At 38.8% G+C, this 57671-nt stretch carries 45 protein-coding genes and 1 tRNA gene (1 of these 46 running past the window's edge); 31 read left to right on the top strand and 15 right to left on the bottom strand.

Going from position 1 to position 57671, the window contains the following annotated elements; translation table 11 throughout:
• Positions 1-437 precede the first annotated feature (437 nt).
• The 3 genes from CWD90_RS19810 (at position 438) to CWD90_RS19820 (ending at position 4275) form a co-directional block, all read left to right on the top strand.
• Positions 438-1712: a mechanosensitive ion channel family protein gene (locus CWD90_RS19810; protein ID WP_103477800.1), complete on the top strand. Its 1275-nt coding sequence runs from the start codon at positions 438-440 to the stop codon at positions 1710-1712.
• Positions 1713-1783: 71 nt separating this feature from the next.
• Positions 1784-2389, top strand: a complete 606-nt coding sequence (gene kefF, locus CWD90_RS19815) for a glutathione-regulated potassium-efflux system oxidoreductase KefF (RefSeq protein ID WP_103477801.1) — start codon at positions 1784-1786, stop codon at positions 2387-2389.
• The gene (locus tag CWD90_RS19820) at positions 2386-4275 is read left to right on the top strand and encodes a monovalent cation:proton antiporter-2 (CPA2) family protein (RefSeq protein WP_103477802.1); all 1890 of its coding nucleotides are present in this window, start codon (positions 2386-2388) and stop codon (positions 4273-4275) included. Before kefF ends, CWD90_RS19820 begins: the two co-directional genes overlap by 4 nt.
• A 189-nt stretch (positions 4276-4464) precedes the next feature.
• Here CWD90_RS19820 and CWD90_RS19825 read toward each other — a convergent pair whose 3' ends face one another.
• Entirely contained in the window at positions 4465-4845 is a 381-nt protein-coding gene (locus tag CWD90_RS19825; protein WP_103477803.1) for a DUF983 domain-containing protein, read from the bottom strand.
• A gap of 102 nt (positions 4846-4947) precedes the next feature.
• On the opposite strand from CWD90_RS19825, the gene CWD90_RS19830 reads away from it, so the two are divergent.
• The 4 genes from CWD90_RS19830 to CWD90_RS19845 all read left to right on the top strand — a co-directional run bounded on the left by CWD90_RS19830 (position 4948) and on the right by CWD90_RS19845 (position 9102).
• Entirely contained in the window at positions 4948-5823 is an 876-nt protein-coding gene (locus CWD90_RS19830; protein WP_103477804.1) for an AraC family transcriptional regulator, read from the top strand.
• A 478-nt stretch (positions 5824-6301) separates the two neighbouring features.
• Complete coding sequence (locus tag CWD90_RS19835; protein ID WP_103477805.1) at positions 6302-7402, top strand: Re/Si-specific NAD(P)(+) transhydrogenase subunit alpha; 1101 nt, start codon at positions 6302-6304, stop codon at positions 7400-7402.
• Between the two features lie 9 nt (positions 7403-7411).
• Positions 7412-7723: an NAD(P) transhydrogenase subunit alpha gene (locus CWD90_RS19840; protein WP_239986573.1), complete on the top strand. Its 312-nt coding sequence runs from the start codon at positions 7412-7414 to the stop codon at positions 7721-7723.
• On the top strand, positions 7723-9102 hold the full coding sequence (locus tag CWD90_RS19845; protein WP_103477807.1) for an NAD(P)(+) transhydrogenase (Re/Si-specific) subunit beta: 1380 nt from the start codon (positions 7723-7725) through the stop codon (positions 9100-9102). The genes CWD90_RS19840 and CWD90_RS19845 overlap by 1 nt, the downstream gene beginning before the upstream one ends.
• Before the next feature lie 245 nt (positions 9103-9347).
• Here the strand turns inward: CWD90_RS19845 and CWD90_RS19850 are convergent, their stop codons facing one another.
• From CWD90_RS19850 to CWD90_RS19875, 5 genes are all read right to left on the bottom strand, one after another.
• Positions 9348-9806 carry an Lrp/AsnC family transcriptional regulator gene (locus tag CWD90_RS19850; protein ID WP_192878047.1) on the bottom strand — a complete coding sequence of 153 codons (459 nt, stop codon included), beginning with the start codon at positions 9804-9806 and terminating at the stop codon, positions 9348-9350.
• 575 nt (positions 9807-10381) lie between these two features.
• A tRNA-Pro gene (locus tag CWD90_RS19860) sits at positions 10382-10459 on the bottom strand.
• A complete protein-coding gene (locus CWD90_RS19865; protein WP_103477809.1) occupies positions 10450-10689 on the bottom strand; it encodes a GIY-YIG nuclease family protein in 240 nt (79 codons plus the stop codon). Before CWD90_RS19865 ends, CWD90_RS19860 begins: the two co-directional genes overlap by 10 nt.
• Before the next feature lie 79 nt (positions 10690-10768).
• Positions 10769-11008 carry a GIY-YIG nuclease family protein gene (locus tag CWD90_RS19870; RefSeq protein ID WP_103477810.1) on the bottom strand — a complete coding sequence of 80 codons (240 nt, stop codon included), beginning with the start codon at positions 11006-11008 and terminating at the stop codon, positions 10769-10771.
• A gap of 400 nt (positions 11009-11408) precedes the next feature.
• On the bottom strand, positions 11409-19805 hold the full coding sequence (locus CWD90_RS19875) for a T9SS type B sorting domain-containing protein (protein ID WP_103477811.1): 8397 nt from the start codon (positions 19803-19805) through the stop codon (positions 11409-11411).
• Between the two features lie 135 nt (positions 19806-19940).
• Here CWD90_RS19875 and CWD90_RS19880 point away from each other — a divergent pair, with 135 nt between their 5' ends.
• Both CWD90_RS19880 and CWD90_RS19885 read left to right on the top strand, forming a co-directional pair.
• A complete protein-coding gene (locus CWD90_RS19880) occupies positions 19941-21062 on the top strand; it encodes a PQQ-dependent sugar dehydrogenase (RefSeq protein WP_103477812.1) in 1122 nt (373 codons plus the stop codon).
• Between the two features lie 38 nt (positions 21063-21100).
• On the top strand, positions 21101-21505 hold the full coding sequence (locus CWD90_RS19885) for a c-type cytochrome (protein ID WP_103477813.1): 405 nt from the start codon (positions 21101-21103) through the stop codon (positions 21503-21505).
• A gap of 2 nt (positions 21506-21507) precedes the next feature.
• On the opposite strand, the gene CWD90_RS19890 is transcribed toward CWD90_RS19885, so the two are convergent.
• Both CWD90_RS19890 and CWD90_RS19895 read right to left on the bottom strand, forming a co-directional pair.
• A complete protein-coding gene (locus CWD90_RS19890; protein WP_103477814.1) occupies positions 21508-22323 on the bottom strand; it encodes an N-acetylmuramic acid 6-phosphate etherase in 816 nt (271 codons plus the stop codon).
• A gap of 283 nt (positions 22324-22606) precedes the next feature.
• Complete coding sequence (locus tag CWD90_RS19895; RefSeq protein ID WP_103477815.1) at positions 22607-23356, bottom strand: DeoR/GlpR family DNA-binding transcription regulator; 750 nt, start codon at positions 23354-23356, stop codon at positions 22607-22609.
• Positions 23357-23612: 256 nt separating this feature from the next.
• Between CWD90_RS19895 and CWD90_RS19900 the strand changes: the two genes are divergently transcribed.
• The 11 genes from CWD90_RS19900 (at position 23613) to CWD90_RS19950 (ending at position 39307) form a co-directional block, all read left to right on the top strand.
• Positions 23613-26522, top strand: a complete 2910-nt coding sequence (locus CWD90_RS19900; RefSeq protein WP_239986574.1) for a SusC/RagA family TonB-linked outer membrane protein — start codon at positions 23613-23615, stop codon at positions 26520-26522.
• 16 nt (positions 26523-26538) lie between these two features.
• Positions 26539-27882 carry a RagB/SusD family nutrient uptake outer membrane protein gene (locus tag CWD90_RS19905; protein ID WP_157941281.1) on the top strand — a complete coding sequence of 448 codons (1344 nt, stop codon included), beginning with the start codon at positions 26539-26541 and terminating at the stop codon, positions 27880-27882.
• Between the two features lie 78 nt (positions 27883-27960).
• Complete coding sequence (locus CWD90_RS19910; RefSeq protein ID WP_103477846.1) at positions 27961-29472, top strand: glycoside hydrolase family 10 protein; 1512 nt, start codon at positions 27961-27963, stop codon at positions 29470-29472.
• Between the two features lie 73 nt (positions 29473-29545).
• The gene (locus CWD90_RS19915) at positions 29546-30820 is read left to right on the top strand and encodes an MFS transporter (protein WP_103477818.1); all 1275 of its coding nucleotides are present in this window, start codon (positions 29546-29548) and stop codon (positions 30818-30820) included.
• A complete protein-coding gene (locus CWD90_RS19920) occupies positions 30810-32372 on the top strand; it encodes a glycoside hydrolase family 3 protein (RefSeq protein WP_103477819.1) in 1563 nt (520 codons plus the stop codon). Before CWD90_RS19915 ends, CWD90_RS19920 begins: the two co-directional genes overlap by 11 nt.
• A gap of 5 nt (positions 32373-32377) precedes the next feature.
• On the top strand, positions 32378-33040 hold the full coding sequence (locus tag CWD90_RS19925) for a class I SAM-dependent methyltransferase (RefSeq protein WP_103477820.1): 663 nt from the start codon (positions 32378-32380) through the stop codon (positions 33038-33040).
• 44 nt (positions 33041-33084) lie between these two features.
• The gene (locus CWD90_RS19930; protein ID WP_103477821.1) at positions 33085-34161 is read left to right on the top strand and encodes an anhydro-N-acetylmuramic acid kinase; all 1077 of its coding nucleotides are present in this window, start codon (positions 33085-33087) and stop codon (positions 34159-34161) included.
• A gap of 79 nt (positions 34162-34240) precedes the next feature.
• Positions 34241-34501 (top strand): DUF4212 domain-containing protein, encoded by a 261-nt coding sequence (locus tag CWD90_RS19935; RefSeq protein ID WP_103477822.1) that lies wholly within the window; start codon positions 34241-34243, stop codon positions 34499-34501.
• Positions 34502-34607: 106 nt separating this feature from the next.
• Positions 34608-36305, top strand: coding sequence for a sodium:solute symporter family protein (locus CWD90_RS19940; protein ID WP_103477823.1), 1698 nt, complete (start codon positions 34608-34610; stop codon positions 36303-36305).
• Positions 36306-36520: 215 nt separating this feature from the next.
• On the top strand, positions 36521-38428 hold the full coding sequence (gene acs, locus CWD90_RS19945; protein ID WP_103477824.1) for an acetate--CoA ligase: 1908 nt from the start codon (positions 36521-36523) through the stop codon (positions 38426-38428).
• Between the two features lie 252 nt (positions 38429-38680).
• A complete protein-coding gene (locus tag CWD90_RS19950) occupies positions 38681-39307 on the top strand; it encodes a hypothetical protein (RefSeq protein WP_103477825.1) in 627 nt (208 codons plus the stop codon).
• Positions 39308-39346: 39 nt separating this feature from the next.
• Here CWD90_RS19950 and CWD90_RS19955 read toward each other — a convergent pair whose 3' ends face one another.
• Together CWD90_RS19955 and CWD90_RS19960 are read right to left on the bottom strand one after the other, a co-directional pair.
• Positions 39347-39763, bottom strand: coding sequence for a response regulator (locus CWD90_RS19955; protein ID WP_103477826.1), 417 nt, complete (start codon positions 39761-39763; stop codon positions 39347-39349).
• 8 nt (positions 39764-39771) lie between these two features.
• The gene (locus tag CWD90_RS19960; protein ID WP_192878048.1) at positions 39772-42423 is read right to left on the bottom strand and encodes a PAS domain S-box protein; all 2652 of its coding nucleotides are present in this window, start codon (positions 42421-42423) and stop codon (positions 39772-39774) included.
• Positions 42424-42978: 555 nt separating this feature from the next.
• On the opposite strand from CWD90_RS19960, the gene CWD90_RS19965 reads away from it, so the two are divergent.
• Positions 42979-44280: an APC family permease gene (locus CWD90_RS19965; RefSeq protein WP_103477828.1), complete on the top strand. Its 1302-nt coding sequence runs from the start codon at positions 42979-42981 to the stop codon at positions 44278-44280.
• Positions 44281-44328: 48 nt separating this feature from the next.
• Here CWD90_RS19965 and CWD90_RS19970 read toward each other — a convergent pair whose 3' ends face one another.
• On the bottom strand, positions 44329-44565 hold the full coding sequence (locus CWD90_RS19970; RefSeq protein ID WP_103477829.1) for a hypothetical protein: 237 nt from the start codon (positions 44563-44565) through the stop codon (positions 44329-44331).
• A 497-nt stretch (positions 44566-45062) separates the two neighbouring features.
• Positions 45063-45299, bottom strand: a complete 237-nt coding sequence (locus CWD90_RS19975; protein WP_103477830.1) for a hypothetical protein — start codon at positions 45297-45299, stop codon at positions 45063-45065.
• A gap of 704 nt (positions 45300-46003) precedes the next feature.
• Here CWD90_RS19975 and msrA point away from each other — a divergent pair.
• The 10 genes from msrA (at position 46004) to CWD90_RS20025 (ending at position 56248) form a co-directional block, all read left to right on the top strand.
• Positions 46004-46681: a peptide-methionine (S)-S-oxide reductase MsrA gene (gene msrA / locus CWD90_RS19980; protein ID WP_103477831.1), complete on the top strand. Its 678-nt coding sequence runs from the start codon at positions 46004-46006 to the stop codon at positions 46679-46681.
• A gap of 232 nt (positions 46682-46913) precedes the next feature.
• Positions 46914-48305, top strand: coding sequence for a 3-keto-disaccharide hydrolase (locus tag CWD90_RS19985; protein ID WP_103477832.1), 1392 nt, complete (start codon positions 46914-46916; stop codon positions 48303-48305).
• Positions 48306-49634 carry a Gfo/Idh/MocA family oxidoreductase gene (locus CWD90_RS19990; RefSeq protein ID WP_103477833.1) on the top strand — a complete coding sequence of 443 codons (1329 nt, stop codon included), beginning with the start codon at positions 48306-48308 and terminating at the stop codon, positions 49632-49634.
• A gap of 220 nt (positions 49635-49854) precedes the next feature.
• Entirely contained in the window at positions 49855-50763 is a 909-nt protein-coding gene (locus tag CWD90_RS19995; protein ID WP_103477834.1) for an aldose epimerase family protein, read from the top strand.
• Between the two features lie 28 nt (positions 50764-50791).
• Positions 50792-51352 carry a DUF2911 domain-containing protein gene (locus CWD90_RS20000; protein WP_103477835.1) on the top strand — a complete coding sequence of 187 codons (561 nt, stop codon included), beginning with the start codon at positions 50792-50794 and terminating at the stop codon, positions 51350-51352.
• A gap of 62 nt (positions 51353-51414) precedes the next feature.
• Complete coding sequence (gene meaB / locus CWD90_RS20005; protein ID WP_394335827.1) at positions 51415-52395, top strand: methylmalonyl Co-A mutase-associated GTPase MeaB; 981 nt, start codon at positions 51415-51417, stop codon at positions 52393-52395.
• Between the two features lie 196 nt (positions 52396-52591).
• Entirely contained in the window at positions 52592-53305 is a 714-nt protein-coding gene (locus CWD90_RS20010) for a glycosyltransferase (RefSeq protein ID WP_103477836.1), read from the top strand.
• Positions 53306-53944 (top strand): lipid-A-disaccharide synthase N-terminal domain-containing protein, encoded by a 639-nt coding sequence (locus CWD90_RS20015; RefSeq protein WP_103477837.1) that lies wholly within the window; start codon positions 53306-53308, stop codon positions 53942-53944.
• The gene (locus tag CWD90_RS20020; protein WP_103477838.1) at positions 53925-55568 is read left to right on the top strand and encodes an ArnT family glycosyltransferase; all 1644 of its coding nucleotides are present in this window, start codon (positions 53925-53927) and stop codon (positions 55566-55568) included. The genes CWD90_RS20015 and CWD90_RS20020 overlap by 20 nt, the downstream gene beginning before the upstream one ends.
• Positions 55565-56248, top strand: a complete 684-nt coding sequence (locus CWD90_RS20025) for a hypothetical protein (protein WP_239986575.1) — start codon at positions 55565-55567, stop codon at positions 56246-56248. Before CWD90_RS20020 ends, CWD90_RS20025 begins: the two co-directional genes overlap by 4 nt.
• Positions 56249-56299: 51 nt before the next feature.
• Here CWD90_RS20025 and CWD90_RS20030 read toward each other — a convergent pair whose 3' ends face one another.
• The 3 genes from CWD90_RS20030 to CWD90_RS20040 all read right to left on the bottom strand — a co-directional run.
• The gene (locus CWD90_RS20030) at positions 56300-56872 is read right to left on the bottom strand and encodes a phosphatase PAP2 family protein (protein WP_103477840.1); all 573 of its coding nucleotides are present in this window, start codon (positions 56870-56872) and stop codon (positions 56300-56302) included.
• Between the two features lie 3 nt (positions 56873-56875).
• The gene (locus tag CWD90_RS20035) at positions 56876-57103 is read right to left on the bottom strand and encodes a hypothetical protein (RefSeq protein WP_103477841.1); all 228 of its coding nucleotides are present in this window, start codon (positions 57101-57103) and stop codon (positions 56876-56878) included.
• A 97-nt stretch (positions 57104-57200) separates the two neighbouring features.
• A protein-coding gene (locus tag CWD90_RS20040; RefSeq protein ID WP_103477842.1) for an MATE family efflux transporter crosses the window boundary here: on the bottom strand, positions 57201-57671 show its final stretch. The gene runs 894 nt beyond the window's last position; only the last 471 of its 1365 coding nucleotides appear in the window; its start codon lies beyond the right edge, outside the window; the stop codon is at positions 57201-57203.

Consider the following 57671-nt stretch of genomic DNA (forward strand, 5'->3'; position numbering starts at 1 on the left):
TAACTGGAAGCTGAGGAACAGTTTTTCGGTATAGTTCTTTCTGCCTTGCATACCTTTAATTTACGCATTTCCACACATTTATAAAAGCAAAAATTGATGTTTATTGGAGTTCTGCAACGGCCACGTTGGTTTTTATAAACTCTCATTTCCTTAATCAATATATGCTTTTTTTAACAATTTTCAATATTTATTTTGCCTAGTACAACTTCAATTACCTACTACAACTTCAATTATAAGATGTCCGAGCAATGAAATGAAAAAGTTGGGTATTGATGCTATACTTTTATTACATAAGCCATTGTTACCCAATTTTATAAGTGACAGAAGTCATCCAAGAATGTGAATTTAGACAATGACTGTTACACTTTTTGGTTATCTACTGTTACAACTGAACCTCAATTCTTACTTTTGCCATATACTAAAATAGAATTGAGTTCATGAACAATAGTTTAATGCGAATATTGTACGAATACCTATTACAATCCGGGATGGATGCCAAAACGGCCTCTTATTTTAATGCCCTAATACTTTTCATTGGAATAATTTTGGTTGCAGTTTTGTTGGATTATATCATCTGGAAAGTACTGCGGGTTACTTCGGTAAGGTTTGCTAGACGGTCTTCCACCAATTTTGATAATTTCTTAGTCGTTAATAAAGTCCCACGATACGTAGCACATATAATTCCCTTGTTATTGCTATACGAACTACTTCCCCTTGCCTTTCTAGATTTTGAACATACAGAAGGCCTTGTATTAAAGGCAATTGAAATCCTTGCGGTAATATTAGTGCTATCTTTTATAAGAGGTCTTCTACTCAGCATAAAGGATTATCTAAAAACCCTGCCCCATATGAAGGACAAACCCCTGGATAGCTACATTCAGGTATTTATGATTTTCGCATGGATCGGAGGGCTTCTTACTCTTTTTGCAGTAATTACCGATACCACCATATGGAAGTTCTTTACTGCCCTAGGCGCCGCTTCCGCCGTAATCCTATTGATATTCAAAGATACCATCATGGGCCTCGTAGCCAGCATCCAGGTAAGTATAAATGACATAGTCCGTATAGGGGATTGGATAACTTTTGAAAAATTTGGGGCCGATGGTAATGTTACCGAAATTTCCCTTGCTACGGTGAAGGTCCAAAATTTTGATATGACCATAACCTCTATCCCCACTTATTCACTGATTTCAGACTCGTTCAAAAACTGGAGAGGTATGGAGGCATCCGGCGGTCGACGGATCAAACGTGCGCTACTTATAAAACAGAAAAGTATAAAATTCCTGACCACAGAAAATATTGAAGCCTTAAAAGGAATACAGCTAATTTCCAAATACCTGGAGACAAGAAATACCAATATAGATACCTATAACAAGGAACATGATATTGACAAACAAATAGCCATAAATGGAAGAAACCTCACGAATTTAGGTGTTTTTAGAAAATATGTGGAAACTTACCTAAAGAACCATTCTGCCATTAACCAGGCAATGACATTAATGACCAGGCAATTACCACCTACTGGCCAGGGTATACCAATGGAAATCTATGCCTTTAGTAGTGACAAGCGCTGGGAAAACTATGAATATATCATGGCCGATATCTTTGACCATTTGTTGGCTGCCCTTCCTTATTTTGAATTAGAAGTCTTTGAACTACCAACATCTATGGACGTCAATGTAGAAAAGATGAATTCAGAAAAAGAAGGTTAAATTTTATCAGATTAATTTTCCCCTAATAATTAGGATCAATTTTCATAAAATTTGTCCGTTAAATTAAAAATATGAAACGAATATTGGTTTTGTTTGCCCATCCAAAATTTGAACAATCCAGGGCGAATAAAGCGCTTGTCGAAAGTATTCAAAATAAAGAGGGTGTTACTTTTCATGATCTGTATGAACACTATCCGGATTTCAACATTGATGTAATTTCAGAAAAAAAATTGTTGGAAGAACATGATGTAATTGTTTGGCATCATCCTTTTTATTGGTACAGTTGTCCTCCCTTAATGAAACAATGGATGGATGTTGTTTTGGAGTTTGGCTGGGCATATGGTCCCCAAGTAAGTGCTTTAAAAACAAAAAAGTGTTTAAATGTAATCACCACTGGTGGAACCAGGGAAGTGTATTGCCCAACGGGATCCAACAACTACTCGGTAAATGAATTTTTACGTCCCTTTGAACAAACCGCCAGACTTTGTGGCATGGAATATCTCCCTCCATTCACCGTAATGGGAACCCATAACATAACCGATCAAGAGTTGGTAAAACATACCCTACAGTACAAACAATTAATACGCTGTTTAATGGAAGACCAGACCATGGGAACTGTAAGTGACTGCGAATTCTTGAATGATACCCCCCAACTAAATAAAGTTGAAACAAAATGAGTGGCAGCTTCCTTTTCACAGCAATTGTATTTCTTGCAGGGGCCATAATTTGTGTACCCATTGCAAAGAAGTTTGGTTTGAGTTCCGTTCTCGGTTATTTGTTGGCTGGAGTACTAATTGGTCCTTATATCTTAGGTTTTGTTGGAGATGAAGGTCAGGACATTCTTCATTTTGCCGAATTCGGTGTTGTAATGATGCTCTTTCTAATTGGGCTTGAAATAGAACCAAAGAACTTTTGGAAAATGAGAAAAGCCATAGTAGGAATGGGAGGAGCCCAAGTACTAGGCACAATGATCGTTTCCTACTTACTGTTTATTTCTATTGGATTTGATTGGAAAGTCTCCTTGATTATAGCTATGGCCGTATCACTTTCTTCCACCGCCATTACACTACAGACTATAAAGGAAAATGGCTTGATGAATACCACCTATGGAGCCTCTTCGTTTTCCATTCTTCTTTTTCAGGACATTATAGTGATACTTATGTTGGCTGTAATTCCACTACTGACAGATACCGAAAAAACTGCAGTAGCCGCAGATCAGGGAGATCATCTTTATTTACTTGAAAATCTACCTCTTGGATTCCAAGCCTTGGCTATTTTCCTATCGGTTGTTTTAGTGATTCTTGCAGGACGTTATATTTTTGTACCCATGTTGCGCCTTGTGGCAAAAACTAGGGTAAGGGAATTATTGTCGGCCTCCGCTTTGCTCATCGTTATTGCCCTGGCCTATCTAATGGAATTAGTGGGACTAAGTCCAGCTTTAGGAGCTTTCCTAGGGGGAGTAGTATTGGCTACCAGTGAATTTAAACATGAATTGGAAAGTAATTTAGAACCTTTCAAAGGCCTACTGCTAGGCTTGTTTTTTATGGCCGTAGGTGCCTCTATTAATTTTATTGTCCTCAGAGAAAACCCCTTAATGATAAGTGGTTTGGTAATTGCCATAATCGTATTAAAGGCAGTAATCCTATTTTTGGTGGCTGTAATTTTTAAACTAAAAGTAGACCAAAGACTTCTCCTAACTATAGGTCTGGCCCAAATTGGGGAATTTGCCTTTGTTCTTCTCTCCTTTGCCTTTCAATTAAACATTTTGGACCGGGTAGAACTGGATATGATGTTAGTGGTAACGGCACTCACTATGTCACTTACTCCTATACTTGGGATGCTTAATGAGCGACTCATCTTACCTCGACTTGGTACGAAAAAATCTGAAACTAGATCCGTAGATCATATAGCTAAGACCCATAAGGTTATTTTAGTTGGATTTGGCCATTTCGGAAGTACAGTAGGCAGATTCCTTAGGTCATACGGAATTGAGGCCACCATATTGGATAACGATTCCAACCGAGTAGACCTTTTAAGGAAAATGGGATTCGAAGTATATTATGGGGATGCCACTCGGATGGACCTATTGGAATCGGCAGGTCTAGCTGAAGCCAAAATCTTAATATCGGCCATTGATAATCCCGATACCGTAATCCAATTAACAAAGATGGTTAAGGAAAAATATCCGAAGGTGAAACTGATGGTCCGAGCCAAGAATAGATACGATGCCTATGAATTGTTAAACTTAGGAATTGACGATGTATATAGAGAATCATTGGAAACCTCTGTTAAAATGGCTGGTGATGCACTCCATTTTTTAGGTTTTAGAAAGTATACCATTCATAGGCAGGCCCAAAAATTTATCCAATATGACGAGCAAGGTTTGAGAAGATTAGCTGATAAACCTAAAACCAAAGATGAGTATATTTTTAGGGTTACCGAGGAAATAAAGCAACAAGAAAAACAGTTGGAAGAAGATTTGAAAAGGGGTATTATTGAATATGATAATCATTGGGATAGCGAACAAATGAGAGCCGCCCATAAATTGCCCAAGAACCAATAAAATAAGTTTCAATCAATAGGGGGAAACGTACCTAATTTCAATTACTATTCTTGGACGCATTGAAAACATCTACCATGCAAATGATATAGAAGGAGGTATTTAATTGGAAATACTGACCACTTCGCCTAAAATATGATCAACTAACTAGGTACAGGGAATATTGCTTTTAACTTTTAAAAGATATTGAGTTTAGATTTTTCTAGAAACGGGTATTTTGTTTTGCCCAGAATTGGCGAAAATATATATCCATATTATTCTTGACATCCTAAAATTTAACGTGCTCATCAAAATTGCCAATATTACAACTCCAATAAATGTTACGGTTAGCGACATACCCAATAAAAAATAGGAAACAATAGAAAAGGCAATAAACTCAGCAGCAGTTAGAGCATAGCTTACGAACATGGCACCAAAGAAAAAACCAGGTTCCCTTTCAAACTTAAAGTTGCAGTTATTACACCTTTCGTGAATCTTCGGAATTTGCAAAAGCAATAGATTCCCCTTCGAACCAAAAATTTTAGTCTTCTCGCAATTTGGGCACTCGCCCTTCAAAATAGGTAATAATCGCATATATCTTAGATAATTGGATATAACAAATATAAACCATCACAGTAAAATATCACTTGTAATGAAATCGCCATTTTTTGTACTTTTAGGACATATTACTATTCTATGAAAGTCATACCTATTTTAAATATTCAACAATTTGAGCAGGATATACCCCCATCAAATTTTTACAGCAATGGGATAAAAGACCACCTGGAAAAAAATAAAGATCACTTTCACAAACCACATAAGCACAATTTTTTTCTATGTATACTATTTTCCAAGGGCACTGGCATACACGAGATTGATTTTGACCGTTATACCATTTCTCCTGGGAGTGTATTTTTCTTACGCCCTGGACAGACCCATTATTGGAAGTTTGAAAGCGCCCCGAAAGGCTATATCTTTTTTCATACCCAGGATTTTTATGAGCTTCATTTTTCAAAAAGCAAATTGGAACAATTTCCATTCTATTATACCCATAAAAATACACCCCTCTTACAATTGCCCTCCAAGGAGGTTAATTTTCTAGAATTGCGGTTTAAAGAACTTAATGATGAGTATTATATGGAAAGGCCATATAAATATCAAAAAATAGCCAGTCTTATAAATGCAACCTATATAGATTTGGCAAGGCAATACAGTTTGGAAGGCCACTCAAAAGATACAACTTCTTCTATGTATTTGGAGACATTGCGACTTTTAGAGAAAAACATAGAAAAGAATTTCAGAACTAAAAAGTCTGCCCAGTTTTACGCTGATAAATTAAATATTACATCGAAACATTTAAATAGGATCGTTAAAACGACATTGGGAAAAACAACGACAGATTTGATTACAGAACGAGTTATATTGGAATCCAAACGCTTAATAGTACATTCGGCTAATTCTTTATCCGCAATTTCGGAGATTCTGGGATATCAGGATTATGCTTATTTCTCCAAAATGTTTAAAATAAAAACAAAGACAACTCCATTGGAGTTTAAAAAAGGCTATAAATAATTTTATGGATTTATCATAAAATTATTCCGATCCATAACTGTTACCCTATACAACAACTTTCCTAATGGAACCCATGAATAAAAAACATTTTAAGGCTTAAGGTTCCTTGTTTTTCTCCAAAACAAAAGATTAATAGGCTACTTCGCGCAAGACCTGCCCATGGAAAGGCTAACAACATTTCATTGCCTAAAAGATAAGTGGCAGACAGTACAGGATGCCAAAAATCTAATTCATACTTAATATTGAAGTGTTGAATGGCGACAAGGGATATAAATCAAAAACTTTAAACTTAAAATCATATTAAAAAAGAGAATACTCTAGATTTACCCCAAGTTGCAAAATATTAAACAATTAACATTAAAATTGTAATCTTTCTTATAAAAGATCTAAAATATTTTGTTGATTCGCTAGTTTTAACGCTTTTCGATAATTTAAACCAAAAAGTTAATTTACTTACATAACCAAACCATTGACCAATATGAAAATAGGCATATTAAAAGAAACCTTGGATGGTGAAAGACGGGTTGCCATTACACCGATCATTGCAAAAAAATTAATTGCCTCTGGATTTGAACTACTTGTTGAGGAAGGTGCTGGTGAGTACTCTTCTTTCAAGGATTCGGATTATAAAAATGTTGCGGTGGCTGTTGAAAAAAGAGCGGTCATTTTCCATGAAGCCGAGGTACTCCTAAAAATCAATCCCTTTGACGAAGAAGATTTAAAACTAGTGGACGAAGGGCAGATTTTGATCAGTAAATTGTACCACAAGTCGAACCCAGAACTAATTCAGGCCATTGCCAATAAAGGCGTTACCGCTTTTTCCATGGATGCCATCCCAAGGATATCAAGGGCCCAGGATATGGATGTATTGAGTTCACAGAACAATCTGGCGGGTTATAAAGCTGTTATTTTAGGAGCCTTTGAAATGACCAAAATCTTTCCTTTAATGATGACATCGGCCGGGACCATTGCCCCAGCAAGGGTATTGATATATGGTATTGGTGTTGCCGGCTTACAGGCCATAGCCACTGCCAAAAGATTGGGAGCTATAGTAGAGGCTACGGATATAAGGTCGGAAACCAAGGAACAAGCAGAATCCTTGGGGGCAAAATTTATCTCAGTAGACAATGAAGGCGAGGAATCGGAAGGTGGTTACGCTAAGGAAGCCTCGGCAGATTATGCGAAAAGACAAAAAGAAGCTGTAAATAAATCATTGTTTCAAGCTGACCTGGTTATTACTACGGCCAATATTCCTGGTAGAAAAGCACCAATCTTAATTACGGAAGAACAGGTATTGCACATGAAAAATGGAGCAGTAATCATAGATTTAGCAGCTGCCCAAGGCGGAAACTGTGAAGTAAGCCAGATAAATAAAACCATTGTTAAAAATGGTGTAAAGGTTATCGGTACAAGCATTGATCCAAGGAGCGTTTCCACAAACGCCAGTGATCTTTATGCCAAAAATATTTACAATTATATAATGCATCTAACCCTAGAGACCAATTTTAAATGGGATCTGGAAGAAGAAATTACGGATGAAACCTTGATCGTCCAAAATGGAACTATTAGAAAAAACTAAAAAAAATAAATGATGAATGAAATTTTGGAATTTATTGAGAACAACCTACAGATTACATATATCCTTATCCTTGCCATATTCGTTGGGATAGAGGTTATAAAGAGCATTCCTGCGGTTTTGCACACTCCTTTGATGTCTGGTGCCAATGCCTTGAGTGGCGTTGTAATTGTTGGCGCTATTTTGGTGATGTTGCACGCGGATCCTTCCGACTATTTGGCCTTGACATTAGGTTTTATTGCGGTAGTCTTAGGGGTCTTAAATGTAGTTGGTGGCTTTGCTGTTACCGATAGAATGTTACAAATGTTTAAAAGAAAAAAATAATGGGGATTTTATTGAATATTATATACCTGATCGCTACCATAACTTTTATTGTTGGCCTAAAAATGTTGGGTCACCCCGAAACGGCGAAAAAAGGAAACTTAACTGCCGCCGTCGGAATGGGATTGGCCATTGTGGGAACCGTTTTTGTTCATGAACAGCAGGTTCCACCATTAATTTATATCCTTATTGGGGCGGCAATTATTATTGGTTCCATAATTGGCTGGTTGATAGCTATTAAGGTAGAAATGACAAAAATGCCAGAATTGGTCTCTTTGTTCAATGGCTTTGGAGGGGCTAGCGCAGCCCTGATCGGGTTGGTAGAATACAGTAAAAATGTTAATAACGCTACCCAGTCCACAACCATAGTTTCCGGGATTATAATAGGGGCCATTACTTTTTCCGGTAGTTTAATTGCCTGGGGCAAACTAAACGGTACTCTAAAAAGTGTGGTAAGGATACCCTATTACAACATTATAAACAACATTACCATTATCGGAATTGTCATTTTTGCGGCATTTATGGTTTTTAATAGCGTAGATAGTCAGTTATTATTGTACACATTATTGGCCACAGGCCTAATCTATGGAATTCTATTTGTGCTTCCCATTGGGGGTGCAGATATGCCAGTGGTAATCTCACTGCTGAATTCTTTAACAGGTATTGCCGCTGCCATTACAGGGATTTTATATAACAATATGGTAATGCTCGTTGGTGGAATCCTGGTAGGTTCCGCAGGAATTATTCTAACAGTTGCCATGTGTAAGGCCATGAATAGAACCTTAGGGTCCGTTATTTTTGGAGCTTTTGGGGGAGCTGCAGCAATCGCTGGAGAAAATAAGACCCTAGGATCAATAAAGAGCACCAACCCCAGCGATGCGGCTATAATGATGAACTACTCCAACAATGTGGTCATAGTTCCAGGCTACGGCTTGGCAGTTGCACAAGCACAACATGTAATTCACGAGTTGGAAGAGCTATTGACAAAAAAAGGGGTAAATGTAAAGTATGCGATACATCCTGTAGCTGGACGTATGCCGGGACATATGAATGTGCTATTGGCCGAATCCAACGTGGAATACAATATGCTGGTTGAAATGGAAGATATTAATCCCCAGTTTAGCAATACCGATATAGTACTGGTTGTTGGAGCTAATGATGTTGTAAACCCCGCAGCACATAACAATCCAGCGAGTCCTATTTACGGTATGCCAATTTTGGATGTTGAAAATGCCAAACATATCATCGTAAACAAACGTAGTATGAATGCAGGTTATGCCGGGATAGAGAATGAATTGTTCTACAATTCCAAAACCTCCATGCTTTTCGGTGATGCCAAGGCCGCCTTGACGGATTTGGTGGCGGAATTGAAAAATATGTAGAAACCTTTATGGTAATTTGGGTTCATTAATTGGGGAGGGGTTCTTGGAGGTGTTTCTCCCCTGGATAACTATTAATTAATAATAACACTGATATCAATATTTTTCGGTGGCTGCACTAGTTCATCGTGGATGATATTCCTTGAAATCACCTTATTCTCTGATCTGCTATCCTATTCCAAATGTATGGACCAATAGTTCACCTATCTTTAGCACTTATGGCCAATTAAAAGCTGGAGAATTATAAATTACTCAAAAGAAATATGTCGGCTCATATTCTCCTCTACGGACATAAAAGATTCTACACCCTTTATCCCGTCTATGAGTAAAATAGTATCTTGGTAAATATCTCTGTAGTGCATACTATCCTTAGCATGCATTTTCAGAAATATATCATACTTGCCCGTACTGTGGTGAATTTTAACTACCTCTGGCACCTTTCGTAAAGCCTCGATAACTTGTTTGTACATAAAACTTTCCCGTAGATAAAGGCCTAGAAAAATAGTCATTTTCCACCCTATTTTACTGTAGTCTAGTTTAAGGGTTGCCCCTTTTATCAACCCTAGATTTATCATTTTTTTTGTTCTCGCATGGACGGTACCTGGTGAAATACCTGCCTTCTTAGCTACCTCGGTATAAGGCATCTGTGCATTGTCTGCCAGTAAACTTAAAATTTTGAAATCCATTTCATCTACTCTGTCTTTCATATTGCTCAATTTTAGCTTATCGACCATTATTAAACCGTTCTCACTATAATATCAATTTAAAAATGATGGATTTTATTCTGATAAATATTGATTTTAGTAAATATAATTCATCATTTAATGAAAAACACCAATAATATGACAATAAATAGAGGTGAAAATAATTTTATGTTATTTTTCAGATATAGGATTTTTCATATTGCTAAAAATTATTTTGTCGATTATTAATTAGTCTAAATTTAGAGCTCAGTTTAGAGGTGTGAAAAATGTAGAATTCTTCCTTTATAGATTGACGACAATTTTGGCATAAACACTACAATTGGTCATGATCTTTTTTTGTTTTCCGCTGCTTGAGTACCTAGCGGTAATGCGTTATACAATAAAATTGGAAAGCCGAACAGGATTACCACACTCCGTTCGGTGAACCTGTCCCGATAGCTATCGGGAGGGGCCGGGGCTCAAGGAAATCCGACACAGGCTAACGCCTGTCGCCTTTTTCGTTTTCCGCTGCTTGAGTACCTAGCGGTACTACGCAGTGGAAAACAAAAAATCCGATCACAAATGTGATCGGATTTTCTTGGTCGGGGTGGCAGGATTCGAACCTGCGACCTCCGCGTCCCAAACGCGGCGCGATAACCGGGCTACGCTACACCCCGAAATGGTCATCTATAAAACGTTTTGCTCCTCTTTTCTTTATACGTCGCTCCAAAATCAAGGCTTCCGAGCGAGATAATACTTCCAGTTGCAAAACTAATTTCCAAGGGACCCCACTCTTGGTGGAAGGAACAATCCCGAGGTTATGTCTTTTCAATCTTTTTATGATATCCGTAGTCTGACCTACGTAATATCTTGAACGTTTCTCGCTATATAAAATATAAACGAACATATACTATCTTTCTTAGGGTGGTCACGCCCAAAGCGTGACGACCTCCGCGTCCCAAACGCGGCGCGATAACCGGGCTACGCTACACCCCGAAATGGTCATCTATAAAACGTTTTGCTCCTCTTTTCTTTATCCTGTGTTCTAAAACAATTGCTTCCGAACGCGACAAGACTTCAATTTGCAAAACTAACTCCCAAGGCGCTCCACCCTTTGTAGAAGGAACAACACCAAGGTTATGTCTTATCAATCTTTTTCTAATATCAGCAGTTTGACCTACGTAATATCTTGAACGTTTTTCGCTATATAAAATATAAACGAACATATACTATCTTTCTTAGGGTGGTCACGCCCAAAGCGTGACGACCTCCGCATCCCAAACGCGGCGCAATAATAACGCCTTGCGTTACAAACCGGGTGAGACCTGCCACGCCTCAGGCGTGGTACATCCCCGAAATGGTCATCTATACAGTTTCAATGAAAAAATATAGCTGTTTTTTCGGACTGCAAATATAGTACAATCCTTCTAAATAAAAAGTTATATGTCATAAAAAAGAGCACTAAAGATTTTAGTGCCCTTTTCATGGAAATATACAGGTAAAAAGTAACCTGTCCAAGGATCAGCGTATTGAAACATAAATCCCGACAAAAAGGCCTAGTTCCCTCGATCACCGTACTCCTATTAGCTTATAGATTTTAATATTCTGGTCTAAAGAATAATTCCGCTATCTATAGAGGGTGAAATGCCCAAAGAATTGTTGTTTATCCTCATCATTGGCATTCACTTCATACCAATAATCCCCTGAGGGTACTGCCTTGCCATCATAATTACCGTCCCATCCGGATACCTGGTTTAAGATAGCCACAACCCTACCGTAACGGTCGTAAATCTTAACTTCTATATTTGGAAAATAATCCCTATTTCCAGGATACCATTCGTCATTCATATTATCCCCATTAGGGGTGAAGAAATTGGGGACTTCCAACATTCCAGTAAATTTAAATGGTATAGTAATGGTAGCTTCACACCCCATTATATCTTCCACTCTTACCGTTACATTGGCATCTTGGTTGGATAAAAATACATTTACCACCCCAAAAGAATCTCCTTGGAAGAAATATTCATAACCTCCAAATCCACCTGTAGCCATTGCAGTTACTTCATTGGGACCTGTTTTTATCGCTGTCAGGGTCAAGGGTTCAAAGGCATCCACTGTAAAATCAACAGATGTGGCACATCCATTTTCATGATAGATATAAACAGTATGGTTACCGGCGCTTAAATCACCAAAAACAGTTTGGGTATTTGCCATGGTCATATCATCTACGTCCAGTGAAAACAGCAGCCTCGGCATTAAACTAGCATCCGCCATACGAATTGTAACCGTGCTATTGGGGAATATTCCCTCACAACCATATTCTACGATCGGCTCTGAGTTTAAATCGACACCAATAAGGATAGGAACTACCGCATTTGCCTCACAACCCATAGAATCCCTAATGAACACCACATAGGTCTCACCACCCATTAGGTTATCGAAAAACAATGAATCGTTTCTAACAAAAACTTCATCCCCAACAGAGTTTGGTCCAATAATTTTGGTCTCATAATATTCCACTCCACTTAAGGTATCCGTAAAAGGCGTTCCTCCCATCATGGTTAGCTGTGCCGAACCATCTGAAGCCATAATACAGGTTTCCGGGGTGGTATCCACATTGGCCACTACCAATTCTTCCGGTTCCAATATGGTCACTTCCTGTAAAATATTACAGCCCAATTCGTCCTGTACTATAATTTCATATGTTCCAGGGGGCAAATCCGTAAAGGTGAAAAAATTAGGATTCGATGGATCTTCCCCTTCAAAAAACTCACTTAAGGTATCGGAAATAGAAAAACGAATTTTTCCGGTACCACCGCTGGCTTCAATAATGACCTGACCATTGGTATCTCCATTACAACTTACTGGGACCGCTTCTAAACGATCCAATATTAATGGATCTTTTGGCGTAATTAAAATTTCACCGGAAATTGCAGTACATCCTTGACTAGTGGCATATACATAATATGTCCCAGGAGGTAAATCCCTAAAAATACCCGAATTTTGTGGCCCGCTAACAATATCAGCAGCAAGGGGGACTCTTGGCACTCCCGGTACCCCAGTATCCAAAATATTATTTACCAAGGTGTAAATATAATTCCCGACCCCACCAAATGCCTCGGATCGGACAATACCCGTAGGTTGACCCGCACATTTAATATTGGCATCTACCAAATCCAAGGCTATGACCAGCGGCAAGGCTGGATCCAGGTTAATTTCATTGGACTTCTGCTCAGGACAGCCGTTCCCATTCTGTACATCAAACTGATAAGGTCCTGGGTTTACATTTACATCAGGTATTATTATTTCTGCGGTAATTATACCAATACCCCCAAAAGAAACAAAGGGATCTGCGGTGCCAGACCTACGATAAAAATACTCCATTCCCGGTACTGGGTTAACAATAGTAAGTTCCATTCGGCCCTCATCCCCGCAACCAGGAGCCAAAGTTTCCAGCAAATCGGCATCCACAGGAAGTGGGTCTTGGATAAAAATGGGAAGCGTGGTAAAGCTACATCCCCAACCATCATAAACCACTATAGTATAATTTCCTGTGGGTAAGTTTGGAAAAACGGCTGATTCTTGCAAACCACTTGTATTTACAATATTCCCCAAAGTATCCAACCTATTTAACTGAAACAGATATTCTTCGCCATCACCGTTGATGTCCTCCCCTCCTGTTACATTATAGGCTTCAATAATTCCGTCGTTCGAGCCAGGACATAATAATGGCTGCACTATTCTAATATCTGACGCAATGGGCACAGGTGGATTAATGGTGAAATCTTCCATTACCACACACCCGCCAGAGTCACTTATACTCACTTGATAAGTACCACTTATTAAATCACTAAACACATTATTGGTAGAAAAAGGTGCTATCATAAGATAGACTCCCGGCGCAGTTTCCAACTCCAGTTGATATTCATAGCCTCCCCAGCCACCATCACCGGAAACAGTAATCTCACCCCTACCAGGAATAAAACAAGTTACATCCGCTGTTTGTGCTGGTGTGGGATCCAAGGGTCTATCCGGACCATGTACCGTAGTTGTATTACTAACGGTATCACAAAATGGACTATCCACTGCTTCTACACGTACTAACAAATTGCCCGCTGGCACACCTGTTATTATTTCTGGGCTACTAATAGGATTGGCTGTATCAAAACTTCCGGTTACTCCAGTACTCGTCTCAACACCTGCTGCATCGCGGGTAAATACTTCATAATTATAAATACCCGTATAATTGTTGACCTCTATACTTATCTCTCCATCAGTTCCATTAAAACAGGTTACCGGTTTCACCTCATTAATAATGGCCTCGATAAGATTGTAATCGGGAACATTATATGTGGGGGTAACAAATAAACAACCCCCATTGGCAATATCCCGAACCGCAAAAATATAATCCCCGGGAGTATCCAAATCCCACACAAGCCTATCGGATCCACTTGTAAGACGTTCGGGCTGTGAGCCTAAAGGCAATATTTCCACACCGTAATTTCCCGGTCCTTCATTAATAATTATTTCTACCGTACTGGCCATAACACCTGATCCAGATGCATCGCAAGTAATAGAGGTAAGTTCATTAAAACTGAAGGTTAATCCCGATGGAGGCGTTAAGTTGACCGTATCCGAAACTTCGCAACCATTATTATCCCGTATAGTGACTATTATAGTTTGGGGACTACCATTATCAATAATCTCAAAGGTATTGCTGCTCTGGAAATTGGTCCCATCAAACACTGCCGTTCCATCATTAATACTGTAAGTGTAGGGCCCTGTTCCTGTCAAAGTACCGGAACCATCACCGTTGGTATCGGCGTATGCCGTAATAGTAGATGTATTAAACGTATTGCTGGCGGGGTTACATGTAAAGGCAGGGGCATTAGCCGCGCCAATTAGTGCTGTAGGTTCTACAATTGTTGCAGATACACGAGTTGACATACACCCTCTACTAGACACCACCTCAACGGAATAGATATCGGCAGTTAAGTTTTCGAAAATAGCGTCTGCCTGACTTATCACCAAAGTATTGGAACTGTCATACAAATTATATACGAAAGGCCCGTCAGTGGCCGAAGCATCGATCAAATCCACCGTAATACTGCCATCGGCACTTCCAAAGCAAGTAATATCTTCCGGTAATGCCGTATCTATTATAGGCTCATCTACTGAAATAATTTCAACCACAGCACTATCCGTACAAAGCGTAGGGGTGTTGGAACTTCTATCTGTAACAGTTATGGTATAATTTCCTGGAGGTAAAGTCGTAAATAAAGGATCATCAGACTGACTGACTACAAAACCAGCGCCATCATCCAGCACATAATCAAAATCCCCACTACCACCTGAAGTTACTACCGTAATACTTCCATCTGCATTATTACAGGAAGGTTCCGCGGAGGCAGATGCCGTAATGGAAAAGAAATCGAATACTTCAAAAATATTGGTTGCTGTACATCCATTACCATCCCGAACTGTCATGGTATAAGTTCCGGGATTGGGAACAATAAAATTAGGGCTATCTTGAAATCCAGAGCCTATATCGTACTGAAAGGTAGTCTCAGGGGCTGGGCCACTATTTAATGGAGAGGTTACCGCTACATTATAGGAAGTCACTACAAAACATTGATTAGTTACATCTATAGTAAGTGCTGGCACTCCAGGATCCATAGAAATGGTTACCGTACTTACAGATTCACAACCACTGGCATCCTGTACATAAACATCGTAAACACCAGGTGCCAAATCATAGTTGGTAGTAGTCGAATATGCCCCCACCGCTGTTGTTGTAGGCACTACGGAAAACTGGTAAGGTCCTGTTCCCCCTACACCCCGCACGATCAGATGTCCGTTTGGGTCGTTGCAATTGGCATTGGTATTACTATCAATGCTAACGGTCGGGATATCTTGGATTATGGATACCAATGCCTCACCAACACAACCACTGGTAAGATCTTCAGCGAAAATTTGATAATTCCCAGGGTTAAGTCCCGTAAGATCTGGGTATGGACCCGCCGCTGGAATTATCATAGCCCCATATCCTACTATCAAACTACCAGTATCCGTATCATACACATTAATTTCAACATTGGCCCCAGAGGTACCAGTAACGTTGTAGGAAATGGTCCCATTGCCCGCAATATCACAAGAAGCAGAGGTCGAAGTGGCATTGACCGTCAGTGAAGGTCCTGGAATAGGGTCTATCTGCTCAACATACCTACATCCCAAAGCATCTATAACCTCAACAAAATAAGTAGCACCGTATTGGATCTGTCCCGTAAAATCATAGCTATATGGTGCTACGGTAACCGGATTAAGCGTCTCACCAAGTAAGCCAATCTGGTAACCAGGTGTCCCTCCAACGATATTTACAATATATGTAAATGTAGTTGTACAATCTTGTGGATCTGTTGTTGAAACAGGAACCAAATCGATTGTGTTTTGACCTATAGTTACCGCATCACGATCCTCACATCCGGAGGCATCCCTTGTTATAACCGTATAAGTTCCCTGTGGTAGATTCAAAAAGCTTTCCGACGTACTAGCTGTTGGTCCAATAGTATTAACTATTCCTCCTGCTGCGTTCAAAAGAGTATAAGTATAATCAGGGTTTCCATTGGTTATAGCTGTAACGTCTATAGATCCATTAGCTATGCCTGCTGAGCATACTGCATCATTGGCAACTACTGTAGCATCAACTCCTGCTACTGGTGGTCCTACTGTAAAATCAACATCTATAAAACACCCTCTACTATCCCTTACATAATAGGTATAATTTCCTGGTGAAAGATTACCATATACGGCCTGATTTGTATAAGTAAAGCCACCATCTGCACTATATGCATATGGTGCTACCCCCACAGTGGTATCGGGTAATAATTCCACTACCCCCGTATTAGGATCCCCACATCGTGGATCCGTAACATCTGCCGTAGCTACCAATACATCAGTCGCACTAATAGTAACCACATTGGTTTCTACCACACAACCTGAACCATCCGTAATCCGGAACTGATAGGTTCCCTGGCTAGGCGTGGTATACACAAAACTACTCCCTGCAATAGGCGTAGTGGGTCCGTATCCCCCACCATTAAAATCAACTTCATAGGTGCCATAAGGAAGGTTCCCATTACCTATATTAACTCGGATATCGGCATCTCCTGCACCTGGTACCAAACTACAGGTAAGTTCTTTTTGAATACTTACTGTCGTAGTCGTCTGGGCTCTTATGTTCCTAACAACATCATCTATACAGTTATTTCCATCTCTAACCTGAATGGTATGGTTGCCCGGAGTAAGACCTCCAAAGCTTGCACTGGCACCTCCGGCAACCCAAGCTCCATTATCAATTCGATATTCATAATTACCATCTCCCCCACTGGCATTGACAACCATGGTCGTTGCATCGGCACTATCAAAACAGAAATCGGAAGCTCCAGTATCCAACACCAAAGTAGGTGCTGTAAGAATAGTAAAAGTATAACTGGCGGATGCAGTACAACCCCCACCATCTTCTACCAGAATAGTATAGGCCCCTGAATCATCCGTTAAGCCTGTGAAATTTGGATTACTCTTTGGTCCTACAGTACTTCCATTAGGCCTAGTAAGTGTATATTTATAGCTGCCCCATCCACCAGAAGCATTCCCGTTTACTGCTCCCCTATTGTTATTCTGGCAACTCATATCGGTCCAGATAGGTGCCATAGTCAGTGCAGTTACTGGCTCAGAAATGGTCAAGGTAGCTGTATCAACACAGTTGGTATCTTCATCGGTTACCGTTATAGTATAGGAACCTGCAGATAATCCTCCTACTGCAACAATATTGGAAGTTTGACCAGTAACCTCTGGATTTGCATCTATTTGATATTTATAAGTACCACTAAATCCGTCTACAATAAAACGACCGGCACCATCACTATCTCCAAAACAAGTTACGTTAGTGAGCAACTGACTGGCAACTCCAATAGAACTAATATCGGTAATGGCAAAACTTTCATTATAGCTACAGCCCGCAGAATCGGTTACCCTAAAAGTATAACTACCCAATCCCAGTCCAGGAAAAACCCCGGTAGCGTTACTGGCAGTTATTGGGGCTATTATTTCATAAGTACTTATTGTCGCTCCCCCAGTTACTGCCAAGGAAACAGATGCCGTGCCCGTTGCACAATCAATACTGGATACGGTAAAATCGATATCGGTAGGTTTATTCAATGGACTAAACACAATGTTCGGTAAAGTGGTAACACAGCCATTGGCATCCCGTATTTGAGGGGAATAGGTTCCTGCGGAAATCCCATTAAACACTGTATTGTTAAGAATGAACCCCGAACCAATACTATATTCGTATGGTCCTACACCGCCACTAATTCCCGAAAAGGTAATTTGCCCCCCACTTTCATTGATACAACTTGGGGTTTGAGTGGCGTTGGCATTACCCAAAATGGTAGATGGAGTGCCTATGGATCTACTTACCGCAGGAGTGGTACAGGAAAAAGTATCCTGTTGATACCTAAGTACTACATTATAATTACCAGGTGCTAAATTGGAAAAGACATTACTGTTCTGAAAAGAACCACCATTGTTAATACTATACACCAAGTTGTAACCATTACTATTGGTAACATTAACGGTAATGCTTCCGTTATTGGATCCCCCACAATTTGCATCAACAGTGGTGATATTATATACTGGAGGGGGAATATTTTCAACATCTACAGATGCATTTTTGGTACATCCATTGGCATCCCTTACTATAATATTATAAGTTCCAGGACTGCTCACGGTATGCGTAGTAGCACTAGCAAAACTACTTCCGAAAGCTCCTCCATTTACATTATATTGATATGGTCCCGTACCGCCGCTAGCATCTATGGTAATATTTACAGCTGTGGCACCGCAACCAAAACTATCGGTCGCAAATGCGGTGGCATCTACAGGAACCAATCCGGCACCAATAGTAATAGGATTTCCGCTGATTGTACTTATAGTTTGGGTACAACTACTTCCTGCCTGAACCGATACTGAATAGGTACCAGCTCCAAGATTATTAAATGTGTGAGTATTTGACCCGTTAGGACCATAGGTGTTCATGGTGACACCATTTCTAATTAACCTATAACTATAAAATCCAGGTACTCCAGAAATATTAATGCTTATACTACCCTTGTCCCCACTACAGGTGATGTCTACCTTGGAAACAACCACGGTCATATCTACTTCACTAATAGTTACTGTTTGTGAAGGAAATACACAAGCACTTGGAGAAGCGTTCTTTAACCTAGTATATACTTGATAATTACCAGCAGTCAATATATCGAAATACGGATTGTCCTGATAAGGACCTGCTGGAGAATTAAGACTGTATTCATATCCTGCAGGAACATTGGTTACCTCTACCCTTCCTGGATTACCACAAATAATATTCTGGGTACTAAGCTGCGGATTCAATGGATTGGAAGAAACCCTAAAATAATAAAAGGCCCCGGACCCTACCCTAACGCGATATTCCCCCGAAACGGAAGAGTCACTGGCGTCAAGAAAATAAGTTGCACTCGTAACAGCCGGTCCATAACAACTATTGTCTTTCACAGGACAGGTGTCGGTTCCTACAAACGAACAGCTTGAGGACAGCTTTTGCCAGGTAATAGTACCACTTCCACTTACAGAAAGAGTTCTATCATCACCTGTTCCGCAAAGGAAAAATTTTGCTAGGGTACTACCGTCATTGGTACATGTTACCTCTTCGTTTGCCCCATTGATGATTGTAGCAAACATCATTGGACTTGAAATAGCATCAATATTAACCGCTTCTACCACATTGGCTTGAGCGTTGTCTAGTAGGTTATTATCTTTTGCTTGCCGAACGAGCATTTCCGTCGAGTTTATATTTTCGACCGCAGAAGTAACATCCGCAATAAGCTCATAAACTATCGAATTTGCCTTCGATACACTAAACACAATGCTTAGGGCTATCAAAAGTAGGGCATAGTAAACATGCCTTGGTTTTTTTGGGAGCATAGGTTAAGTAGGTTTTACAAAATATATTCCGACTTGGGGAAATCAAAGTATATTTTTATTGTAATAGTTTAAACTTATATTTTATAATTATCTTTAGCGTCCTTAGCTTTATTATTAATTATTTAACGTTGAATTATGAAAAATAGTATCTCAATTATATTCATCTGTTTATTGTCGTTAAATTTTTCTTGCGCACAACAAACTGAAAATGAAGTAAATACATCAGATAACCCACCCTTTACTGCTGAACTAATAATCGATGAACTGCAGGTTCCGTGGGGATTTACCTTCCTTCCTGATGGCAGTATGCTAATTACCGAAAAGGCAGGCCAATTGATCCATTTTAAGGATGGCAAAAAAAATGTGGTGAGCAATTCACCTACAGTGTATAACAGAGGTCAAGGAGGTTTGTTGGATATTGTTTTACATCCCGATTATGCCAATAATGGATGGATATATATATCACACGCTTCCGAAGAAGGTGAAGATAAAGGTGGAAATACAGCCATTATAAGAGCAAAATTAAATAACAACAGCCTTACCGACACCCAATTACTATACAAAGCCACTCCAAATACTACAGGTGGAAACCACTTTGGATCCCGGATTGCCTTTGATAATGAAGGATATTTATACTTTTCGATTGGGGAACGTGGGGAAAGGGACGTTAATCCACAAGATATTACCAAGGATGGAGGAAAGATTTACCGCTTAAACGCAGACGGCACTATACCTGCAGACAACCCTTTTGTAAACACCGAAGGAGCAAAAAAGGCTATATTTAGTTATGGACATAGAAATCCGCAAGGCCTGGCCAAAAACCCAATTACCGGGGAGATTTGGGATAACGAACATGGCCCACAGGGTGGAGATGAAGTAAACATAATTGCAAAAGGAAAAAATTACGGATGGCCGGTTATCACGTATGGAATAAATTATAGTGGCACCCCTATCACGGACAAAACAGAAATGGAAGGGATGGAACAACCATTATATTATTGGGTTCCTTCTATTGCTCCCAGTGGAATGGCTTTCGTTACTTCTGACAAATACCCGGATTGGAAAGGCAATTTATTGGTCGGCTCTTTAAAATTTCAATATTTGGAGCGCTTAGAACTTAAGGGAAATAAAGTTATTTACAGAGAAAAATTAATGCCAGACCTGGGACGGGTGCGCGATGTGCGCCAAGGTCCGGATGGCTATATTTATGTTGCCGTTGAAGGCAAGGGAATCTACAAATTAGTGCCAAAAAAATAACCGTCATTTTCTTTATTAAAAACTTCAAAATATAAAACATGAAGCTATTGCTCTTATCTTATATTTCAACCATTTTTATATTGTCTTTTTTTCTATTCCAAGACAAGGAATTGGAAGAAAGTATCAACAGAGGGAAGGACATCTATACAGACTTTTGCGTTACCTGCCATATGACGAATGGTGAGGGTGTTGAAAAGACGTTCCCTCCCTTGGCCAAGTCTGATTATTTGCTAAAAAAAAGAGTCGAAAGCATTCGGGGTATAAAATATGGACAACAGGGAGAAATCATCGTCAATGGAGTTACCTACAATAACACCATGGCCACTATGGGCCTCTATGACGACGAAATTGCCGACGTAATGAACTATATCTTAAACTCCTGGGGCAATAAAAGTGATAAAATGGTTACTGAAAAAGAAGTTTCTGCAATAAGCAAAGAATAAATTTATCCATTTCTAGAATCAATTGCCTTTTTAACCGAACCGTATTTCTTCAATAACTCTTCAGCCTCGGTGTAGTCAATTTTCAGTTCTTCTACCAAATATCGGGTACCGCGATCCACCAATTTTTCATTGGTAAGTTGCATGTTCACCATTTTATTGCCTTTTACCCTGCCAATTCTAATCATTAAAGCAGTCGATATCATATTAAGAACCAGTTTTTGTGAGGTTCCGCTTTTCATCCTAGTACTTCCCGTAAGAAATTCTGGACCTACATTTACCGCAATAGGAATTTCTACAGCCTGGGTTAATGGTGATCCAGGATTATTGGTAATACACGCCGTTAACAATCCATGAGCAGCCGCCTCTTTTACCCCACCTATTACGTAAGGTGTTGTGCCGGATGCAGCTATCCCTACAATAGTGTCGTTTTTAGTAATATTATAAGCCTCCAAATCTTTCCATGCCTGTACCGCATCATCCTCGGCATTTTCAACGGGATTTCTAAGAGCAACATCGCCACCCGCAATCAATCCTATCACCCGATCATGGGGCAATCCGAAGGTTGGTGGTATCTCTGAGGCATCCAAAACCCCTAATCGCCCACTGGTTCCTGCACCTATATAAAACAACCTTCCACCTTTATCAAACCTTTCTTTTAAACCATCCACCAATTTAGTCACCTCAGGAATAACCAAGGCCACCGCGTCCGCAATTAGTTGATCCTCCTTATTCATGTTGTTAAGGATGGTAGTGGTATCCATCAATTCCAAATCTGAGTAATTTGATGGTAATTCGGTTATCTTCATATAATCTTGCATAGTTTATGGGTGGTATTTGGTATTTAATAAATTGTTAGTTGGTTTAATATAAAAGCGAGATAGTGAATTGGATCGGTGAATTTAGCATATTCAATCTGAAAGCCTTTACTCGTATTATTCTTTAGTTAAAAATTTTTCAATCGGACCTAATTCTGTTTCACAAATCAAGGAATACTTTTTAGATTAACGGCAAAATTAGGAAATTTTAATATTGAATCAATAATGTTGATGCATATAAACAAAACAGAGAATTTGAACATTTCTATACTCTTGTAAAGGATTTCTAAAGTAAATTTATTTTGATTTCCCTAAAGGCCATTAGTTTATCGTCTTCTGGCTCCAATTCAGTTATTAGAAAATCTATTTTGTCCAAGTCACATATTTTAAAACGTTGTGTAGAATTCAACTTCTCTGAAATTAATGGGGCAACTATTTTTTTTGAGGCGCGTATCATAGCCTTTTTTATTTGAACAATATCCCAATCAAAATCGGTTACACCATTATTAACATCAATCGAGTTTATTCCTAAAAAACAGATATCAACCTTAATGTCATTCAACATATTAATCGCGCAGCCACCAATAGCAATTTGTGAATCTTTAGATAATTTACCTCCTATCAATATCACATCCACATCCGATTTGGCCATTAATTGGACTGCAACCGGTAAGCTAGGCGTAAAACAGGTAATTTTCAAATTCGGAGGTATCATCCTAGCAATTTCCATATTCGTAGTTCCTCCGCTAATAAGTATCACCTGGCCACTCCTTAACAACGTAATTGCCTTTCTAGCAATCCGAGATTTATTCTCCAACTCATATATCTCCTGATTTTCAACCTGGTAATTGTTAAACCCTAAAGAAATGGCACCACCGTGTACCTTCTTTAATTTTTTGGTAACGCTTAGCTCCTTGATATCCCGGCGTATTGTATCTACCGAAACATTCAATAACTCTGCAATATCAGTAAACAAAACCTTATTATGGATTCTGACCTCATTCACGATTACTTGTTGTCTCTCGGCTTTCAGCATAAAACTATCAATATAATTTATTCACAATATCAGCAAAATACTGCAAATATGCCATGTGCGGCTGATATTTATTTTAAAAATCGCAATATATTGCAAAAAATTGCAGGTATTGCAGTATTTTGCATATTTTTGAAATTACTAATTATTCTATTTCAGAATTATAATTACTAACAATTAACTCCAAAAATCGATGAGAAAATTTCAAACAATTAGGGGAAAGTTACCAAGCCATTTAACTTTATGGCTCTTACTGGTAATGAGTACAAACGTATTTGGGCAACAATCCCCAATTACAATTAGTGGAAACATTACGGAAAGGGGATCAGGTATTCCTATAGCCGGTGCTTCAGTGTTTATCGAAAATAGCTCTTTCGGCACGGTTTCGGATTTCGATGGCAATTACAGCCTCAAGGCTACTTTAGAAAACAAGGATTATGTTTTGATTATCAGTTATCTAGGGTTTAGCACTCAAAAAACATCCATTAATACTTCCACTGGTGATATAACAAAAGATATTCTTCTGTCAGAAGATCTTTTAAGCTTGGATGAAGTAGTGGTGACCGGTACAGGTACAGGAGCCAACAAGAGGTCCCTAGGAAATGCTATCTCCTCTGTAAGATCAGAGGATTTGACCAATAACGGTGCTACCCAAGTAGACCAAGCCATAGCGGGTAAAGTTGCTGGTGCCTTGGTACAACAGAATTCCGGCGATCCCGCAGGTGGTATCAGTATTAGACTTAGAGGTCCCAGTACGATAGCAGGTAGTTCTGACCCGCTGTACATTGTGGACGGTATTATCATCAGCAATTCTAGTAATGAGCTTATTGATTTAGGAGGTAACTCGCAAAATAGACTAGCCGACCTAAACCCCAACGATATTGAAAAAATAGAAATAATCAAGGGTGCGGCAGCGGCTGCAATATACGGATCTAGGGCCAGCAACGGTGTAGTTCAAATTTTTACCAAAAAAGGTAAGACTGGAGAACCCAAGTTTACATTTATGACCAATACCAAGCTTAACGAACTTAGAAAAAAGATTGATTATAATACAACTCCCTTAGCCTGGGAAGTAGCCACGGATAGAAACAATTTGGCCACCATTGCAACTCAGCGCTATGATTTACAAGATGCTATATTCGATACTGGCTTTGGCTTGGAAAATTACTTCTCTGTAAGAGGAGGAAGTGAAAAAACCACTTATTTTCTTTCGGCCTCACATTTGGATAATGAGGGAATTGTAAAAAATACAGACTTTAAACGATACGGGTTTAAAGCCAATATTACTCAAAAGGCAGCTGAATGGTTAGACATCACTGGAGGGTTTAATTACATAAGAAGTAGTAGTAACGATGTTCCCAATGGAGGAATCAATTCTGCCTATGGAGCAATTACAGGCTTCTTATTTAGTGATAATTCTATAAACCCAACACCTGATGCATCTGGGGTATATCCGGTAACTTCTCCTTTAGTAGCGCGGACCAACCCTATGGAAGCCGTGGACCGATTTGATTTTGGACAAAAAACAAATCGTTTTATCACTAGCATTGCCTTGGATGGTAAATTTAACGATCACCTTTCCGCAAAGTACACTTTGGGAATGGATTATTACAACCAATCTGCCACTGCCTTTATCCCTATCAACAACACCTCTACATTGCCTGATGGATTCGCTAGAAGGTCAGATTTAAACAGTTTTCAATACAATAGCGACCTGAATGTAACTTATAGAACGGATATATCGGATAATGTAAACTCTATTACCACTGCTGGAGGTTCTTGGCAATATGAAGAAAGGGACAGAGTTGGCATTAGTGCAACTGGACTTCCTCCCGTGGTGGAGACAGCAACAGGAGGAAGTTTATTGGAACAAGGTGAATCAAGGTCACAGATTTCGTATTGGGGAGCCTTCCTTCAACAATCCTTTTCCTTCATGGACAAAATTTATATAAACGGGGCAGTAAGAATGGACGGGGCTTCTACCTTTGGTAAGGATGAACGAAATCAGCTTTATTTCAAGGCCAGTGCTTCCTACGTTCTATCCGATGAAGATTTCTGGAAAGAGACTTTTTCAGATTCATTTAACTCCTTCAAATTAAGGACCTCTTGGGGCCAGGCTGGTAACCTTACGGCTTTGGGTGCCTTTGATAGATTTTCGGTATACAACCCATCGGCAATAAGTGGTGCTGTAAGCCTAATACCTTCGACTGCTCAAGGAAATGAAAACTTGAAACCTGAACGACAGGATGAAATTGAATTAGGTTTTGATGCCGGTTTCCTTAACAATAGGCTGGGATTGGAATTCTCGTATTACCATCAAAAAGTAACTGATCTTTTACTACCAAGAGTTTTGGCACCATCAAGTGGATATAGCTCAAGATTTGAAAACGTTGGTAACCTTGAAAACAAAGGTATTGAATTACTCCTCAGAGCAGCACCCGTAAAAAATGAAAATTTTACTTGGGATGTTACTGCTTCTTTCTCTAAAAATAAAAACGAAGTTACCAATGTAGCTGGTGGAGGGCGACTTACCCTTGATGGAAGTTTCTCTACCAACTATGTTATTGAAGGTGAGCCCATAGGTGTTTTTTACAGACAATTTTACGCAAGAAATGAAGATGGTACAATAGCTTTGGACGCGGATGGATATCCATTTAGAGGTACAACGGATGATGGTGAATCTTCAAAGGTTCTAGGTGACCCTAATCCAGAATGGTTTGGATCTCTAATCAATGAAATCTCCTATAAAGACTTTTCATTGAGAGTACAATTTGATGCGGTACAAGGCTATGAAGTGTTCAACTGGAACCGTAGGTTATTGGACAATGTAATATTTGGGGGCGGATATAATGTGGGCCAAGAATTGTTGGGCAATCTTCCAAAAGGCTACGGTGGTGCACAGGCCAATATCTTCGAAGAGTTTGTGGAAGACGGATCTTTCGTTAAGCTAAGGGAAGTAAGTCTTAGCTATAACTTTAGGCCAAAATGGGATTTCATAGACAATGTAGCGTTAAGTTTGGTAGGTAGGAACCTTGTTTCATGGGACAATTATTCCGGATGGGATCCAGAAGTAAGTGCTGCTGGACAAAGCAACGGAGTTAGAGGATTTGATTTCGCAACAGTTCCAATCCCAAAAACGTATCAATTTGGAGTAAATGTTAGTTTCTAAACTTAAAAAAACAACGATGAAAAAGTATATAAATTTTAAAACAAAGGCTATAGCATTATTGATGACCGTGGTAGCGGTATCCTCTTGCGAAACCGATTTTGATAACCCTAACGCCGCAACGGACGATCAAGTTTTTTCTTCTAGGGAAGGTATCCTTGCTGCAACCATAGGTATGCACCAATTATATTCCACTACTGGATTAAGGTGGATCGTGGAAACACCAGCAGTAACTACTAGAGAGGCTGGTATTACTACTACTTTTCAAAATATGATAGACCTTGAGGATGGAGGGGACATTCCCAATTCTACTTCCAATATAGTCGGACTTTGGTCCACTATGCTTCGGGTAATGTCTATTTCTGAAGATATCGCCAAGAATGCACCGAATTTAAATATAAATGACGGTACCAAAAGTGGCTTGATTGCATACGCCAATTTGTTTAAGGCAATGGCAATAGGTAGCATGGCTCAAAACTATGAGCAGGCTATTGTTGCTATCAGCCAAGATGGGGATGCTACATTCGTCTCTCGGACAGAAGCATTCAATACGGCAGTTGCCCTCCTCAATGAGGCACAGAATTTAATTTCCTCCAACCCAATATCAGATGAGTTTAGTTCGGAAATATTGAGAGGAAATATAGACTTGGAAAATACCCTTAAGGCTATGTCCGCAAGGTATAATCTTTTTGCCGGGAATTATGATGCCGCCATATCGGCTGCTGCATCAGTAGATCAATCTGCTGCATCGGTCTTCACCTATGATTCGCAAAATCTGAATCCAGTCTGGAGCAGGGTTTTTCAAAATGGTGTTCCCAATTTTAAACCAAGAGATAATTTTGGACTTCCGAATTCCTTTGCCATTGACCCTACAGACGGGCGAATTGATTTCTATTTGGTTCCATTGGATGAATTGAACATAAATCAATTACCAATTGAAGACCTAGCAGGATTCTTTGACGAAGAAAGTGGTTCGGAATCCATCCCATTGTATCTAACGGACGAGATGAACCTGATTATTGCAGAAGCCAATCTTCGAAAAAGTTCGGCGGATATTACGGCTGCCGTAACTGCCATAAACAATGTTAGGACAGACAATGATGATGTCTTTGGGGTAAATGCCAATATTCCTGCTTATTCCGGTGATTTGTCAATTGAAGCCTTATTGGAAGAGGTATATCTAAACCGCAGGTTGGAGTTATTCTTAACCGGAACTAGCTTGGAAGACAGCAGAAGGTTTGAACGTCCTGAACCTAGTACAAGTGCCAAGGTATTTACTGATGAAAGGAATAGAAACTACTACCCTTACCCTAACACGGAAAGGGACAATAACAGCAATACCCCTTCGGACCCATCAATTTAAAGGAAATATTGTAATAGTTTACAAAAGGCCTACATTTATAATAAAATGCTAGGCCTTTTGTTTAAATATCAATTTTATATGCTTAAAAAAATTGCCTTTATACTCATTATAACGCTTTCCTCATGTTCCGTGTTCAAATCTTCCATACCAACACCTAAACATGAATTTAGAGGGGTTTGGATCGCTACCGTGGTCAACATAGACTGGCCAAAAAATAGCCTGGACAGCATTGAAAAACAAAAACAAGACTATTTAAAAATCCTTGATTTTTATAAGGATTTAAATTTTAACGCTGTAATTGTTCAAATCAGAACTGCAGGGGATGCCTTTTATCCTTCGCAATATGCACCTTGGTCCCGTTTCCTAACAGGCAATGAAGGTATAGCTCCAAAACCATATTACGACCCCTTACAATGGATGATAAAGGAAGCGCATTCCAGAGGAATGGAATTCCACGCTTGGCTCAACCCCTACCGTGCCACTTTTGATGAAAAAATTGAATTATTGAACAAAGACCACGATTATAAACAACATCCTGAATGGATGTTAAAATATGGAAAAAAATATTATTACAACCCTGGATTACCAGAAGTACAACAACATTTGACAAATATTATTGGAGAAGTTGTTGACAACTACGATATAGATGCCATACACTTTGACGACTATTTCTACCCTTATAAAATTGCCAATGAAGTTTTTGAAGATTCTGTTACCTATTCCGAACATGCCCTACCCCAGCAATCCTTAGACGATTGGCGCAGGAGTAATATAGACAGTCTTGTAAATAATGCGCATGAAACTATAAAAAGCAAAAAGCCATGGGTTCAATTCGGCATCAGCCCATTTGGGGTTTGGAAAAACAACAGTACCGACCCACGTGGATCCGACACCAAAGCTGGCCAAACCACATATGAAGATCTATATGCCGACCCATTGTTATGGATGAAAAAAGGTTGGATAGATTATTTGGTTCCCCAAGTTTATTGGAGCATGGATTTACCCGTTGCATCCCACCGCAAGATTGTAGATTGGTGGTCCAATAATAGTGAGAATACCAACCTATATATTGGTAATGGACCATACAAAATAAGAAACAATAGTGATAAAGCTTGGGACAATAAAAAGGAACTACCAGAACAATTAAAATTCGCTAGGGAAGATAAAATGGTAATGGGTAATGTTTTTTTTAGTGCCAAATCCCTGATGTCAGATAAGGAGGATATTCTAAAAATATTAAGAGAAAAATACTACCACAATTTGGCCCTGCCCCCTATTTCGCCTCTGCAAAAAAATACCTTTGGCACAGTAAAAATACGTACCCAATTTGCAGAAAAAAATGGAGCATTGCAATTTAAAATTTTAGCTGACCAGAGAAAAAATTTGAGATATGCCTTGGTGTATGTCGCCAAAAAAGAGCGCAAATTAGACCTAGAAAACACCGATCAATTAGTGGTAAAAATACCACTAACGGATACGGGAAATTTTAATTTGAACACCTCACTGCTTAAAGATAAAAAACATATAGCTTTAACATTTATAAATAATTTTGGACAAGAAAGCAAACCTGAAATCATCAAAATTAATTAGAGAAAAAGGACCTTTTTCTTTCTGCGTATGAAGCAATATACAGATCAATATTTGAACAACAAAATTGAATGAAATGATTCAAAAAGACAAGGGGGCATGGGCATGGGTCCCTGTTTTATACTTTACTCAGGGGATTCCCTACGTACTTGTAGTAACAGTTTCGGTAATAATGTATAAAAGACTGGGTTTAAGTAACTCAGATATCGGTTTATACACGAGTTGGCTATACCTTCCATGGGTACTTAAACCCTTATGGAGTCCGTTTGTGGACTTAAATGGCACCAAAAGAAATTGGTTCTTATACATGCAATTAATTATTTCGCTGGCCATTTTAGGCGTGGGTTTAACCCTGCCAACGACCATCTTTTTCACCACAACTTTAGCGTGTTTTTGGATGGCAGCATTTGCTTCCGCAACTAACGATATTGCTTCAGACGGATATTACATGTTGGGCCTTACCGAGAAGAAACAAGCCTTCTTTGTAGGCATGCGAAGTACCTTTTATAGGTTGGCAATGATCACTGGTCAGGGACTCATAGTTATCCTCGCCGGATTCTTGGAAAACTATTATGGCGACAATACCAAAGCCTGGTCCATTACCATGATCGCCGCCGCTATTTTAATGTTGTCATTGACCATCGCAAACTTTTTTGTAACTCCAAAATATGAAACTTCAGAAGCCATTGTTCAAGAAAAACCAGAGAGCTTTTTGGAGGTCTTTATTTCATTTTTTAAGAAACCCAATATTGGAATCGCCTTGGCATTTATTTTAAGTTATCGTTTGGGAGAATCCCAATTGGTAAAAATGGCAGCTCCTTTTTTGTTGGATAAAACCTCAGCTGGAGGATTGGAATATTCCACCGAGGCAGTAGGTACTATTTATGGAACAGTCGGAGTAATTATGTTGTCCTTAGGTGGAATTCTAGGAGGTATCCTAATTTCCAAAGACGGCTTAAAAAAATGGATGCTGCCTATGGTTTTGTCCCTTAACATTCCCAATGCCATGTACGCTATTCTGGCATTGACAAAAACTACAAGTCTATCGGCAGTAATAGCAACTGTGGTACTGGAACAGTTTGGCTATGGCTTTGGATTTGCCGCCTTTTTAATCTTCCTAATTTATACTGCCGAAGGAATTTCTAAAACGTCACATTACGCCATTGCAACGGGTTTTATGGCTTTAGGAATGATGCTTCCTGGAATGGTAAGTGGTTATATTCAGGAATGGCTAGGGTATGGAGGTTTTTTTGTTTGGGTGGTCATTGCCGCCCTACCAGCCCTTTTCCTTTTGAGATTTATTAAATATCCAGCCGATTACGGCAAAAAGACGAATTCCGATGTCAGTTAATATAGATTCATATAAAACAGCAACAAACAAGCTATCCCTCAAGGAAAAGCTTGGCCAATTATTTATGCCTGCTGCCTTCATTAATGATACTGAAGAAGATATTCTGAAATTGGAAAACCTCATCGCCCAACAGCATTTGGGCGGTCTCTGTTTTTTTCACAGTAGGGCCAGTGCGGCCACCAACTTTGAGGGCAAAAAGAAAATTGTATATAACGAGCAAAGTCTAAGCACCCTTAAAAACCTAATACAACGCTATCAAAAAGCTGCAAAACATCCTTTGCTCATTAGTATTGATGCTGAATGGGGATTGGCCATGCGCATTGAGAATACACCCCAATACCCCTATGCCATAACCCTAGGAGCCATTCAAAATAATGAAGACCTAATTTTTCAGGTGGGTCAAAAAATTGCGCGTGACTGTAGGGAGGCCGGTATACATTGGAATTTGGCACCTGTGGTAGACATCAACAACAATCCTTTGAATCCCGTAATTGGATACCGTTCCTTTGGAGAGGATAAATTAAACGTGACTAAAAAAGCAATTGCCTTTATCAAAGGCACGGAAAGTGAAGGTATTTTAAGTTGCATCAAACATTTTCCAGGACATGGGGACACTGCTACTGATTCCCACCTTGGTTTACCGCTCATTGAAAAGTCTATAGAAGTCCTATTGGAAAACGAACTATATCCCTTTATCGAAATTATAAAACATGGAGTGGACAGTGTAATGGTAGGCCATTTATCCGTTCCCGCTTTAGATAACGGAGAGGGCACTCCGGCCACCATTTCCAAAAAGATCATTAAAGAGCTCCTGCGAAAAGAGCTAAATTTTAAAGGTGTCGTAATTTCGGATGCCTTAAACATGCATAGCGTTAGTAAAATGTTTCCCAAGAAAGGCGAACTGGAATGGCTGGCCTTTGATGCAGGCAACAACATACTTTGTTTTGCGGAACACACGGCAGAAGGCATAGAAACGATTATACGCAATGCTGATCCCCATGAAATTGAAGACCGCTTTAAACGGATATGGCAATTAAAGGAACAAGCTTTCGCAGCTCACCCAAAAGATATAGCTCTACACGGCTCCACTGTTCTAAATAGAAATCTAGCAGTGGAGAGTATCACCTTATTGACTGGTAGTGATACTAATATCAATGAATTTAAAAAAGAAGGTTTTAGCTGTCTTGCCCTTGGGGAATCTCCCAACAGAATGTTTGTAGAAAGGGCCTCTAAAATAGCTATTGAAGGACCTCAAAACAAGGATAACATTCTAATTGCGCTTTACCCCCCAAAAGTTAAGCCCCAAAACAATTTTGACCTTAAGACTGAAGATTTGGAGCATCTACATGGTTTACTAAAAACCAAGAATGTAATTCTTTACGTATTTGGAAACCCCTACGTGCTCAACCTCATAAATTATAAAGCGGCCAAGGCCGTGGTTTTAGGGTATCAAAATTTTAAAGAATTTCAGGAAATTGCCTTTGACCATTATATGGGAGAACAAACAGCCAAGGGCCGATTACCTGTTTCTATCAGTCTTAAAAAGAATTAACGATTATGGAAAATAACATCCTCGATTCCTGGAATAAAAATGCCCTAGAGTGGATCAAGATAATTGACAATGCCAATATTGAATCCAGAAAATACACCAATAAAGCCATCTTGAATGTTATCGGCAATTCACCTGCCATCAAAATTTTAGATGTCGGTTGCGGAGAAGGTTGGCTAACCAGAAGCCTTATTGCTATGGGAAAGTATGTGGTTGGCCTTGATGCCATTCCCCAGTTATTGGAAAATGCAAAAAAAAAAGGAGAAGGCTCCTTTTACCAGATGTCATACGAAGAAATTGGTTTGGGAAATTCCATACCCGAATTACCATATGATGCCGTAGTATTTAACTTTTGTCTTTATCAGAAAGAAGGACTAAGCCAGCTGCTAAAGAAAATTAAGACTGTGCTGTCCGAAAATGGATATATCGCAATTCAGACCCTACATCCTTTTTTCTTGACCCAAAATAATTTGGATTATAAAAGCCAATGGATCAACGATTCTTGGAACGGACTTCCCGGTAATTTTATCGATGGCCATAGCTGGTATGCACGGACCTTTGAATCATGGATGTCCGTTTTTAAAAAAGCTGGACTTCAATTACATCATTTTCAAGAAGTAACCAATGATGACAAAAAACCCGTTTCGGTAATTTTTTTACTCTCGGAATAAATGGAGGATAAAAGTACAATCCCAAACAACAATATAATATAAAAATGAAAATATATAAAGTCATCGGGCTAATGTCCGGCACCTCTCTGGATGGATTGGACCTAGCATATTGCCATATATGGAAAACTCCCAACGCTTGGGATTTTGAAATTAAACAAACTCATAGTATTTCCTATAGCGAAGAAATGCAGGAAAAGCTCAAAAAATCCATTTTCCTCCCAGCGGATCTTTTGCTAAAGTTCCATAATTCCTATGGCACTTGGTTGGGTATACAAACCAAGGAATTTATCAATTCCCACCAATTAGAGGTCGATTTTATTGCAAGTCATGGTCACACCACCCACCACCAACCACAGAACGGACTTACCTTTCAAATAGGTTCTGGACAACATCTGGCCAACGAAAGTGCAACAAAGGTCATATGCGACTTTCGCACCAACGATGTAGCCTTGGGAGGGCAGGGAGCACCTTTGGTGCCGATTGGAGACCAACTCTTTTTTGGACAGTACGATTTTTGCCTCAACCTTGGCGGTATAAGCAATATATCCTTTGAGCATAATGGAAAAAGACTGGCTTACGATATAGGACTGGCCAATATGATCCTCAACCATATCACTCAAAAAATAAAACTCAATTACGATAAGGGAGGTTCTTTGGCCCGGACGGGAAAAATAAACCAAGTAATGCTAGACCGATTGAACGACCTTGAATTCTATAAATTGCCCTTTCCAAAATCCATAGGTTTTGAATGGTTTGTGGAGGAGGTAGTGCCTATTGTTGAGACGACTTCTGATTCCATTGAAAATTTACTGCATACCGCCATTCATCATATTTGTGATCAGATAGCCCTTGTAATAAAAATACAGAGGAATAAAACAAATGGAAGCTTATTTGTTACCGGTGGCGGTGCTTTGAATACCTTTTTAATGGATTGTTTACAAGAAAAAATTGGAGCGGAAACTAACGTAATTTCACCGTCAAAAACCTTAATCGAATTTAAAGAGGCCCTTGTATTTGCGTTGATGGGTGTATTGAGAGAGGAACAAAAAACCAATTGCCTAAGTTCCGTAACGGGAGCCAAAAGAGATTCTTTTGGAGGCGTTGTTTATTTGCCTAGTTAAAAACATATCGTTTGGTATATTAAATCAAAACCTTATCTTGGTTACCTAAATACTACTTCAACACAAAACCTGGGATATAATGAGTGAAAAGCAAAAAAAGGCGACGGCCTATTGGAAGGAAAATGTTCGTTATTTATTTATTCTTTTATCCATTTGGTTTGTGGTATCCTTTGGTGCTGGCATCTTATTTAAAGACGCCTTGAACACCATTAAAATTGGTGGTTTCAAATTAGGGTTTTGGTTTGCACAACAAGGTTCCATATACGTCTTCGTTGTCTTAATATTTGTATATGTACGCCTTATGAACAAGTTGGACAAAAAGTATGGTTACAACGAATAGCTTCCTTCATATTACCAACAACCTTTTTAAATATAGAAATGTATTTGGGCATACCACCCAATTACCTGATTACACCATTCAATATATCAACCAAAAACCTTAAAATATGAGTGTTCAAGTCTGGACGTACCTTCTTGTCGGAATTACCTTTACCCTATATATTGGAATTGCCATTTGGTCTAGGGCCGGGTCCACTAAAGAATTTTATGTTGCCGGTGGAGGAGTTTCCCCCTTGGCAAACGGAATGGCCACTGCGGCCGATTGGATGTCCGCCGCCTCCTTTATCTCTATGGCGGGTATCATTGCCTTTGCAGGTTATGATGGTTCAGTATATTTAATGGGATGGACCGGTGGCTACGTGCTTCTGGCATTACTTCTTGCCCCCTATTTAAGAAAGTTTGGGAAATTTACCGTACCCGATTTTATTGGAGACCGCTATTATTCCAATACGGCACGTATGGTGGCGGTATTCTGCGCATTAATTGTTTCCTTTACTTATGTGGCCGGACAAATGCGCGGTGTGGGCGTGGTCTTCTCCAGGTTTCTACAGGTAGATATCAATACCGGGGTAATCATAGGCATGGTCATTGTCCTTTTTTATGCCGTACTAGGAGGAATGAAAGGAATTACCTATACCCAAGTGGCACAATACTGTGTATTGATCTTTGCCTTTATGGTCCCTGCTATTTTCATATCCTTCCAAATGACCGGTAACCCGGTTCCACAACTCGGTATGGGATCTACCCTAAATGACGGATCGGGCACTTTTCTAATGGATCGCTTAAACGGACTTTCTACCGAACTTGGTTTTGCTGAATATACCGATGGCTCCAAATCGGTCATCGATGTCTTCGCCATTACCTTGGCCCTTATGGTGGGTACAGCAGGTTTGCCACATGTTATTGTTCGGTTCTTTACGGTTAAAAGAGTAAAGGATGCGCGTAAATCAGCTGGAATTGCCTTGTTGCTTATTGCCATTTTATACACTACGGCCCCAGCGGTTTCCGTTTTTGCTAAAATCAATTTGATAGATACCGTTAGTAATAAGGAATACAGTCTAATGCCCGATTGGTTTAAAAACTGGGAGGAAACAGGTTTATTAGTATTTGATGACAAAAACAAGGATGGCCTCATTCAATTTGTAGCCGATAAGGACAAAAACGAATTAATGGTCGATAACGATATTGTGGTCATGGCTAATCCAGAAATTGCCAACCTTCCTGCTTGGGTAATAGCCCTGGTAGCTGCAGGAGCTTTGGCAGCTGCTCTTAGTACGGCTGCTGGATTGTTATTGGTTATTTCCGCCTCGGTTTCCCATGATTTGATCAAAAAAATAATTAAGCCCAATATCTCTGAAAAAGGAGAGCTTTGGGCTGCACGTGGTGCAGCAACAGTTGCTGTAGTTATTGCAGGATATTTTGGCATTAACCCACCTGGATTTGTAGCTGCCGTTGTTGCGCTCGCGTTTGGATTAGCAGCAGCATCCTTTTTCCCTGCTATAGTTCTGGGAATTTTTTACAAAAAAATGAACAAGGAAGGAGCCATAGGCGGTATGGTAGTTGGAATAAGTCTTATGTTGTTCTATATGGCCAAATTTAAGTTGGGCTGGTTGGGAGAAGTTCCCGATAAGTCGGAATGGTGGTTCGGAATATCACCTGAGGGTTTTGGGACCGTAGCCATGATCGTAAACTTTATAGTTGCGCTCGTTATCAATAGATTTACACCCGAACCCCCAGCGTACGTGCAAGAAATAGTAGAAAACATAAGGATTCCAAGTGGATCAGGTGAAGCCGTTGATCACTAATCCATCTGGTTAGCTAGGAAAATGCAACTTCAAAAAAATCTGGAAATACCTATTGGTGAATTCACTGTTTCTATATCTGAAAAATGAATACGCAATTTTGACCATGACAATTCTAACATTTTCTCAAAAAAACAGCCTCACACTATTAAAATCATTTAATGAAACCATCCTTTTATGAATGATTTATATAAATTTATAGAAATTTTAGAAACACGATGAGCAATTATCACATTAAACACTTAGAAGAATACTACCAAGTATATCGAAAATCAGTTCGGGAACCAGAAAATTTCTGGGGTGAAGTGGCCGAAGAACATTTTTTATGGAGAAAAAAATGGGACAACGTGCTAAGTTGGGATTTTGAAAAGCCAGAAGTAAAATGGTTCGAAGGTGCGCAACTGAATATCACTGAAAATTGTATCGATAGGCATTTATTGACCCGAGGAGAAAAAACGGCCATTATTTTTGAGCCCAATAACCCAGAGGAGGAAGCCCAACATATTACTTATAATCAATTACACCAACGGGTATGCCAATTGGCCAATGTTTTAAAGGACCAAGGTGTTAAAAAGGGAGATCGGGTATGTATTTACCTTCCTATGATTCCGGAATTATCCATTGCTCTCTTGGCCTGCGCCCGTATCGGAGCAATACATTCGGTAGTGTTTGCCGGTTTTTCAGCTACAGCCTTGTCCACACGGATAAATGACAGTGACTGTAAATTGGTAATTACCTCGGATGGATCCTATAGAGGTTCAAAATCCATTGATCTGAAAGGCATTGTGGATGAGGGATTACAAGATTGCCCTGGTGTTAAATCTGTTTTGGTGGTAAAAAGGACCAATGCGGATATTAACATGAAAGAAGGCCGTGATAAATGGTTACAGCCTTTGTTGGAGAAAGCTTATATGGATTGTGTTCCTGAAATAATGGACGCAGAAGATCCCTTGTTTATATTGTACACCTCAGGTTCTACCGGTAAACCCAAGGGCATGGTACATACCACTGCCGGGTATTTGGTGTATACTGCCTATACCTTTAAAAATGTATTTCAGTACACCGAAAACGATGTATATTGGTGTACCGCCGATATAGGCTGGATTACGGGGCATAGTTATATTGTATACGGTCCTTTGGCCAATGGTGCCACCACCCTAATGTTCGAGGGGGTACCCAGCTATCCAGATTTTAGTCGCTTTTGGCAAATAGTAGAAAAACATAAGGTTAACCAATTCTATACCGCGCCCACAGCTATCAGGGCCTTAGCAAAACAAAATATATCCTTTGCAGAACAACACGACCTTTCCTCATTAAAGGTATTGGGCTCTGTAGGGGAACCCATTAATGAAGAGGCTTGGCATTGGTATAATGACATTATAGGAAAAAAGAAAAGTCCTATTGTGGATACCTGGTGGCAAACAGAAACAGGGGGTATCATGATTACGCCCATTCCTTTTGTTACGCCTACTAAACCCACTTATGCCACCCTACCGTTTATAGGGGTGCAACCGGCATTGATGGACGAACAGGGCAAGGAACTAAAAGGCAACCAGGTAGAGGGTCGCCTATGTATAAAATTCCCATGGCCCGGTATAGCTAGGACCATTTGGGGCAATCACGAAAGATATAAGGAAACCTATTTTTCGGCCTACCCCAACATGTACTTTTCAGGCGATGGCGCCTTACGGGACGAGGTAGGGTACTACAGGATTACCGGTCGCGTAGATGATGTGATCATTGTTTCCGGACATAATCTGGGTACAGCGCCAATAGAGGATGCCATTAACGAACACCCTGCCGTGGCGGAATCGGCCATTGTAGGCTTCCCTCACGATATTAAAGGGAATGCACTATATGGTTATGTAATCCTCAAAGAAACCGGAGAATCGCGTAACCATGATAATTTAAGGAAAGAAATAAACCAGATTATCACAGAACACATTGGCCCCATTGCCAAGCTAGATAAAATCCAGTTTACCTCTGGCCTGCCAAAGACCCGTTCCGGCAAGATCATGAGACGTATTTTGCGCAAGATTGCGAGTAATGATATGAGCAATCTGGGAGATACCAGCACACTTTTAAATCCAGAAGTGGTAGAAGAAATTAAGGATAACGTACTATAATAAATAAGTGGGGCATTGCCACTTTATGGAAAAACATAAAGTGGCCGTGCTTTCCGCTAAATCTTTTTTATGCCCAGGACATCTTAACAGTTCCGGACACTTCCCCCACCAGCATAAAAAAGGATACTGCTCCAATCACTAATGCGGGCTATATTAAACATTTACTGCTATACCTCTTCATTTTGATAAAACTAAATAGGATACCAAGCAATCTATCGGTGTTTTTACTAATTAATATTGACAATCAGGCCTATGAAATTCAATGAATGGACAATAAAAGACCATTACCCTGAAAGTAACCTTCAAGACATTGAACCAATTTCGATTAGAGCTTATGCTTTGGTAAGCAGAAATAAAAAAGATTTGGGAACCAAGGAAGGTGCACTTAATTTGTTGGGAGCACTAGAAATGTTGGAGGCCTTGGATTACCACTTCAACAATTTCATAGAACATGGGAAAGGAGACAGCACTATCAACCAAAAACATGAGGCCGTGGCATATCTGAATAGATTAGGGCATCTATATTATTTTACTAAATCCAGTTTCACCAAAAAATTCATTCCTGACCCTACGGCACTGATGCCAAAAATGGACGAACTCATTATTTTAAGGATGAAAAACACTGCGCATAGATCTCTAGATGCACCAAAAGGAGAGCCTCATGAATATAGGATTAGGCAAGCTTTTACTTTCCTTGGTGCAACAAGTAGGAAATTTCTAAATGATGACCAATTTGTTTTTCCCAATTACAATAAAGACACCAATGCAACAGAATGGGTCTATTTTACACTAGCTACCGATCACCCCATAATTATGACGCAATCTTATGAACTTATTGAAAAGATAATTACCCAAATAATAAATACCTCCTCCAATTGAAGAGGGTTTTATAAATTATCTTTAAAGGCTTTAATTCTATTACAGCCTTCCATTACTTTCCAATTCCTGGATAATGGATTTTAGCTGATCATGAGTAATGGGTTTAACGATATAGTCTGTAATTTCACCTATCTTATTTGCCCTTTCAATATCGGCTGGGTCTACCGATGAGGAGACCATATATATAATTATTTTCTTTCCTAAACTTGGTTTTAGCTTTATATATTCCTCCATAAACTGGAATCCGTCCATAACAGGCATATCGATATCTAGAAAAATAACATCCGGCAGTACGTCGTCTTCATTTAGATGATCCAACATAAAATCCAATGCTTCTTCTCCATCCGAAAAAACCATTATTCTGTCGGTCAGTTTTAGGGCTTTCAAGGTTTTAATTACTGTAAATTGATAGATATCATCATCATCTACAATACATACATTCAAGGAACTATTCATATAATAATTTAATTAAAATTAACATTAAAGGTGCTACCCACATTTACTTCACTTATAACCGAAATTGAACCTCCCATGGCTTCGACCTGCATTTTGGTCAAAAACAATCCTACTCCCTTGGCATCGGGGTGTCTGTGGAAAACCTTGTTCAATCCAAATAATTTATGTCCATGTCTCTCCAAATTAATACCTAGACCATTGTCCTTGACCTTAAGAATTTTTTTACCGTCCTCAATTCCAGTTTCAATATATATTTCAGGTACCCCGTCCGGAGACTTGTATTTTAAGGCATTCCCGATCAAATTAAGAAAAATACTATCCAAATAAATAGAATTATAATCGATTTTGGGCAATTTAGAAAAATCACTTTTAATAATCGCTCCCGTTTTTAAAATTTCACCTGATAGTATTTCCATTGTTTTATTCATAACTTCCTCAAAAACAACTTCCTCTATGGCCTCTTTAGAGTTTTGGCTCTTTGTTTTTAAAGCTTCCACCAAGGTATTTAAGGTCATGGTAAGATGATGAATAACCTTTTCAAATTTTTGAAAAAGATCTAGCCGTTCTTCTTCGCTTTCAGCATCCCTATAAAAACCCAATAGCGAATTAAGGTTGCCAACCGGAGCTCTTAAATTATGGGAGGTTATTTGATTGAAATCAGCAAGTTGAGTGTTTTGATCAACCAACTTATTCGTGAAAATTTCTAACCTTTCCTTTGCCTCCAAAATTTTACGCTCCGCTATTTTTTGAGAGGTTATATCTCGTATAGCAGCGGATACCAATATACCCTCTTCTGTTTTTAAAGGGCTAAGACTTATTTGTATCGGAATTAGTTTTCCCTCTCTATTCATTCCGAATAACTCTTTTCCATCTCCCATTTTCTTTGTTTTCGGGTTGGAAAAGAAATTTGAACGGTGGGTGGAATGCTTAGAAACATAACTTTCTGGAATAAGAATTTCCACGGATTCCCCTATTAAATCCTTGGGCTTGTACCCGAATAATTTTTCTGCCTGTCTGTTGATCAGCTGTATTTTTCCCTGTTCATTCACAATCACCATGGCATCCGGTGCCGACTCTAACAGTCCTCTAAATTTTATTTCTGCCATTCGCTGTTCGGATACATCCTGACAGGTACCTACTAACTCTATAACCTCACCTGCATCGTTGGTTATGACTTCAGCCAAAAGCTGAATCGTTTTTACTGTACCATCCCTCAATTGAATTTTATGCAACAAATCAGGAAAGTTCTTCTCCTGAAGACCAAGTTGCACATGTTCCGTCACCATATCTGTATCCTCAGGGTGTACAAAGGAAAAATAGGTTTCATAAGTTAGTCCCAGTTGATCTTCATCCATACCAAAGATCTTATAGAGATTGGCAGACCATTTCACATCATTGGTAATCGTATCCCATTGCCAATTTCCGATCATTGTCAATCGCTCCGCAAAATTCAAAACCTGATTTTTCCGCAATAACTCGTTCTCTGCTATTTTCCTTTCTGAAATATCGGATGCGACATTTAAAAATCCAATTAATTCCCCTTCCGCATTTTTTATGGCCGATAGAGTAACCTCAACCGTAATTTTGGCACCATCTTTCTTTATATAGGTCCATTCCCGAACATCAGATTCATTTTTTTTAGCCAATTCCTTTAAGGGGTCAAACTTAAGGGAATCTTTGCCAAATCTTCTGGCCATATCCACCATAAAACTGTCAACCTCTTCTTTCACCGTATAAACACCGGGCACTTTTAACCCGATCATTTCAGAAGCAGAATAACCCAATAAATTCTCAGCCCCATGATTGAAGTGGGTTATAATCCCTTTATCATTCGTCGTGATAATTGAAACTGTTTTGGAATTGAAAATGGCCTTTAATTCCGCATTGGCCGTACTAAGCGCCTGTTCTGAAAGTTTTCTTTCATTTACATCCTGAAAAATTCCCATGAGACCTACACATTTTCCGTCTACAAATTCTCCATTTCCTATGGCACGTGTCCATATTAAATCTCCCTTGGCGGTTACAAGCTCTACTTCCACATCATAAGGAGTGCCATATAAAATTGCATTTTCCACGGCTATCCGGATTATTTCACGGCTCTCCCCTTCCTTATAAAAATTAATAGCAGTCTCCAAGTTGGGCTTGTAGTTTTCCGGCACCCCATGTATTTCACAAACCATTCTACTCCAATAAAGTTTATTGGTCTGTAGATTTGCTTCCCAAGTGCCTATACGCGCTACTTCATTGGTCCTATCCAATATCTCCAATAATCGGGTCCTTTCCCTTTCCCTTTCCTTAAAAGGAGTAATATCACCAGTATGCATTAACAATCCTCCTATTACTCCTTCCGAAATATACCAGGGACGTACATCCCAATAAATCCATTGTATTGATCCATCTTCACGCGGAAAAGGGGCCTCTTCACAAACATCAATGGCTCCATTAAGACACTTTTGATGGTTGGCTTTCCAATCTTCGCCTATTTCTGGGAAGATATCATAATGCGAATGGCCTATGACCTCCTTACCTTCCATTTTATAATCTGTAATCCACCGCTGAGAAACTGCTATATAGTGCATATTTTTGTCCAACATCGCAATCGCCGTAGGCGCTTGTTCTATAAAGATTTTATTGTACTGTACACTTAATTCAGAATTCATTTTACGCATACTCTATACCCTATTATTTTTAATAAAATTCCTAGCGTTGATATCATGATGTATTACAGGAAATTCCTGTTTCAACCGAAAATTCCTATGAAAAAGGCTTACATTAGAATTGGTTACGGCCATAACTTATTGCAACAAATAACTAAAACGCAAACGAATTGGTCGTCAGTTACAAAGACGGGACGCTCGAATTTCCTATACTTGTTAAATTTAGTATATTTTTCCTACATGAAACCACCCCCGTCCAATTAGAATAATAATATCTATTCATTAAATCAAAGTATTTACGTCTAAAGTAAATAACAAACCTTTAACCGACCCTTGTAACCAATGATTTAGACCGAACATAAATATTAGAGAGCACCTCATTAAATTAATATAGACCGGTATTAAGGCTTGGACCAATTAGATTGGTTAGCAAAATCTTAGAAACATTCTAAAAAAAGTCAAAATCGATAATCAAATTAATTTTGCTTTAAAAGTGTTACTTTAGGTCAATAGAGCTTACAAAGCGTGTGTTTAAAAAATTCCAAACTACGGTAACCAATGAATAAAACCGATGAATATTTAAAAAGAGAAGTTGGAGTTTTGGGCCTTAGTGCAAACTTGGTTAATATTATGATCGGTGCCGGTATCTTTGCACTCCCCGCCATAGTGGCAGCAGGACTAGGTACTTCCAGTATTTACGCCTATTTGTTTTGTGGTCTGTTAATTACCTTGGTAATGCTCTGTTTTGCCGAAATTGGAAGCAAAGTAACTACTTCAGGTGGAGCCTACACTTATATTGAATCTACTTTTGGACCCTATTTTGGTTTTCTAACGGTAATTCTTTTTGTACTTTCTGCTTTATCTGCTGATGGGGCCGTTGCCAATGCATTGGTAGATGTATTAGGTGCAATTTTTCCCGTTTTCAAATCGGACTCCGTTAGGAAATTAGTTTTCTTTGTCCTCTTTGCCGGTTTAGGATATATTAACGTGAGAGGTATTAAAGAGGGAATGGTCTTGGTAAAAACAATAACCCTTACCAAACTAATCCCACTTTTATTATTGGTCTTCTTTTCTTGGGGCCATGTTTCATTTGATAATCTTATAATCAATTCGACCCCAACAATTTCTGAAGTTGGTGCTATATCACTTATTCTGTTTTTTGCATTTCAAGGGGCAGAAACAGGTTTATCTATATGTGGGGAAGTAAAAAAACCCAATAAGACGATTCCAAAAGCAATATTTATAAGTATCATAGGGGTTTTAATACTCTATATCCTTATCCAAACAGTTTCGCAAGGAGTGCTAGGAGCCTCTTTGTCGACTTATACTGAAAATCCATTAAGTATGGTAGCCCAACATGTTTTTGGACCTATTGGTTTTACAATAATTACAGTAGGTGCCGCCATTTCTATGCTGGGAAATTTAAGTAGTGAGATTTTAAGTGTCCCCAGGGTATTATTTAGAGCCGCTAAGGATGATGTCCTACCACTTAAGTCACTCGCTAAAATACATCGTAGATTTTCTACCCCTTACATTGCAATAATAGCCTATACAGGCATAGGGTTTCTATTGGCTACTTTAGGAGGTTTTGCTCAATTGGCCGTTATCTCAAGTTCATCTATCCTTTTGGTATATTTAGGAGTAATACTTTCAGTTATTAAATCAAGGAGGGAAGCAGGAAAACAAACAAAAAATGAATTTAGGATACCCGGAGGTTATTTGGTACCCATACTGTCGATTTTTATTATTGTTTGGTTACTATCCAATCTCGAACCCAAGGAGGTTATTGGGTTTGGGGTTTATATTGCAATATTAACTTTGGTCTATTTTCTTAAGGTCAAATTTTGGAAGAGAACATAGAAGTATCAACAATCCTAAAGTTTAATAGATTTTAAAAGAAGGATAAGATTAAGCCAATTTAGCTTTGTTCAATTTAGTAGAGAAAGACAATTCTTTTTTAACCCTAGAGTTTTTGAACATGTACAAGCGAGCTACTTTGTTTTCATTTTTAACAGCAACTTCATTTGCAGTAGAAGTAACAATACTCATGGTAACAGTTTCAACTTTCACTTCTTGCTCAACATTGTTGGCTTGTGCAGCTACTCCGATAAAAAGAACAAAAATTAAAGTTAAAAGCGTTTTCATGTTGCGTTGTTTTGTTATGTAAATTTAACGCCACATGCACCTTGACATAGGTCACAAATCGTTTAAACCCCTTATTTTTCGGTATCTGACAAATCTCTCGTTAAAGTGCATAAAATGCTCGGTGAATGAAAATAGGGTCGTGAATCGCTAATCGATGATATTGGTATTTAATCGGTAATTCTTACAATATATTAGGTCCTTAAAATCGTTTTCAGTCAATTTTAGTAGTAAAAAACTTATAAATAGTAATTACTTAAAGGTGTGATGTACCGATAATCTACAGTATCATAAATACAAAACTCCAAGCTTCAATTCCAAATGCAGGTATTAGGTGTAAATGGGTTTCGGGATTATCCTTAGTAATTACCATGGTATTTGTGTATCCTATATATAATAAGGTCAAACCTCTCTTTACAACTACAAATTACCTGCTCTCTGGAAGTAGATGAAATACCACTACTTTTTCAGGGGATAAAAATTCTTTAAAAAAAATCTTATTAAGCCAATTTAGCTTTGTTCAATTTGGTAGAGAAAGACAATTCTTTTTTAACCCTAGAGTTTTTGAACATGTACAAGCGAGCTACTTTGTTTTCATTTTTAACAGAAACTTCATTTGCAGTAGAAGTAACAATACTCATGGTAACAGTTTCAACTTTCACTTCCTGCTCAACATTGTTGGCTTGTGCAGCTACTCCGATAAAAAGAACAAAAATTAAAGTTAAAAGCGTTTTCATGTTGCGTTGTTTTGTTATGTAAATTTAACGCCACATGCACCTTGACATAGATCACAAATCGTTTAAACCCCTTATTTTTCGGTATCTGACAAATCTCTCGTTAAAGTGCAGAAAATGCTCGGTGAATGAAAATAGGGTCATGAATCGGTAATCGATGATATCGGTATTTAATCGGTAATTCTTATAGCACTCCAGGCCTAAAAACCAATAACCTCTCAAGTTTTGTAATAAAAACTCTACTATAATTAATTACTTACAACCATAATATATCTTGTATGGCCATTGTTAAACGAATTAAATATTATTACCCAATAGGTCTGTACACTTATTCAAATACATAATAAATGGTACTAAACCCCAGGGCAAGCACTGGTCCCCTTTAAGATTCCTCCCAAGGGTAAGTGGGATTAAACCAGAAACCCCACCAAAAAGGCGGGGTACGTTCGACTATCACCTTTCAACGCGCATGAGGCTTTTGAAATAGGTGTCTCACTAATAAAAATGATATTTCAAACCTTTTAAGGAGAAATCCCGTAAGTATTTTGGAGTTGCAAACACTAAGGAGAAATAAAGTTCAATTAAAAGTGTCAAATCAAAACTGCACTATATTAGCATGGCGGGATTTTTGTATTGCTATAAGCTTTTAGCAACCTAGAATAACAGATTTAGAAAATGGAACATTATAACATTAAGAAATTTTTACTATGAAACTATTACAGATTACACTACTTGCGGTTTTAGGATTTAGTACTATTAGTTGCCAGTCCAAAACCAAATCGGAACAAAAGTCGGAACAAAAGAGTGAAATAATAGCCGAGTTAACAGCTAATCAGCTCCAACAATATGAAACCGCTTATTTTGCCAGCGGTTGTTTTTGGTGTGTAGAGGCAATTTTTGAAAGTGTGAAAGGTGTTAAGGAAGTTGTCTCCGGTTATTCGGGCGGTAAGGAAAAAAACCCCACCTATGAGGACGTGGGTTATGGCCGAACTACCCATGCCGAAGCTGTAGAAGTATACTATGACCCAAAAGTAATTTCTTTTGAGACCTTGGTGAAAGTGTTTTTTGGGTCACATGACCCTACTACACTAAATAGGCAGGGACCGGACAAAGGAGCCCCATACCGGTCAATCGCATTCTATAAAAGTAATTCCGAGAAGAAGATTATAAACGAATATATTTCTAAATTGAATAAGGAAAAGGTCTATTCGGCTCCAATAGTTACAGAAGTAAAACCCTTTACTATCTTTTATGATGCCGAGGACTATCATCAGGATTATGAGAAAAACAATCCTAACAATTCCTATATCAGAAACGTATCGGTTCCTAGATTGGAGCGATTTCAAGCAAAATTTCCAGAGTTGTTAAAGGATCAGGCCCATTAATTTTGATCACGTACTAAACGATTGTTTACATGGTTAAATGTATTTAGTAGACCACTTCAATAGGGACATATTAAAAAGTATATTTTTAAATTAGGCCGCCACACTTCTAGTTAGCGGCCCTTTTTTTACGCTATTTTAACTAAATGTTAAGGCACTTTTCATCAGTACAAGGCTATAATTAATCACTTTTTTATACCTTTCAGCCTCACATGATAAAAAATAAGATATTAAAATGAAATCAAGATCAAAAATCCAATCCTCTTTTTTTGCCTTCCTACTTTTGGCATCCTTATTAATAGGTTGTGCAGGAACAGAAAAAGACAACACTCCGTGGGTAAACTTATTCGATGGCAAGACCCTTAACGGCTGGAACCAAAAAGGAGGAGTAGCAAAATATGAAGTCGTTGATGGTACCATAGTTGGAACCACCGTTCATAACACTCCCAACTCCTTTATGACCACTGACAAAATGTATGGGGATTTTATATTGGAATTGGACTATAAAGTAGATCCATCAATGAATTCTGGTATCCAGATTAGAAGCAATAGTATTCCTACTTATATGAACGGTAGAGTACATGGATACCAGATTGAAATAGATCCCTCAGAAAGAGCTTGGAGTGCCGGTATTTATGACGAGGGCAGACGGGGTTGGTTAAATCCTTTAGACGGTAACCCTAATGCGCAAAAAGCCTTTAAACAAAATGAGTGGAACCATTACAGAATTGAAGCTATAGGGGATACCTTAAAAACTTGGATCAACGACGTACCTGCTTCCTATCTGATCGATGATAAAACAGCTAGTGGTTTTATTGCACTTCAGGTACACGGTATTGGAAAAGACAAAACCGAAGGAACCCAAATTGTTTGGAAGAACGTCAAAATCCTTACCGACAACCTGGAAACTTATTCCAAAAAATCGCCCTTGACACCAATTATCACCAAGAACAAGCTTACAGTTGGTGAAGAAAAAGACAATTGGAAATTGTTATGGGACGGGGAAACTACCAATGGATGGAGAGGTGCCCGTTTAGATGGTTTTCCTGATTCCGGATGGAAAATAGAGGACGGTGTGCTTACCGTATTGCCTTCAGGTGGCGAGGAATCCGCTGCTGGTGGAGATATTGTTACCACAGACCTTTATGGTGATTTTGAATTAAAATTAGATTTTAAACTTACGGAAGGTGCCAACAGTGGGATAAAATACTATGTAAATACGGATCTAAACAAAGGCCCGGGTTCTTCTATAGGACTGGAATATCAAATATTGGATGATGAGCGCCACCCAGATGCAAAATTGGGCAATCACGATGGTAGTAGAACGGTAGCTTCGCTATATGACCTTATACAGGCCGACATAAACAAGCCTATCAATCCAATTGGGGAATGGAATACTGCCCACATTAAATCGATCGACAACCACGTTGAACATTGGCTAAATGGAACCAAAGTATTGGAATATGAAAGAAAAAGTGACGACTATCGCAAATTGGTAGCTGAAAGCAAATACGTAAAATGGCCAAATTTTGGGGAAGGTGATCAAGGACACATCCTTCTTCAGGATCATGGAGATAGGGTATCGTTCAAAAACATTAAAATTAAAAGCATAAACAAAAACGAATAGATGAAAACGAGAAGAGATTTTATCAAAAAAACGGCAGCGGGAAGTGCAGCCCTTAGTTTGGGTGGATTAGTTATGCCAAGTATTAGTTACGGTAATATTTTAGGCGCCAACGATAAATTAAATGTTGCGGTCATAGGGGTAAGAAGCAGGGCCAAGGCCCACTTTGTTGCTATTAATCAAGACCCCAACGCCAAAATAATTTATAGTTGTGATGTGGACGACAAAATCCTAGAGGAACACAATGTATGGTGTAAAGAGAATATAGGATATGTCCCAAAAGTAGAAAAAGACTTTAGAAAAGTCCTAGAGGATAAGAAAGTTGATGCCGTTTTCATAGCCACACCAGAACATTGGCATGCCCCTATGGCCATCATGGCTTTACAGGCAGGCAAGCATGTTTATGTAGAAAAACCATGTAGTCACAATCCACATGAAAATGAGCTTTTGGTTGCTGCACAAAAAAAATATGGCAAAAAAGTCCAAATGGGTAACCAACAGCGTTCCGCCCAAAGTTCTGCCTTGGCCGTTAAAGAGATAAGGGAAGGAATCATTGGCGAAGTATATAAGGGAGAAGCCTATTATTCCAGCAATAGAGGTTCAATTGGAATAGGCAATAAAATTGAGGTTCCAAATACCTTGGACTGGGATTTATGGCAAGGACCAGCGCCTAGGGAAGCTTATCGTGACAATATTCACCCCTACAACTGGCATTGGTTCCGTAATTGGGGAACCGGGGAAATACACAATAACGGTACACACGAAATCGATATTTGCCGATGGGCACTTGGTGTTGACCTTCCCGATAGCGTAAACTCTTTTGGCGGAAAGTATACCTTTAAGGATGATTGGGAGTTTGTGGATAACCAACAAGTAACTTTTAAATATGGTGCTGATAAATTTATTACCTGGACCGGTCATAGCAGAGGCTTGATCAAACCAGAGCAACCAGGAAGGGGAGCAACCATTTATGGAAGCAAAGGTACAATTACACTAAGTAGAAATGAATACAACCTTTATAATCTTGATGGCAGTTTGATAAAGAAAGTGGAAGAAGGGGTTGAAAGTGCAACCACCAATACGATGGGTATGGGCGGACTGGATGTAAATCACATTCATAATTTCTTCAATGCCATTCGTAAGGACACCTCCTTGAATTCCGACATTAAAGATGCCAGTATTTCTACAATGCTCTGTCATTTAGGGAATATTGCCCAGGATGTAGGAAGGACCATTAATATTGACCCTATTACAGGTAAGGTTAAAAATGATGATGAGGCCATGTCCCATTGGAAAAGGGAATACCAAAATGGTTGGGAGCCTAAATTATAATTTTAGGATTACAGTGATACAAAAAGGGGATTTTCAAATGAAAATCCCCTTTTTATTTTAAATAAAACCGAAGTACACTTCTGCAAAACTACTTCCGTATATTTAGAATTAATGATAATAGACTTGCCACTATTCTTGTTTATATGATACCCTTTGCTTAGGAAGCATAGTAATGTTGCAAAAAAGAGTATTTTTATTGTAAATCTTAAAAAGAAATACATTGAATCAAGTTACAATAAAAAACAATTTCATAACCTTGACTGTCCTGGATTATGGGGCTATAATCCAAAAGCTAATTTTAAAAAATAAAAATGGAGTGGACACCAATGTGGTCATTGGTTTAGAGGAACCCGAACAATATTTAACTGATAACAAGTCTCTAGGAGCGTGTATTGGCAGATATGCCGGTAGAATTTCGAACGGCAGTTTTCAAATCAGCAATACTAATTATCCGATCTTTTCTAAGGATGGGGTGCATTTGCATGGTGGTAAACAGGGGTTTGGGAAAAGGTATTGGACTATAGACCAAGTACATGATGGAGAAAACCCATTTGTAAAGCTGAGCTATCTTAGTAAAGATCAGGAAGAGGGCTATCCCGGAAACCTAAAAACTACTGTAACCTATAAGTTGGTTGGTTCCTCCCTATTTATTATACATCAGGCAACAACGGATAAAGCGACACCAGTTAACCTAACCAACCATTCCTATTTTAATTTGGACGGTGAGGACAAAATAGACCATTACCAACTAAGATTGTCTTGCCCTGAATACCTTGAAACGGATGCAAAATTGCTACCTACCGGAAAATTAGTTTCGGTTAAAAATACCAAATACGATTTCTTAAAGATGAAGAAGATTGGTGAAGTGCGTTTGGATACCCCATTTGTATTGGATCCCACCTTAATGGAAAACACTTTACTAACTTCAGATAAATCGGGACTTTCCATGGAGGTAATCACCGACCAAGCTGGTGTAGTTGTCTATACTCCGCCTGCGTTTGCCGCTATTTGTTTTGAAACACAAAATTTTCCCGATGCTCCCAACCAACCCCATTTCCCAAACAGCATTTTACAACCGGGAGAAACCTATCATAATGAGACCGAATTTAAATTTGGTTTTGTAATTTAGGACAAGCTAACCTTAAAAAACTAAAGAGATGAAATTTCTTAAATGGCTTCTAGTCGTTATCGTAGTACTAATATTGGCATTCTTTTTATTTGGTAAATCCTATTTAAGGGAACAGACCAAAAAGAATAGTCCTGAGAAAACCGCCACATATGATAAAAATGGAATGGACTTAAGTGTAAAATACAGTAGTCCGTTTAAAAAGGATCGTGTAATTTTTGGCGAATTGGTACCATATGACGAAGTTTGGAGAACTGGGGCCAATGAGCCTACCACCTTTACCACAGCTACCAACATTAATATTGGGGGTAAAAGCCTGCCTTCCGGAAGTTATTCCATGTGGACTATTCCCGGGAAGGAGACTTGGAGCTTTATATTCAATAGTGAAATCGAAGAATGGGGAGTTACCATTTTAAGTGGGGGAAAAGAAACCACTAGAAATCCAGAAACAGATGTGGTTCAAATTAATGTCCCGGTCCAACAATTGCCACAAACGATAGAAAGTCTCACCATAGATTTTGATGAGGCTGAACAGCTTTACCTAAGCCTAGCTTGGGATAAAACAAAGGTTAGCGTTCCCATTGAGAAATAAGTTTGGCCAACAACAAAAATATTGAAGGGAAGAGCATTTCTATGATTAAATCTTTTAGAAAAATGAGTCCGTCCGTAGCTGAACTTACCCAAGGTGTCTTAAACGGGGATATTGCCGCTTTGGCTAGGGCCATTACTTTGGTTGAAAGCACCAACAGTGCCCATTTTCAAAAATCAAACACAATCATAGACCAATGTTTGCCTCATAGTGGTAACAGCATACGCATTGGAATTACTGGAGTTCCAGGGGTCGGAAAAAGTACCTTTATAGAGACCTTTGGCTCCTACCTTACCGGCATGGGAAAAAAAGTTGCCGTACTAGCTGTAGATCCTTCCAGCTCAATTAGTAAAGGTAGTATTTTGGGTGATAAGACTCGAATGCAAGAATTGGTCAAAGATAAGAATGCCTTTATTCGTCCCTCCCCTACCGGTCATTCTTTGGGTGGCGTTGCCAGAAAAACCAGAGAAACCATAATTCTCTGTGAGGCAGCAGGATTCAATACTATTTTGGTGGAAACAGTCGGGGTAGGCCAAAGTGAAACAGCGGTTCATGGAATGGTGGATTTCTTTTTGCTTTTGAAATTGGCCGGTGCAGGAGATGAACTTCAGGGGATAAAAAGGGGCATCATGGAAATGGCCGATGCTATAGTTATCAACAAGGCAGATGGCAACAATATTGAACAAGTCAAATTGGCCAAAGCCGAATTTTCCAAGGCCTTACATCTCTATCCACCCAAGGAAAACGGATGGATCACGGAGGTACTTAGTTGCTCTGCCCTACAAAAGACGGGAATATCTGAAATATGGAAACTTATTCAAACCTATATGGACAACACCCCAGGTATGCAGCATATTACCACAAAACGGCGAATGCAAAACAAATACTGGTTGCTGCAGACCATCGAGGATCAACTAAAACAACAGTTTTACGGAAATAAAAAAATAAAACTCCATTTAGATATAATGGTCCAAAAAGTAATTGATGGAAAAATATCCCCATTCACTGCTGCCGAGGAATTGTTAAATCTGGCCAAAGTACCCTAAAGACATACTTTTGGCAAAAAGACAGCAACGAAATCTAAACAACACGAAGAAGTGATATGTGTCCATAAATAATTTGGAACTATATACCAGTGTTTCTTAATAATAAGATGAACGGTCCAATTAGGTATAGGTTAACAAAGTTGATTATCTTTGGACCTTTAAATTTTAGCTAGAAAAGCAATTATCCTTGTACAAAATGAATTACGAATTCACCATAATTATTCCTGTCTACAATGAAGAAGATAATTTGGAACGTGTTGAAAAAGAACTGAAGGACTACTTGGCAATTTGCACTAAAAAGGCCAAAGTACTGTTCGTAAACGATGGTTCAAAGGATAAAAGTCAGCAATTTATAGAAACTATTTGCCAACGCAATGAAGACTTTGGTTTTGTTAAATTCACACAGAACAAAGGATTAAGTGCGGCCATAAAAGCTGGTTTTGACCACGTAGACACACCTTTGGTGGGGTATATTGACGCTGATCTACAAACCTCCCCAGAAGATTTCAACTTACTTTTGGAACATATAGATCAATTCGATTTGGTAACCGGTGTACGGGCAGATAGAAAGGATTCTTTCATAAAGAATTCCTCTTCTGCCATTGCCAATGGCATACGTAAAGCATTTACACATGATGGAATGGACGATACAGGCTGTCCCTTGAAGGTGATAAAAACGGATTTTGCCAAAAGAATTCCCATGTTTAAAGGTTTACATCGATTTTTACCCGCCATGATCTTGTTGCAAAATGGTACCATAGTACAAATTCCAATTAGACACTTCCCTCGTATGGCCGGAACAGCAAATTTTGGTCTGTGGAATAGATTATTAGGTCCGTTAATGGATTGTTTTGCCTATTTATGGATGAAGAAAAAATATATTAACTATCAGGTAGAGAAAATAGGATAGATGGCAGATTGGATGGTTTATGCAATTGGCTTTGTAGCCCAAATATTATTTTCCAGTAGAATGGTAGTGCAATGGGTAATATCGGAAAAAAATAAAAAAGTTCTTACCCCAAGACTTTTTTGGCAGCTAAGTTTATTGGCCTCTTTTCTATTGTTCGTGTACGGATGGCTTCGAGATGATTTTGCAATAATGCTCGGACAGGCGATCACCTATTTTATTTATATCCGTAACATTCAATTACAAGGTGAATGGACCAAACTGCCCAGGGCATTTAGGGTATTCCTTTGGATTTTCCCTGTTTTAATTATTATTTATGGTTATAACAACAATTCGTATGACCTTAGGGATTTCTTCCACAACGAAAACATACCAACTTGGTTGCTGCTAATGGGAAGTATTGCTCAGGTAATTTTCACCTTTAGGTTTGTATTTCAATGGCTTTATTCCGAGAAAAAGAAAACTTCAAGCCTTCCTTTTGGTTTTTGGCTCCTTAGTTTGGTAGGGGCATCTTTAATTCTTACTTACGCCATTTTCAGAAGAGATCCTGTCCTATTTGCAGGCCATACCTTAGGTTTGATCGTTTATTTAAGAAATTTATTTATCCTTAAAAATGAAGTTCATGATGTGGTTGAAAAATAATCCTATCTCGTTGATCTTCCTAGCGGGAACCTCAATTTTTCTATTTCAATTGAATGTTATTCCCGTCACGATCATGGAGGCTAGAAACTTCATTACCGCAAGGGAAATGATTATTGATGGCAATTGGTTATTAACAACCATGAATGACCTTCCTAGATATGAGAAACCGCCTTTACCTAGCTGGATTACTGCCCTCTTTGGATTTATATTTGGAATGGAAAACATAGTCGGACTGCGTCTTCCTACCATGTTGATGGCCATGATTTTGGGATATATAGGGTATCTATTCTCTTTGAAATTATTGAACAATAAAATCCATGCCCTTATAAATGCCCTCATTTTATTAAGTTCATTCTATGTTATCGTCATTACCATTGAGGCTCCTTGGGATATTTACACCCATGGATTTATGCTGGCAAGTATCTATTTTTTATATATTTTCTTTGAACATGCCGAGAACAAATGGAAGAACAGCATACTTGCAGCACTCTTTATAGGCTTGTCTTTCATGAGCAAGGGACCCGTTTCTGTTTACGGTCTCTTATTACCTTTCCTCCTATCCTATGGGTTTGTATTTAAATATAAGGGCTTTGGGACCCACAAAAAATATATACCCATGATTGTCATGGTCATATTGGCCAGCGTTATTGGACTATGGTGGTTCTTGTATGTGCGCCTGGCCGATCCCAACGCCTTCCTAGCAATAACCAAAAGAGAAACAGCCAATTGGTCCAGTTATAATGTTCGTCCCTTCTATTATTATTGGAGCTTTTTTATACAGAGTGGAATTTGGACTATCCCGGCCTTAATTGGGCTTATATATCCATATCTTAAAGATAGGGTAAGCGATAAAAAAAAGTATCTGTTTACCTTTTTATGGACCCTTTTTTCCGTAGTTCTACTCTCTATCATCCCCGAAAAAAAAGCTAGATACCTAGTACCCGTATTAATTCCCCTTGCCCTGAATACTGGGTTCTATGTGGAATATATAATTAACAACTTTAATAGCTCCCTTAACCTGAAAGAAAAAATACCAGTGTATTTTCATTTTGGTTTAATAGCGCTCATAGGTCTTGCTTTTCCATTTGTGGCCTACTTTATCCTGAAGGATGGCTTAAGTGAATTTTGGGGCTACTTCATTCTATCTTCCTCTGTAATTTTCACCATAGGAATTTTACTATTTTTCCAATTAAAAAAGAAACAGCTTTTTAGCTGCTTTTTGTTGACTATTGCCCTTGTAGGCGCCATAAAATCCTTAGCATTGCCACTGTCCGGCGCTATGGATAAAAATTCACACTTTAGTAGCATCTCTAACCTAAAGTCTACTATGCAACAAGAGGGTATAGAAACTTATTGCTTTGGTGAAATAGCACCAGAAATGGTTTGGGATTATGGTACCTCAATCCCCGTACTAAAAGGGGAAGAGGAAATTATAATTCCCGAAGGTGAAAAGTTTGCCGTTCTGGTAATTCCAGTCGAAGAAAATGAATTTAAACGTATCTTTGACCCCGAATATCGGCTAACGCTAAAGACCGTGTACGACCTAAATTATAATGCCGACCCAGGCACCAAAGGACATAAAAACCGTTTGATAAGTAATTTATATATAGTTGAAAAACGATGATGAACATCTTTACAAAATTTGAAAAAATAGGATACGGTATTTTAGCCGTGATAGTCCTGATAGGTCTGTTCTTAGGGCTTAGTGACGATATTTATTTTGACGTTAATTACGCCCAAGAAGACGGTCCTGTGGAATGGGGAACCGCCATAATGCTATTTGGCATATTTGTACTCTCCCTATACCACTTAATAAGCTTATGGGATTCCAAAAGGATGTTGTGGAAACTGGGTACCTTTCTTTTTTTGGCTTTATTCCTATTTGCCGCAGGGGAAGAAATATCATGGGGACAACGAATTTTTGGTGTTGAATCGAGCGAATTTTTTATAGAGAACAACGCCCAAGGGGAAACAAATCTGCATAATCTAGTGGTAGGTGAAAAGAAAATAAATAAAATCATCTTCAGTCAATTCCTCTTCCTAATCATGTTTCTTTACCTAATAATTACCCCTATACTCTTTAGAAAATTAAATTGGTTTAAGGATTTGGCAAATACATTTGCAGTTCCTATTGTAAAGTGGCACCATACCATCGCCTTTTTAGTGACTACTATTTTTGTCGCCCTTAATCCGGCAAGTCGAAAATGGGAGGTATACGAACTGGCTTTTGGGGCTATCTTTTTCTTGATTTTCCTTGGCCCGTTGAACAAAGAAATCTTTGAGCCGAAACAGGAAAATAATTAGACCATAGCTTTCCATTTCCAAATAGGTCCAATAGTAGTCCAAACAACAGTTTTATATCAACGATTGTTTGGATACCAACTTTGAAAATAGCTGCAGAAACAGTCCCCCTAAGAAGGTTCCAATTAGTATTCCTGTGATTACATCCAATGGAAAGTGCACACCAATATAAATGCGGCTATAGGCAACCACTAGTGCCCAAACTATTAGAAATATTCCAATAAATTTATATTTGGAACGTAATATAAAAGTGAAGAAAATAGCCACTGCAAAAGAATTGGCGGCATGGGCAGAGAAATATCCAAATTTTCCCCCACAGGAAGCTTTCACCAAGCGCATAAGCCCATTTATTGTTGGATCGTGACATGGCCTTAACCGTTGGACACCGTACTTAAAGAAATTTGCCAATTGATCCGTAACCAAAATTAGTAAGGCAATAGCCACCATGGTCATTAAAAGTCGCTTTAGCCCAAAGGCCCGATAGGTGAAAAACCCCAATAGGGCATAAAGAGGAATGGAACTCCATTTATTGGTCATAAAAAGCCAAAAACCATCCCACTGTGCAGTTCCTAAATTATTAAGAAACAGAAACAACTCCTTATCGTAATGCACCAATTGGTCTACCATAACTTACTCTTCATAACGTGAAATTTCCCGGTCATAAAAAGCCGTAGCTTGTACAATTAGATTTTCGGCTTCTTCTTCCAATTCCTTTTCATCTTCTTGGGTAAAATCTTCTAACCATTCTACCTCATCATTTTCTAGGTTGATTATGAATCTTGGGTATTCTGTATGTACCACAAATATCGCCGTTGGATAATCTGTATTATCACCTAATAAAAATTTTGGAAATTCCATAGTATATCCTTTTATCTAAATATCGCCATCCTGAAAATTGTACTTTACTGGCTGATAGAGTTCTTTTTACTTTTTTAATTTAACTTATAATACTACTTTATTCGATCATTTTTTTGGTCAAATAATTAAATCGAATATACAACATTATCGCAGATGCCGTAAGTCCGGCCAATAGTCCGATCCATATCCCCTTACTTTGCAAAGGAGTATATATTCCCAGATAAAAGCTAATAGGGAAACCGATCAACCAATAGGCCACGAAGGTAATCATAGTAGGTATCTTAACATCTTGCATCCCCCTAAGGGCACCTAGTACCACCACTTGCAAACCATCGGAAATTTGAAATACCGCAGCTATTAAAACCAATTGTGCCGCAATGAGCACTACCTCGGTATTATCGGCCATATTGGTTGCATCACCAAGATCTAAATATATGGTGGGCAGCCAGTCCTTTAGCAGAACAAAGGATATGGCAAATATAATTTCCAATATCAGAGTGAGAAGAAAAATAGATTGTGCAATGCGCCTTAAATCCTTAAAATTCCCTAATCCCTTTTGATTTCCCAC

Origin of the sequence: Arenibacter catalasegens, assembly GCF_002909235.1 — a bacterium.
Taxonomy (GTDB): domain Bacteria; phylum Bacteroidota; class Bacteroidia; order Flavobacteriales; family Flavobacteriaceae; genus Arenibacter; species Arenibacter catalasegens.

What these genes read in the sequence shown, in the direction of transcription:
- CWD90_RS19810 (WP_103477800.1), top strand. Translation starts at nt 438, where the DNA reads ATGAACAATAGTTTAATGCGAATATTGTACGAATACCTATTACAATCC.
- kefF (WP_103477801.1), top strand. Translation starts at nt 1,784, where the DNA reads ATGAAACGAATATTGGTTTTGTTTGCCCATCCAAAATTTGAACAATCC.
- CWD90_RS19820 (WP_103477802.1), top strand. Translation starts at nt 2,386, where the DNA reads ATGAGTGGCAGCTTCCTTTTCACAGCAATTGTATTTCTTGCAGGGGCC.
- CWD90_RS19825 (WP_103477803.1), bottom strand. Translation starts at nt 4,845, where the DNA reads ATGCGATTATTACCTATTTTGAAGGGCGAGTGCCCAAATTGCGAGAAG.
- CWD90_RS19830 (WP_103477804.1), top strand. Translation starts at nt 4,948, where the DNA reads ATGAAAGTCATACCTATTTTAAATATTCAACAATTTGAGCAGGATATA.
- CWD90_RS19835 (WP_103477805.1), top strand. Translation starts at nt 6,302, where the DNA reads ATGAAAATAGGCATATTAAAAGAAACCTTGGATGGTGAAAGACGGGTT.
- CWD90_RS19840 (WP_239986573.1), top strand. Translation starts at nt 7,412, where the DNA reads ATGATGAATGAAATTTTGGAATTTATTGAGAACAACCTACAGATTACA.
- CWD90_RS19845 (WP_103477807.1), top strand. Translation starts at nt 7,723, where the DNA reads ATGGGGATTTTATTGAATATTATATACCTGATCGCTACCATAACTTTT.
- CWD90_RS19850 (WP_192878047.1), bottom strand. Translation starts at nt 9,806, where the DNA reads ATGAAAGACAGAGTAGATGAAATGGATTTCAAAATTTTAAGTTTACTG.
- CWD90_RS19865 (WP_103477809.1), bottom strand. Translation starts at nt 10,689, where the DNA reads ATGTTCGTTTATATTTTATATAGCGAGAAACGTTCAAGATATTACGTA.
- CWD90_RS19870 (WP_103477810.1), bottom strand. Translation starts at nt 11,008, where the DNA reads ATGTTCGTTTATATTTTATATAGCGAAAAACGTTCAAGATATTACGTA.
- CWD90_RS19875 (WP_103477811.1), bottom strand. Translation starts at nt 19,805, where the DNA reads ATGCTCCCAAAAAAACCAAGGCATGTTTACTATGCCCTACTTTTGATA.
- CWD90_RS19880 (WP_103477812.1), top strand. Translation starts at nt 19,941, where the DNA reads ATGAAAAATAGTATCTCAATTATATTCATCTGTTTATTGTCGTTAAAT.
- CWD90_RS19885 (WP_103477813.1), top strand. Translation starts at nt 21,101, where the DNA reads ATGAAGCTATTGCTCTTATCTTATATTTCAACCATTTTTATATTGTCT.
- CWD90_RS19890 (WP_103477814.1), bottom strand. Translation starts at nt 22,323, where the DNA reads ATGCAAGATTATATGAAGATAACCGAATTACCATCAAATTACTCAGAT.
- CWD90_RS19895 (WP_103477815.1), bottom strand. Translation starts at nt 23,356, where the DNA reads ATGCTGAAAGCCGAGAGACAACAAGTAATCGTGAATGAGGTCAGAATC.
- CWD90_RS19900 (WP_239986574.1), top strand. Translation starts at nt 23,613, where the DNA reads ATGAGTACAAACGTATTTGGGCAACAATCCCCAATTACAATTAGTGGA.
- CWD90_RS19905 (WP_157941281.1), top strand. Translation starts at nt 26,539, where the DNA reads ATGAAAAAGTATATAAATTTTAAAACAAAGGCTATAGCATTATTGATG.
- CWD90_RS19910 (WP_103477846.1), top strand. Translation starts at nt 27,961, where the DNA reads ATGCTTAAAAAAATTGCCTTTATACTCATTATAACGCTTTCCTCATGT.
- CWD90_RS19915 (WP_103477818.1), top strand. Translation starts at nt 29,546, where the DNA reads ATGATTCAAAAAGACAAGGGGGCATGGGCATGGGTCCCTGTTTTATAC.
- CWD90_RS19920 (WP_103477819.1), top strand. Translation starts at nt 30,810, where the DNA reads ATGTCAGTTAATATAGATTCATATAAAACAGCAACAAACAAGCTATCC.
- CWD90_RS19925 (WP_103477820.1), top strand. Translation starts at nt 32,378, where the DNA reads ATGGAAAATAACATCCTCGATTCCTGGAATAAAAATGCCCTAGAGTGG.
- CWD90_RS19930 (WP_103477821.1), top strand. Translation starts at nt 33,085, where the DNA reads ATGAAAATATATAAAGTCATCGGGCTAATGTCCGGCACCTCTCTGGAT.
- CWD90_RS19935 (WP_103477822.1), top strand. Translation starts at nt 34,241, where the DNA reads ATGAGTGAAAAGCAAAAAAAGGCGACGGCCTATTGGAAGGAAAATGTT.
- CWD90_RS19940 (WP_103477823.1), top strand. Translation starts at nt 34,608, where the DNA reads ATGAGTGTTCAAGTCTGGACGTACCTTCTTGTCGGAATTACCTTTACC.
- acs (WP_103477824.1), top strand. Translation starts at nt 36,521, where the DNA reads ATGAGCAATTATCACATTAAACACTTAGAAGAATACTACCAAGTATAT.
- CWD90_RS19950 (WP_103477825.1), top strand. Translation starts at nt 38,681, where the DNA reads ATGAAATTCAATGAATGGACAATAAAAGACCATTACCCTGAAAGTAAC.
- CWD90_RS19955 (WP_103477826.1), bottom strand. Translation starts at nt 39,763, where the DNA reads ATGAATAGTTCCTTGAATGTATGTATTGTAGATGATGATGATATCTAT.
- CWD90_RS19960 (WP_192878048.1), bottom strand. Translation starts at nt 42,423, where the DNA reads ATGAATTCTGAATTAAGTGTACAGTACAATAAAATCTTTATAGAACAA.
- CWD90_RS19965 (WP_103477828.1), top strand. Translation starts at nt 42,979, where the DNA reads ATGAATAAAACCGATGAATATTTAAAAAGAGAAGTTGGAGTTTTGGGC.
- CWD90_RS19970 (WP_103477829.1), bottom strand. Translation starts at nt 44,565, where the DNA reads ATGAAAACGCTTTTAACTTTAATTTTTGTTCTTTTTATCGGAGTAGCT.
- CWD90_RS19975 (WP_103477830.1), bottom strand. Translation starts at nt 45,299, where the DNA reads ATGAAAACGCTTTTAACTTTAATTTTTGTTCTTTTTATCGGAGTAGCT.
- msrA (WP_103477831.1), top strand. Translation starts at nt 46,004, where the DNA reads ATGAAACTATTACAGATTACACTACTTGCGGTTTTAGGATTTAGTACT.
- CWD90_RS19985 (WP_103477832.1), top strand. Translation starts at nt 46,914, where the DNA reads ATGAAATCAAGATCAAAAATCCAATCCTCTTTTTTTGCCTTCCTACTT.
- CWD90_RS19990 (WP_103477833.1), top strand. Translation starts at nt 48,306, where the DNA reads ATGAAAACGAGAAGAGATTTTATCAAAAAAACGGCAGCGGGAAGTGCA.
- CWD90_RS20000 (WP_103477835.1), top strand. Translation starts at nt 50,792, where the DNA reads ATGAAATTTCTTAAATGGCTTCTAGTCGTTATCGTAGTACTAATATTG.
- meaB (WP_394335827.1), top strand. Translation starts at nt 51,415, where the DNA reads ATGAGTCCGTCCGTAGCTGAACTTACCCAAGGTGTCTTAAACGGGGAT.
- CWD90_RS20010 (WP_103477836.1), top strand. Translation starts at nt 52,592, where the DNA reads ATGAATTACGAATTCACCATAATTATTCCTGTCTACAATGAAGAAGAT.
- CWD90_RS20015 (WP_103477837.1), top strand. Translation starts at nt 53,306, where the DNA reads ATGGCAGATTGGATGGTTTATGCAATTGGCTTTGTAGCCCAAATATTA.
- CWD90_RS20020 (WP_103477838.1), top strand. Translation starts at nt 53,925, where the DNA reads ATGATGTGGTTGAAAAATAATCCTATCTCGTTGATCTTCCTAGCGGGA.
- CWD90_RS20025 (WP_239986575.1), top strand. Translation starts at nt 55,565, where the DNA reads ATGATGAACATCTTTACAAAATTTGAAAAAATAGGATACGGTATTTTA.
- CWD90_RS20030 (WP_103477840.1), bottom strand. Translation starts at nt 56,872, where the DNA reads ATGGTAGACCAATTGGTGCATTACGATAAGGAGTTGTTTCTGTTTCTT.
- CWD90_RS20035 (WP_103477841.1), bottom strand. Translation starts at nt 57,103, where the DNA reads ATGGAATTTCCAAAATTTTTATTAGGTGATAATACAGATTATCCAACG.